The organism is Streptomyces sp. NBC_01635 (assembly GCF_045209715.1).
In the GTDB taxonomy this organism is placed as follows: Bacteria; Actinomycetota; Actinomycetes; order Streptomycetales; family Streptomycetaceae; genus Streptomyces; species Streptomyces hirsutus.
Window position 1 is genome coordinate 8,847,863 of record NZ_CP109277.1, and the last position, 57,671, is coordinate 8,905,533.

Sequence of the window (57,671 nt, forward strand, 5' to 3'; positions counted from 1 at the left end):
CTCACCCGGCCGCTGAGGCGCCCGGAACGCGGGGAGGGAACACGGGGAGGGAAGGGGGGGGGAGGGCCGGCGCCCAGGGTGCGGCGTCCGGCCGGACGCGGGGGCGTGGGCGCCGGCTCCGTGGTGGCCGGGACGGCGACGGAAAGGCGCTCTGCGGCGAGCCGGGCGCGTGGTGCCGGGGGCGGGCTGCCTTTTGCGTGAGGCGGCTCGGCAAGGACAAGTCCGGTGCCCAGCGGGCGGCGGTGGGCCATCGCCCGATCGGACGCCTCCGCGGTGGTGGCCAGCGAGGGCAGGCCAGCGGTACTCGGGTGTCGGCCCTACGGTGGTGGCATGGCAGTGATCAACGGTTGGCGGCGGGGGGTGGGCGCCCGGGCCGGCATGCTGGACGTGCTGGGGCCGGTTGTGCTGTTCGTGCTGTCGGTCGTGGCCGCCTCCGTCATCCCGCACGAGCACCGGATCTGGGTCCGCCCGCCTGTCGTGATGCTGGCGGGGGTCTGCTGTTTCGCGTTGCTGTGGCGTCATCGCCACCCGTTCGGCGTCCTGGTCACCGCCCTCGCCTGCGGGGTGGTCTTCCAGATGCTCGGGGTTCGGGAGAGTCCGTTGGTGACGAGTCCGGTCATCGTGTCCATCTACACCGTGGCCGTCCGGACCGACCGGCGCACTGCATGGATGGTGGCGTTGGCCTCGGCCGCCCTGCTGGTCGGGGCAACCGTGGTGTTCGGCTCCGGCTCCGGCTCATGGCTCATCCGGGACAACGTGGCGATGCTGGCCTGGACGGCCCTGCCCGCCGCCGTGGGGGACGGGGTGCGCTCACGCCGCGCGTATGTGGCGGCCGTGGAGGAACGGGCGGAGTACGCGGAGCGGACCCGTGAGCAGGAGGCACGGCAGCGGGTGGCGGCCGAGCGGATCCGGATCGCGCGCGAGTTGCACGATGTGGTCGCGCACCACATCGCCTTGATCAACGCGCAGGCCGGTGTCGCTGTTCACCTGGTGGAGCGGCGGCCGGAGCAGTTGGTCACCGCTCTGGAGGGCATCCGGGACACCAGTCGGTCCGCGCTGGAGGAACTCCGGGTGACCGTGGGCCTCCTGCGGCAGTCCGATGATCCAAAAGCGCCGCGGGATCCGATGCCGGGCCTGGCGCAGGTCCCGGAGCTTCTGGTGTCCTTCGAGCGTGTCGGCCTGTCCGTCAGGCACATGCGGCACGGCATGGCCGAGCCGCTGGCGCCGGCGGTGGACCTGGCCGCATACCGCATCGTGCAGGAGGCCCTGACGAATGTACGCAAGCACGCCGGGGCCGATCACGCCCGCCTCTACCTGCACTACCGGCCCCAATGGCTGACGATCACGGTCGAGGACGACGGGCGCGCCCGACCGCACAAGCCCCGCCCCGGGACCGGCCACGGGCTGATCGGGATGCGCGAGCGTGCGGCCAGCGTCGGGGGAAAGCTGGAGGCCGCGGCGCGCCCCGACGGGGGCTTCACCGTGACCGCCGAACTGCCGCTGCGGCCGGGCGCGGCAATCGTGGCACCGATCGGGCGGGACGCCGAGGAGAGATGGGCATGACGATCCGCGTACTGCTCGCCGATGACCAGGCCCTGCTGCGGGGCACCTTCAGGATGCTGTTCGATTCCGCCGACGACATGGAAACCGTGGGCGAGGCGTCCAACGGCCGCGAGGCGGTGGAGCTGGCGAGGACGCAGCAGCCCGATGTGATCCTGATGGACATCCGCATGCCTGAGATGGACGGCCTCGTCGCCACGCGGCTGATCGGCGAGGCCGAGGACCTCTCGGCGGTGAAGGTCCTGATCCTGACCACCTTCGAGAACGACGAGTACGTCGCGGAGGCCCTGCGGGCAGGTGCGAGCGGCTTTCTCGGCAAGGGCGCCCGGCCCGAGGAGCTGCTCGACGCCGTCCGCACGGTCGCCGCAGGAGACGCGCTGCTGTCCCCCTCGGCGACCCGGGGGCTGATCAGGCGCTTCCTGGCGCAGCCAAAACCGTGCACGGCAGCCGTGCACGAGCGGCTGGAATGCCTGACGCGGCGGGAACGCGATGTCCTGGGGCTTGTCGCGCTGGGGCTGTCGAACGACGAGATCGCCGAGCGTCTGTTCGTCAGCCCGCTGACGGCCAAGACCCACGTCAACCGGGCGATGAGCAAGCTGGCCGCCCGCGACCGGGCCCAGCTGGTGGTCATCGCCTACCAGTGCGGCGTGGTCAGCCCGGCGACGCCGGCGACTCGTCCCCCGGGGGCCGGGTGAAGGCCGGCGTGGCCGCGGGGCGCGTCGTGGCCCTGTCGTAGGCCGGCCTGCCGGATACCGCGGCCGTGGTATCCGGGAATTGCTGCGCGGGGACGACGCGCAAGGGGCCGTTCCCGGGCGATGGTGGGGTCAGGAAACGGAGCCGTGTACCGGTGCACCAGCCGTACACCGGCCCCGTCGACGGCGCGATTCTCACCCCGCACGAAGGGACCCGCCATGTTCACTGCCTCCCAGGATTGCCGCACCATCGGCGACCTGCTCGAAGGACACGCCCTCAACGTCCTGGACCCCGGCGAGGCGAGCGCGGTCCGCGCCCACCTGGTGACCTGCCCCGACTGCCGGGACGAGCATCACTGCCTCGCGGTCGTGGCCGCCCACCTGTCCGCTCTGCGCACGGCCCTGGCGCACGACCCCGGCCGGCGGCAGCCGTCCTACCTGCCCGGCTTCGGGTGCCGCCATGGTTCGCGGCACCGGGGCCGTCGGCACGGTGCGGCCCGGGGGGCCCTGGCCGCCTCGCTGACGCTGTCCCAATGGGTGAGCCGGCTTGCCTACGTCAGGTGAGCGAGGTGGCGGCGTGCTGATCCGTCCGGGCGGATCGTGCCGATCGGCCCGGGCGGCACCCGGGAAGTGCGCGCCGAGCGCGCCGGTGATGGGGCTCGGCGCGCACCGCGGCGGACGCCGCCGGCGGCCCCTGGTCGTGCACACGACCAGGAGGAACCGTGCGCGTGCCCGCTGCCGGGCATTTCTCACCGCGCACCGCCGCCCCTCCGGGGCTGCCGCGACGGGCCGCGATCGCCCTGTCCTACGGGTGGCCGAGGATGCGCTGCTGGCGATCGTGGACGAGGCCGTTCCAGCCCAGCCCGTCGCCGACCGCGTGGTGGCCGCACGCGGCCGGCCGGGGCCGGTGTCCGGCGCGGTGACGCAGACCGGCGGGGAACAGATCTCCGTCTACCACAGGCTCAACGCGCGCCTGAGCCGACTGTTCATCGACGACGGCTTCGACGAGCTCGGAAAGCGGGCGTTTTGGCTCCTCTCCTGCCACCAGCGGATCCTGCACCAGGCGGTGAACTTCGCCTGCGCCACCCACCCGGACCCTCGAGCAGAGGCGGCGCTCTCACGTGGTTGAGGGCGTGGGTCCCTGCCGGCGCATCGAGGTGCGGCGGGGCCGGGTTCCGGGCCGGTGCTCAGGCCTCGGCGGGCCGGCCGGCGGCTCCGGTGGCCTGGTCCCAGAGGGCGAAGCGGATGGTCGTCTCGGCGCGGTGGTCGGTAGGTTTTGGAGGCAATTGGTGATCACTCGCCTCGTGAATCTCGACGAAAGGTGACGGCACTTCGCAGGTGGTGTTCGTGGGCCTCGCGCAGCCCTACCGCCTGGTCGTCGCCGGCCGGGGCCGCGTTCGCCGGCGACGTCGCCGCGGTGGTGGTGCCGGCCGGATCGGCGGTCGGGGTCGGCTCCGGCCTGGGCGTGGGTACGGCGGGTCTGGTGCTCCAGGCTTCGGTGAGGAGGTCGGTGGGCGGCTTCTGCGGCCGCTCACCAAGACCTACGACAGCGTGCCGCCTGCAGTCGACGGCGTGGAGGGCGGCATGTCCACGCCGTCCACTCGCCGGCCGGTGCAGAGGCCGGCGAAGGGGGGCGGACGGGTGAGCAGGCAAGCGTGAAGGGGCCCGGCACCGGACACGCCGACCCCGTGTGTCCGCGATTCGCCCGCGGCGACAGGCATCATGTCCTTGGCCTGCTCGCGCGGTGGCGCGTGGGACCTGTTGACCCAGGACTCGAACACGGGATGGATCATGCTGGACAGTCCCGCCTCCACCCCGCGAGGCCGTGCGGAGCACGGCGGGGCGCGCGTTGTGGCCGCAGTCCTTCTCCTGGCCGATGCCGGGATCCACGCCTACGAGGCCATCGACGCGGACGTGCCCTTCCTCATCGGCGGTTTCATCGCCACCGCGGTCGGCACCGCTACGGGCGCCCTTCTTCTTCTGACCCGCGGACCGCGGCTGGGCTGGGTCGTGGGAGGGCTCACCGCGTTGCTGACCACCATCGGCTACATCATCACCCGTGCCACGCCCGTTCCCACCGACGAGGACGACTACGGCAACTGGCTGGAACCCCTGGGCGTCTGCTCGTTGGTCATCCAGGGCATCGTCGTCGTCATGGCCGCCGTGGCGCTGAGCGGGCCCGCCCCGCTACGGCCGGGCCACCTCGTCCAGGAGGCGAAGTCGGTGACACCCGGCCTCCGGCCCGACGACCCGGGTTCCGGTTCGCCCGACGAGCCGCCCCCGTCACCATGAACCACAGCCCGTCGCGGGCGGCGGGCACGCGTCCAGGACGCTCACGTGGACCCGCCGGCCGCAGGTGCACAGTGATGAGGACCTGGGCCAACGTCAGGTCCTCGCCCTCATCGAGACGCTCTGCAGAAACTGCACCCCGCGGACGGCAAGACGCCACGTCACCGGCCCGCCCACGTGCTCGAAGGCCCCACCCGCCGCCCAGCAGCGCAACGGGAATACCGGTTTCACCTGCCGTGTCAACGAACGACACGCTGCGGCCGCGGGTGAACAGGCACCGGCAAAGTCCCCCGGACAGCGTATCGGGGTATCAAGCCCATTACAGGAAAAGCAATCTGATTGTCCATCAGTGCGCCATGAAACAGCATGCAAGTCGCCTCTGTACCCGATTGGGGTCAATCTGCCGACTTCCCTTTATCTCTCGATATGGCAGACATGGGAATCGGTCAGTACGTTCATCACGAGTCGGCTGGCCAGCCGACCTCCCGAGACAGGAGAAGCGCGTGATGAATGCCCGTCCCACCGTCGTTACCGTGGCCGTCGCGGCCGCCGCGGGCCTGGCCGTTGCCGGTATCACCTATGCCTCGGCGTCTGTCTACGGGTCGGCCCAGGCTGCCCCCGCAGTCCAGCAGGCGGCCGCCCCGGCAGTCCAGCAGGCGGCTGCCCCCGCATTCCAGCAGGCGGCCGCCCCCGCCTCGGCCCTCATGGGCGGCGACTCCGGCAAGGGCAACGAAGGCAGGGGCAACGAAGGCAGGGGCAACGAAGGCAGGGACCACGAAGACCGAGGCTTCGAAGGCCGGATCCACATCAACGAGCGTTCCTACTCGGACGACCCGGGCGGCTGCATCACCATCGTGAGCGGCCTGGGCTCCCGAAGCCTCAACATCCGCAACGACAGCCGCAGGAGCGTCGAGGTCTTCCGCGGAGCCACCTGCGACAACGGCGCCCCCATCGCCACCGTCGGACCGCACAGCTCCAGCACCGGCGTGCACCCCGGCCACGTCCAGGGCGGCGTCTTCGTCAAGAACGGAGTGGTAGGCAGCTTCCGGGTCATCGACCACTACTTCGGCGGACACGGCGGAAACAACGGACACGGCGGAAACAACGGACACGGCGGAAACAACGGACGCTGACCAAGCCGCCACCCCAGCACAACATGAAGACCCCGGCCCGCTGGAATCGGGCCGGGGTCCCCCGTAACATCCCACCCCGGACACCCCGCTTTCACGCACCCGCCCGGGCACCTCATCACAAATCCGGACAACGAAGCCCTGCCGGCCCAGCCCCACCACGCCGGCGCACTCAGGGCGATTTCAAAGCCGGAGCGATCATGTAGGTGTGCAGGTCATGGCGGTGTGACGATGCCGGGTGGGTGCGCAACCGTACGCAATGAAGCTCCGTTGCGGAGGTGACCTTCCCGAGTCCCCTTCGCTCAAAGGAGCTTCGATGTGCCGTCAGTCTTCCACCATCTGCCTGGTCAAGTCGCCCACTCATCGGCACCGCGCGACCGGTCCGCTGGCCGAGCGGCCGCTGACACGGCCGATCTGCGGCGCCGACGCGGGAAGCGTCACCCGTTCGTGGCAGTACTGCTGATCGCGTTCTCCGCTGTCGTCACCGGAGCGAAGACGTTCACGGCGATCGGTCATGTGCTCTCCGCCGCGATGGGCGAGATCACCCGCGAGCTTGCCCCCGGCTGTGATGTGGCTGTTGCACTTGCGTATTGATCTTGGTTGTGACCTGCTGTTACTCAGCTGTACTGGGCGGTATTTCTGTTCCCCGGGGGAGGGTCACGCGGCGCGGAGGCGTGGGCGAGCGGTGCCATGTGGGCTGAGCTGGCCGTTCGTGCTGCGCAATGAGCTGAGCGAGGCGGCGGCTTTTGCACAGTGTGGGTGATGCGCGTGTAGGCACGCGGAGGTTGTCGGCCGGTGTGCTGGGGCCGCGAACGGCGGCGGTGTGTGTCAGCGGGTGGTCAAGCGTTGCCAGAACAGGTCGTGGTCGACGGTGCTGCTGCTCCCGGTGGGCGTCCCCGTGCTCTCGTGTCCCGGCGTAACTCGGTGGCCCGGACAGACGGTTTGTCCGTCGCCTTGTGTCCTTTTGCCTGGCGCGTCGTGGCCACGGGGTTCTCGCCGCCGCACTCATCGACGGCACCGCCCTCACCCTCACGGTGACTCGCAGCGACGAGCAGCTGGCCCGGACTCCGCCGCCCCTCCAGGGCCCGGCAAGGGACCGGTCCGCCTGGGTCGACCGCAGACGTCTAGGACCTGTCTTCTTGAGTGAAGATACTGGCTGTCTGTCAGTCGAACATGCCCGCGTAGGGGTCCGGTTCGCCAGTCATCGGATCCAGGCCCGCGTGGAACCGGCGTTCCTGCTCCTCGTGATGGACGAAGGCGCCCACTCGTCCCCACAGCGAGAGGTCGCTCAGGGGGCACGCGTCGAATTCAGCAGTCACGAGGCGCCGCAGGAACTCGGCCCTACCACAGTTGAACAGGGCCCAGCGGGGATTGCCGTGCCCTCTCCAGACGATCACAGGCCATTGGTCGGGGTTCGGTCCGGTCATCAGCCAACCGGGTTCGTTTGCGTTACATCCGCTGCCCCAGGGCAGCACTCGGTCAGCACCCAGTTCAACTCCGGGTACTCCGCCCTCCGTGGTCCACGGTTCGCGGAACCCGGCTGTGTGCTGACTCTCACCTCCCTGCCATAGGCGATCATCATTCCGATGTCATATGAGATGGCTCCATGGCCCGCTAGATGCAGGAGAGACACGGGATTGCTTCAGACATGAAATGAGAACTGTTGATGCAGGCATCTGAGAATTGCCTGTTCATTCCACTGAGAATCACAATACGAAGATGGCTGTGACCTGCTGTTTCACCCTGAAGGTGTTCAGTGAGGTGACCTCCACACGGCTCCATGCTGACCGCGTGTACCGCCCGAACTCGCAGGCCTATCAACAGGCTGTCCGATGGCCGATGCGTATAGCACTGGCGACCGTCGCTCGCGTGTGCTGCACCCTAAACCGATCGACGACGAGTCACTCCCGCTCGCGCGGGCTCTTACGACAGCGAGGCCGGTGAGGTCATCCTGAAGACCGAGTCACTCCCGCTCGCGCGGGCTCTACGTGCACCGCTGGTGCGCGCAACTGGAGGAGGCCGAGTCACTCCCGCTCGCGCGGGCTCTACGACAGGATCAAGGCACGCCGGATGTACGAGAACGAGTCACTCCCGCTCGCGCGGGCTCTACCCTCTCTGACCTGGTCATTCTGATTGGCTTTGCCTGTCATTTGCTCGCGACCGGCTAGGGAAATGATGTCACATCAGCGGTTGAGTCTGTAGGGGATCGATGTACAGAGCGTGGATTTTAGTGCGTGCAAGGCTGGTTGCGCTGCCTTCTGGGCAATCAAGCTCTCGCAAGTTTCGCGGGTGGCAGTGTGGGGGGGATGGGAGCTGTTGAGGATGCCCGGAACGGCGGTGTTGACCTTCGTCCGTACGGGAAGTTCGATCGTACGCCGCTGAGGGTGTATTCGCTGCTGTTCCACTTGATCGACGTGGGTGCGGTGGCCGGGGTGCTGTGGGACCGGTTCCTGACCCCGAGTCAACGCAAGGTCATTAGCGCCGGGCTCGACGTCTCGCAGGAGCAGGCGCGTTCGCTGGTGTGTTTCCTGGCTGCCATGCATGACATCGGGAAGCTGATCCCGTACTGGCAGTCCTTTGAGCCCTCAGCGTACATACGGCTGGGGGAGGACCTGCTGGCGGATGCGGGCCCGGTGGTGCACGTGCCGCACGCGCGTGCGTCGATGCATGCGGGGCTGCATCTGTTGGGCGAGCTGGGATTCGCCGTCGGCGGGAACGACAGCCCCGCCGTACGCGCCGCTCAGTCTCTGGGCGGGCACCATGGCCGGTTCCTGCAACTCGACGTGGACGGGGCGGCATCCGCCCAGCGGGTGCAGGCCACCCTGGGCGGACCCGCGTGGCAGGACCTGCGCCGCCGCTACACCCGGCTGCTGTGGCACCTGTTCGGCGTCGACGAGGCTCCCAAGCGGGTGTCGGCCGAGGCTGCGGTGCTGATCACGGGGCTGACGATGGTCGCCGACCGGGTCGCCAGCCAGCGCCGGTACTGGGTGCCCAACGCGGACACTCCGTCCTTCGGCGCCGCAGAGCACCACAGTCACGCCCGCTGGCAGGCCGAGGAGGAAGTCGAGCGGCTCGGACTGGCCCGCTTCGCACTGAACCAGGTCCCGTTCACCATCGCTCACCCGGGACTTAAGGAACCCAACGCTCTTCAAGCTTCCGTGATGGAGGAGTTGCCGCACCTGGTCGCCGAGCGGGGGAGTGGCATCGCGGTGGTCACGGATGCCATGGGGGCGGGCAAGAGCGTGGCCGCCCTGGAGATGGCGCGGATCTTCAACGAGCACTGCGGTACTCAGGGGGTGATGTGGCTGCTGCCGGCCACGGCCGCCGCCGACCAGGCCTACGAGGTCCTGGACCGGTACGTGCGCGCCCACCAGCCCGAGTACGCCCTCGTGGCGCTGGTGCACCACCACAGCGAACTCAACGAGGCCTACACCGGCCGGCGCCTGTCCCCGGCGGACACGTCCGTCCGGGACGGACCATCCGACGCCCCGTTCACTGACGACCCGTACGACCTCTCGGACGACGAGACGGAGTGCGGCCCGGGCACCGCCGGCCCTGACCGGTGGCTGCACGGAGGGGACAAGGCGCTCCTGGCCCAGTACACCGTCTCCACCACCGATCAGGCGCAGATGGCCGTCCTTCCCGTCCGTAACAGCGCGCAGCGCATGCTGGCCCTGTCGGGCAAGACCGTCGTGGTCGACGAGGCCCACGCACTGGACCCGTTCAGCCAGATCCAGTTGCTGCGCCTGCTGCACTGGCTGGGTGCCCTGAACTGTCCGGTCGTCCTGCTGTCGGCGACGATGCCCGCGTCCACCGCCACCGAGCTGGTGCGGGCCTACCTGTCCGGAGCCGGACGCACCGGTCTCCACGATGCCTCGTTCGCCCCCGGCTACCCGGGGTGGCTGTTCGCGGACGCGGCAACCGCCACCGCCCACCGCATGTCCGAACCGGCCCAGGACCGGCAACGGGCCGCCCAGCGCAGGACCGCTCGCATCCGCATCCGCCCGGTTACCTACCGGCGCCTGGGACAGGCCGGCCGCAGCGTCGAGGCGGGGGAGCGCCTGGCCGTGATCGCCGACACGCTCCAGCCGGTGGCCCGCCACGGCGGATGCGCGGCCGTGGTGTGCGCGACCGTCGCTGAGGCACAGGACACCTACCAGTACCTGCGCCGCACGTGGACCGGCCCACCCCACGACCTGGTCCTCGTCCACGCCCGGGTCCGGGGGCGGCGACGGCAGAACACGCTGGGCGACCTTCGCCACCGGCTGGGGCCCACCGGCCCGCGTCCGGCCCGCCTCGTCTTCGTCACCACCAGCCTCCTCGATACGAGCCTGGACATCGACGTCGACCTGATGGTCAGCGATCTCGCTTCTCTGCCCCGGCTGCTGCAGCGCCTGGGGCGCCTGGGCCGCTTCACCCGCCTGTGGGCCGGGCAGGACCGCCGCCCCGCCTGGTGGGAGCGTGACAATAGCCCGACGCTGACGGTGCTGCACCCGGTCAACTCCCGCGGCGCGACCGCCCTACCGCCCGGGTGGGGGACGGTCGAGCCCGCCGTCACCCTCCACGAAACCGCCCGGCTCCTCCCGGCCCTGGAGGAAGAACCCCTTGTTGTACCCGATGATGTCCAGGCCCTCGTCGAACGGGTCCACGGCGTCACCTCCGGTTTCGCGGCAGAAACGACGCGCCTGCAGCAGATGGCTGCCACCCACCAGGCCCGCACCGGCCGTCAGCAGCAGCTCAGCGCGATCCACCTGATACCCCCGGCGAAACGGGTCTCCTCCCTGGCCGACCTGCACCGCCAGCACCTCACCACCGCCCAGGCGGCCACCCGGCCCGGTGTCCTGCCCCGCCGCCTGCTGCCCTGCTACCGCAGCCCCGACGGCACCCTGACCCTCGACGAAGCCGGCCTTCTCCCGCTCCCGGACCAGGAACACCTCAGCCCGCGCCACCTGCGCAACATCCTGGAACACACGCTGCCCGTCCCGGCCGCCTGGGTCGCCCGCGCTTCCGCCCGGCATCATCCGCCCGCAAGCTGGAAACAGCACCCCCTTCTCGCCGACACCGTGCTGCTGCCCACTGATTCTTCAACACGGAAGAGTGAACAGTGTTTTGGCCATCACTGGCTCCGCATGGACGAAGAACTCGGCCTCCTGCACCGCAAAGACCACTAGCGATCACTGCACGTAAAGCTCAGGGCCGAAAGCATCACGCCACCCTTCGATAGTCAGACTTTCTCACCGGTCGTGAAGCGCCGCGGCGACATGATTCGCTGTGCCCGCACACCACCGAACGCCTGGCCGCACATCGCACACCGCTCCGCCCCACAAGGGCGCGGCGATGTCCCCTGCGCAGCACTGGCCGCACTCTGCCGGCCCCGGCCGCCGCCTTGCCCCACAGCAACAAACCGCCCGAGAACACCGCCCCGGCCACGCCTTGCCCGCACCCCGGGCACCTCCGCACGCCCCTCCCCAGTCCCGAAAGAACCATCCCCTTGCCTTCGTTATCCCCGCCCGCCACGTTCAGCGCAGCCGACAGCCCCTGGATCGACATCCGCACCGGCCCCCACTACGACCACGTGGGCCTGCGAACCCTGTTCCTGGACGCTCACCGCATCGACGACCTCGCCCTGCCCCACCCGCCGGCAGCCTCGGCACTCCTGCGGATCGCGGTCGCCATCACCGCCCGGATCACCGGCCTCGACGACCCCGAGCTCACCGCCTCCCAGTGGAACACCCTGCGCCGCGCCTGCCTCAACCAGGGCCGCTTCGCCCCGGACGCCGTCCACGCCTACTTCGACCAGCACGCATGGGCCGTCTTCGACCCGATCAGACCCTGGCTGCAGGCACCCTCGCTGAGCACCCAGTGCCCCCACAGCACCGGCATCAACGCCTTCGTGACCGGCCGCCCCGCCGGCAACAACCTGGCCTGGTTCAGCCCGCACAGCCACCACACCACCGAACCCGTGCCCACCGCCGAGGCTCTGCAGATCCTGCTCATCCACCACTACTACGGGCGCTCCGGCAGAGGCACCCCCCGCACCATCGACGGCGCCACCAGCATGAAGCAGACCAGCGGGCCCCTGCGCTCCAGCGTCTCCTTCCACCCCCTGGGCCGCACCCTGCACGAAACGCTCCTCACCGGTGTGCCTGCCTTCACCGGCGACGAACAGCCCCCCGGCACCGACGCCTGCCCCTGGGAAGAACCCGCACCACCCGACCCGCAGGCCCCGCCCCGCCCGCTGACCTGGCCCGGCCGACAGCTGACCGGGCTGAGCCGGCACGCGATCCTCCTCGTGCCCGGCCAGGGCGGCGCCACCGTCACCGACGCCTACATCACCTGGGCCGCCCAGCAGCCCAAGCCGCTCACCACCGACCCCTACCTCGCCTACCGCTTCATCCCCGAACGCAAGAACGTCGCTCGGCGCCGCACTACCCACCGTGCCGATGCGTCCCGCGCCTGGTGGCGCGACCTGGAGACGCTGCTCCTGGCCCCGGACGAACACGGCACGCACCGCCGGCCGGCCATCTTCGACACCCTCAACGACCTTCCCGAATCCGTGCGGCGCAGCCTGCGGATCCGCGTTCACGGATTCGACCAGGACGGCAAGGTCATCGACCGGCAGTGGTACACCGCCCTCACCCCGCCGCTGCTGAACTGGACCCAGGAACACGACCCGGTCAAAGCCCAGCGCATCGCCGAGTGCTGCCGCGAGGCCGAAGGGGCCGCGCGCCGGCTGGCGACCGTCGCCAAGGCGGCCTGGAAGGCCGCCACCGGCAGTAGCCCCGCCAAGAGTCAGCGGCCCCCCTGGACCGGCAAGGCCCTGACCCGGTACTGGCCGAAGGCCGAAACGGTGTTCTGGCGGCTCCTGGACGAACCCGACACCGGTGCACCCACCGCGTTCGCGGACGCGGCCGCATCCGCCCTGCGCGAGGTCACCGAAGCCGCCCGGATCCGCCACACCTCCGCAGCCCGCGCCGTCGCCCATGCCGTCAAAGACCTCTACCGCCGGCCCTCAGCACCCCGGAAGGCCGCCTGATGCCCACCGCAGCCGAACACCGCGCCTCCTGCGACGCGTTCGTCGCCCACATCCACCTCCTGTGCGCCGAGCCGGGCGTCCGCGCCCGCCTCAGCCGAGGACGGGGCCGGCCCGTCGAGGAATGCGCCCCCATGGACCGCTACCTGTCCCGGCGCACCGCGCACCGCACCGGGCGCCGCGCCTACTACACCGTCGCGAGCCTCATCGCGGCGGCCGGGCCCCAGGCCCACACCCCGGGCGTGCGCCCCGACCCGAACGACCACACCAGCCTCCTCAGCCTGGAAGACGATCCCGGCCTCCTCCTCGTCGCCCCCGCCGACCCCGCCCCATCACCGCCGGATCCGGCGGCCTGGTTCGCCCGGCCGAACCTCGGCGCCACCCTCGCCACCGCCGTACGCAAAGCCGGCCACGGAGCGGAGCGCACCGAGGACCTCCTGAGCGTCCTGACCCGCCTCAGCGATGACCAGTTGCACCGCCGCCTGCCCGCACCTGTCACACGGCTCCTGAAGGACGGCATCACCCCCGACTGGGGTGTCCTCCTCCACGACCTGGTGCAACGCCCCCACCAGCGTGACCAGGTCGGCTTGCGCTGGCGCGACGCCTTCTACCTCGCCACCCCCGAGCCCCGGCGCCCCTGACACCCCCGCCCCAACCGGCTCCGCCCCTCCCTGCCGGCGCTCCCCACCGGGACACCACCTCGGGGCAGGTCGCCCGGCAGCTCACGTCCCGGAACCGTCCGGCGCACCTGGGCCCCCGCCCGACCGCCCAGACCGGCCGGCGGTACAGACCGATCCCGACCCTTCCCGCAGCCCACGGCACCCCGTACCCCGCGGGCCGTATCACCGGCATGCCCGCCGCCCCAGTGAAAGAAGCACACTCATGCACACCCCGGCACGCTTCCTCGACCTGCACATCCTCCACCCCGTCACTGCCGCGAACCTCAACCGCGACGCGGACAACGACCCCAAGACCATCTCCTTCGGGAACGCGATCCGGGCCCTCGTCTCGCCCCAGGCATGGAAGCGCCCCATCCGCCTCAACGTCGAACAGGACCTGGGCGAGCACGCCGCCCGCACCCGCATGGTGCCGCCCCTCGTCGCCCGGAAACTGCAAGAAGCCCAGTGGCCCGCGGCCCTCGCCGCGTTCGCCTCGGCACAGATCGTCCACTCGGCCAAGAAGGGCGGCCTGCAGCACAACGCCAAGGAGGGCTACCGCACCCAAGCCATGCTCTACCTCCCGACGGACGTCATCGACGACCTCGTCGCCCTGTGCGAAAAGCACCGCACCGAACTCGAAGAAGCACTCGCCGCCCACACCCCCAAGAAGAAGATCGACTCCGTTCTGCCCGCCAAAGACCTCGCCGCGCACCTGACCCGCCGCACCGCGAGCATCAACCTGTTCGGGCGGATGTTCGCCGAACTTCCCGCCGGCCACGTCGAAGCAGCCGTGCAGATGGCCCCCGCCTTCTCCGTACACCAAAGTGATCCGCAGCCCGATTTCTTCACCGCGGTGGAAGACCTGCCCCAGGACGGAGACCCTGGCAGCGCCCATCTCCAGACCGCGTTTCTGACCACCAGCGTCTTCTACCGTTTCGCGACCATCAACATCACCGACCTCCACCACAACCTCGGATCCGGCGCCCCCGCCGGCACGGTCAACGATCTCGTCGAGCTCTTCGTTCGGCACTTCATCCTGAGCATGCCGGGCGGCAAGAAGACGTCCACCGCACCGCACACCGTCCCCGACCTCGTCCACTACGCCGTCCGCGACCGCCGCTCCGTCTCCTACGGCGCCGCCTTCGAACAGCCCGTCAAAGCAGCCCCCCAGGGCGGTTACACCGACCCTGCCCGCCAGGCGCTCACCGACTATGCCGCCACCATCAGCCGCCTGCTCGGTACCCGCCACCTCGTCGCCCACGGACACACCACCACCACCAAGCCCATCAAGGCCCTCGGCACCCACCACACGTCCTTCGACGACCTCGCCGCCGCCTGCGCCACCGCAGCAACCAACGCCCTCACCCCCGCGGGCCGGCCGTGACCGGGCTTGTCCTGCGCCTGGCAGGCCTTCTCCAGTCCTCCGGCGAACGCGGCGTCTTCCACTACCGCGACACGTGCGCCTTCCCCACCCGCTCCTCACTCATCGGCATGTTCGCCGCGGCCCAGGGCCGTCCCCGCGAACACGCCCTCGACCCCTACCCCCACCTGCAGTCACCCGATGACACCACCGCCCCCAGCCACCGCGATCTGACCTTCACCATCCGCATCGACCAGCCCGGCACCCTCTACCGCGACTTCCACACCGTCGGCGGCGGCTACCCCCGCGAACAAGGCCTCCTCACCGGCAAGGGCACCCGACGAGAACGCGCAAAGGCCACGCTCGTCTCCCACCGCGACTACCTGACCGGCGCCGTCTTCACCATCGCCGTCCAAGGCCCCGCCTCCCTCATCAACCACATAGCCGAAACCCTGGAACGCCCCCGCTTCGGACTGTTCCTCGGCCGCCGCGTCTGCCTGCCCGACGAACCCCTCGTCCTCACCGCGGGCAGCCCCGACCCCGTCGACGAACTCCTCACCCGCACCCCCCTCACCCGCAACCGGCCCCCCGCCCCCACCGACACGCACCTGCCCACCACATTCGTCTGGGAACACCCACCCCCCGACACCGACCCCAGCACTCCGCCCGACCGGGAAAGCACCAGCGAACCTGTCAACCTCACCCGTCACGCCCGACGTCACCTGCCACGCCCTCTGTGGATGACCACCGAACACCTGCCCGCCCACCTCCATGCGGGACCCCGACCGATCGACGCCCTCACCGCGTACGTGCACGGAGAACCCGCATGACTAGCCTCACCCGCATCGTTCTCAACCCCCACAACGCAGCGGCCAGAGCCGACCTCGCCGACGTCGACAGTCTCCACAAGACCCTCATGCGCCTGGTCCCCGACCACATCGGCCCCACCCCCCGGGCCACCGCCGGCCTGCTGTTCCGCACCGAACCCGGACCCGACCCCACCCTGCTCGTGCAGACGGCCCCCACGCCCGACCTCACCGCCCTGCCCACCCACTACGGCACAGCCCGGACCCTCGACCTCACCCCCCTGCTCAACTCCCTCACCCCCGGGCGCACCATGCGCTACCGCATCACCGCCGCCCCCACCGTCGCACGCTCCGCAGGCAATCCCACCCGCCACCCCGTCACCGGAAAACGCCGCGGCAAGATCACCCACCTCACCGGCGACGACGCCATCGCCTGGTGGCAACGCCGCGCCGCGGCCGTCGGACTCGAACCCGTCACCGTCTCCGGCCTCCCCCGTCCCTTCCCCCGCACCCGCCTCGCACGCTCGGCCCCCTACTTCACGCTGACCCAGTTCGACGGCCTCGCCCGTATCACCGACACCGGCCTCCTCACCCACGCACTGAAGACCGGCATCGGCAAAGCAAAAACCTACGGAGCCGGCCTTCTCTCACTCGCCCCCGCCTGACCCCAACCAGAAAACACAACCGTGACGACACAAAGCCCTGACCAGAACGCCCTGCGCGCCGCCGCCATCCACCGCCTCTACACCCTCGAACAGTCAGAACGGCTCACCCGCTCCCGGATCATCGGCGTTGCCGACGCCTTCGGCGTCGACCCCCGCACCGTCGACCGCTGGCTCGCCAACGCCCGAGCCAACAACGGCACCTACCAACCCCAGGGCCGCCCCTGCTTCGTCCTCACCCCCCACATGCTCGACGCGGTGGCCCGCTGGCGCGGCAACGCCACCGCCGCGTGGAGGGAACTACGCGCCGAAGGCCACCCCGTCCCGTCCCTCCCCACCTTCCACCGCGCCGCCAACAGAGCCCTCACACCCGGGATACGGGCCGGCCTCCGCGGCGGCGAGAAGGCCCGCCGACGCTTCGACGTGGCCGGTGAACGCGAACGCCACCACCGCAACTACGCCTGGGAAACCGACCACGTCGAAGCCAGCGTCAAAGTCCGCATCGAAGGCCACATCCGCAAACCATGGATCACCTTCTTCATCGACTGCGCCACCTCAGCCATCTGCGGCCTCGCCATCAGCCCGCAACGCCCCAGCCGCGAAGGCGTCCTCGTCGCCATCCGCGACGCCATCCTGATCGACGAACACCACGGACCGTTCGGCGGCATCCCCACGTACGTGCGCGTCGACGGCGGCAGAGAATTCCTGTGCCCCACGGTCAAGGAAGCACTCGGCGCCCTGGGATCCGAAATCATCGAACTGCCCCCCTTCGACCCCGAAGGTAAAGGCAACGTCGAAGCAGTCAACGGAGCCATCAAAAAGACCCTGTTCCCCGGCATGCCCGGCTACACCCACGCCCCCACCCTCCACGGCGGCAAACCCGTCGACCCCGACCAACCACTGCTCCACTTCGAAGCGTTCGTCGACCGGGTCCTCGAATGGGTCCACCACTGGAACCACGAGAACACCCCCAAGAGCCTGAAAGGCCGGACTCCCTGCGAAGCCTGGGACGCCGACCCCGCGCTCATCGACACCGTCACCGCCGAAGACCTCCACACCTACACCCTCGAACGCCACGGAAAGCCCCTGACCATCAACAACGGCGGTGTCCGCTGGCGCAAGCGCAACTACATCGCCGACTGGATGCACGGCCGCGTCGGCGAAAAGGTGAACCTGCGCTACCTCCCGCACCACGATCACCGCGTCGAGCTCTACGACCCGCACACCGGCCGCCACCTCGGCGCCGCAGTCATGGCCCAACAAGCCACCCGGGAACAGGCCCTCAGCCTCAAACGAGCCCGGCGCCGCGAAGCCGACCGCCTGCGCGCCCAGCTGAAGAAGGCCGAGAAAAACCGCAACACCCGCTACGCGGCCGCAACCCGCCCCGCCCCGCCCGAACCCCTGGACGTGATGCCCGAGGAAGAAGCCCTCGAGCACCTGCGCGCCCTCGACGGCTTCGACCCGGCCGCAGAAGCACTGCCCGACCTCATCCAACTGCCCGAACCCGACGCCGAATGGACCCTGCCCCTCAACCCCAACACCGCACCCTCACCCCAGCCTCCGACACACCCCAAGGACCAGCCGTGAGCACCCCCACCCCCTCGCCCCGCCCCAGCCAGCTCCCGCCACCCAGCCAGGACCACTACCTAGGTCTCACCGGAGCCAACGCCATGGCCACCAAAGCCGTAGCCGAAACCGAAGCCCGCATCCTCAAGGCCATCAAACACAACGCCATGGTCTGCATCCACGGCCACGTCGGCCTCGGCAAAACCTTCGCCGTCCACACCGTCCTACGCCGCCGCGCCCCCGAAATCACCGTGCGGCTGCGCTACAACAACGGCGCCAACATGAACGAAATCCGAACTCAGCTCTGGCGCCGCCTCGACCTGCCGGGAGAACCGCCGCAGTCCGTCGGCCCCTGCGACCAGCAAATCCAAGACGCACTCGAAGCAGAGCCACGCGTCCTGCTCGTCGACGAAGTGCAAGGACTCGGGACGAAGGCACTGGAGTACTTCCGCACGCTGTGGGGCGACGACGCCCGCCGAGCGGCCATCATCTTCGTCGGCAGCGGCAACGCCCGGCAGAAGATCCTCAACAACCCGGCCCTGCACTCCAGGATCCTCGACTGGTACCAGTTCAGCCCTCTCACACCGACCGAAGTCCAGGCCATCATCCCCGCCTACCAGCGGACCTGGGCCGGGGCGCAGCCCGAACTGATCCTCTACACCGACGACATGGCCGGCCACGGATCGTTCCGGAACTGGGCAAGGATCACCCTCCTCCTCCACGACGCACTCGAGGAGAACCCCGACCTCACCCTCAGCAAGGACCTCATCCGCTGGGTACTCAGCCGCATCGACCCCACCACCCGCCACACCCCACAACGCAGCTGACCCCACCAGCCCTCGGCCGGAGCGGACCCCGTCTGCGGGAGTGCCCGCGGTAGCGCTCGCCCGCCCGGCCCGTCTCCCGGACACGGTGCATGGGCGTGAGGCGATCATCGTGCTCGCTGCGATCTCGCCGGTGGACCCACTCCTCTCGTGCACCGACCCGGCCGCCGCGCACCGTTCCAGCCCTGGCTGGGCACCAAAGCTGTTCGCTGCGGCCAAGGCCGGAAGCAGCCCAGGCTTCTGCGTCGGGCTGTGCTGAAGCAGGGGCGGTCGGAGGCTCAACCCCTCCCCGGAGCTCCCACCGTCGCGACTGAGCTGGACCTGACCACGTATGCGTACCAGTGCGAACAGCGACTGCACCTGCGGCTACGCAGGCTCTTTGATACATCGACACCAGCCGGTCCCCATGAGGTACCGACTCATTGATCTTGATCGCGGCCTGCCGTTGCTCCGCTGCACTGGGCGGCGCGTTCGGCCCGTGGCGGGGGAGGGCTTGCTCGGCGCTGAGTGGGATGGCGCGAGCGATGCACGGGCTGAACTCGCCGCTTGTGCTGCGCAGGCCAGGCGGTCCAGTTGGCAGTGCAGCGCGCAAGATGAATTCGGAACTCGGGTGGCGGCAGGTGGTCCGTGACGGCGCTTAGGTCGCCGAGCTCGACGTCGACAGCGACTGCCTGACCGGCCGGTCGAAGGGGATACGGCTGATCGTCCGCAAGGAATGCCCGCACCTCGGCGCCCAACTGTGCTTCACCGACGCCGACGGAATGCGCTCGACCTGCTTCGCCACGAACAGCAAGAACACCCCGATCGCCGAGCTGGAACTGCGACACCGCCAGCGGGCCCGCGCCGAGGACGCATCCGTGCCGCCCGCGCCACCGGACTGCGCAACCTCCCCCTGCACGACACCGCGCAGAACCAGGTCTGGCTGGAGATCGTCCAGATCGGCATGGACCTGCTGGCCTGGATGCCGATGCTCGCTCTCACCGGCGGCTCCCGGCTGTGGGAGCCCCGCCGTCTGCGGCTGTTCTCCGCCGCCGCCCAGATCGTGATCACCGGACGGTGCCGCATCCTCCGCCTCGCGGCCCAATGGCCTTGGACCGGCATCATCACAGACGCCCTCGACCGGCTCGACACTCTCCCGAGCCCCGGCTGGCCGGCAGCATGTGGTCCCTACGAGCAGCACCACCAGAACCCGAGCCGTGGAACCTGGCGCCCACCCGACGCGACAGCCGGACCATCACCCTGCCCACACGCAGAAATCTCCGCCCTGAGCGAGCAGAAGGGGTCCGTCAGCAAGCTGCCGGACCCTCATGCGAGATCGAGACCCTCATGCGAGATCGAGACCCTCATGCAAGATCGAGGTCAAAAACCAAGATCAGCCGTTAAGTCGGCACACCCTGTGTCGCTCGAAAATGCGATTCGGTGCTGTGAGCTGCGGAGAGGCCGTTCGGTCAGGCGGTTCTCCGGTACTGGTTGATCAGGCCGCCGAGGAGGGGGTGTCGCCGGATTCGCTGGGCCTGGAGGTCGGTGACGGTGGCTGGAGCGGGCGGTTTGGTGCTGTCCGGGGGCAGTTGCCGTCGGGACTGGTGGGGGCGGTGCTGGTTGTAGTGCCGGATGTACTCGGCCAGGACCGCTTGAGCGTGGGCCTCGTTGTAGATCAGGATCCGGTCGAGGAGTTCGCGCCGGAGGGTGCCCACGGCTCTCTCGCCGATCGCGTTCGCTCTCGGTGCCTGCGGCGGGCCGAGCAGGATCTGTACGTCGTCGGCCTGGAAGACGGCGTCGAAGGCGTCGGTGTACTTCGCATCCCGGTCCCGCAGCAGAAAGCGCAGCAAGTCCATCCGGCACCCCAACGTCATGGCGAGATTCCTCGCCTGCTGGATGGTCCACTGCGCGGTGGGGTGGACGGTGACGCCGGCGAGGTGTAATCGGCGAGTGCCGTGCTTGATGAAGATCAGGGCGTACAGGCGCCCCAGCGCCACGGTGTCGAGGTGCAGGAAGTCGGCGGCGATGATGCCGTGGGCCTGGGTGGTGAGGAACTGGCGCCAGGTAGGGCCGGAGCGATGCGGGGCGGGGTCAACTCCCGAGGACTGCAGGACCTCCCATACGGTGGACGGGGCGATGGAGTAGCCGAGGCGGGCGAGCTCGCCCTGTATGCGGCGGTGGCCCCAGGTGCTGTTCTCGCGCGCCAGACGCAGGATGAGCTGCTTGACGGTGGGCGCAGTCGGGGGCCGTCCCGGGTGGCGGCGCTCGGTGAATGTTCACTTCCGGGAGACCAGGCGTCGGTGACAGGCCAGCAGCGTGGTCGGCGTGACTGCGAAGACCTGACGCCAGCGTTCCCGCGGGACCAGCCGGGGAAGGACGGCCAGCCAGATCCGGTCGGCGGACTCATAGCAGACCCGGGCGATCTGGCGGCGCAGCACCGCGTTCTCGTGTCGCAGCGCCAGCACCTCCGCATCTTTGGCCACCTGACTGCGCAGCACGGCAGCGGGCACCTTGATCAGATTCCGGACCAGCGCGGTGACGATCGACGGTGGCATCGAAGGATCATCCCAGGCGCCGCGGAGGCCCTTGCCCCACACGGAGAAGCTGCAGGCCAAACCCGAATCGTATTTCCGAGCGGGACACGCCTTGGCTGACCGCCCCACCGCCCCACCGCCATGCCGCTTACCGTGCTACCGCCGTCCGTCACTGTGGTCCTCGACCCAGGCGACGACGCGATCCACACCCACCCCGCCCTGGCCGCCCACCATCCGCCGTCCGGCCGGATCACCCTGCGCCCCGGCGCGGGCACCACCAGCGAAACCGGCCTCGCCCACGACCTCCTCGCCGCCCTGGGCAAACCGCCCCTGCTCCCGGGCCGCTTTCCTGCAGGCCGTCAGCCCGCCTGGGAAGCCGCCACCGCATTCATCGTCCACGTCGCCATCGCCGTCGGCGCCGGCAGCCTCCTCGGCCTCCTGCCTGACCTGGCCGTCAAACTCGTCTCGGCCGCCCTGTTCGCCTTCGGCGCCTTCGTTCTCCTGCGCAGCGGAAGCGACGACGAGGACGACGAAGCCGGCACCAAGACCGTCACCGGCTTCTGGCCCGTCTACACCACCGCCTTCATGGCCGTCTTCATCAGCGAATGGGGCGACCTCACCCAGATCACCACCGCCAACCTCGCCGCCACCAACGGCTGGCTCCCCACCGCCATCGGCCCCGCCGCCCTGATGTCCGTTTCTGCCCTCGTCCTCCTCGTCGGCAAGTTCATCGCCAAACGCGTACCCCTGAAGACCGTGCAGCGCATCGGCGGCGCCTGCATGGCCGCACTGGCCATCTGGACCCTCATCGAAGCCTTCACCGGCTGCCCCGACCAACCGGTGACCAACCAGGGCACGCGGTGCGGCCCCGACGGCGGACAACGGACAGAGCCAAATCCTGCCCATCACTTCGGCTCGCCAGCTCACCCCATCGGCAAGTCGGGACTGCCGAACCCTGCGGACGACACCACGTCACGTCACAGGCCCGCCCGCGCGCCCCACCCACCGCCCGGCAGCACAACGGGAATACAGGTTTCACCTGATGTGTCAACGAACGGCACGCCGCGACTGCGGGTGAGCAGGCGCCAAAAAAGTCCCCCGGACAGCGTATCGGGAAATAAAGGCCACTACAGGAAAAATCATCTGGTTACCCGTCAGCGCGCCGTGACACGGCACATAGGTGCCCCCCTATAACTCGATTGGAGTCAATTTGCAGACTTTCCCTTATGTCCCGAGATGGCGGATATAGGAATCTGTCAGTACGTTCATCACGAGTCGGCTGGCCGGCCGATTTCCCGAGACAGGAGAAGCGCGTGATGAAGACCCGTCCCAACGTCGTTACCGCGGCCGTCGCGGCCGTCGCGGCCCTGGCCGCCACCGGTATCACCTACGCCTCGGCGTCCGCCTACGAGCCGGCCCAGGCCGCTCCCGCGGTCCAGCAGGCAGCCGCCCCCGTCTCGGCCCCCACAGGCGGCGATTCCGGCAAGGACAGCGAAGGCAAGGACAACGAGGGCGGCGATTCCGGCAAGGACAGCGAAGGCAAGGACAACGAGGGCGGCGATTCCGGCAAGGACAGCGAAGGCAAGGACAACGAGGGCGGCGATTCCGGCAAGGACAGCGAAGGCAAGGACAACGAGGGCGGCGATTCCGGCAAGGACAGCGAAGGCAAGGACAACGAGGGCGGCGACTTCGGCAAGGACAGCGAAGGCAAGGACCACGAAGGCCGGATCCACATCAACGAGCGTTCCTACTCGGACGACCCGGGCGGCTGCGTCACCGTCGTGAGCGGCCTGGGCTCCCGAAGTCTCAACATCCGCAACGACAGCCGCAGGAGCGTCGAGGTCTTCCGCGGAGCCACCTGCGACAACGGCGCCCCCATCGCCACCGTCGGACCGCACAGCTCAAGTGACGGCGTGCACCCCCGCCACGTCGAGGGCGGCGTCTTCGTCAAGAACGGAGTGGTCGGCAGCTTCCGAGTCATCCACCACTTCCGCGGACACGGCGGAAACAACGAACACGGCGGACGCTGACCGAACCGCCACCCCGGCACACCATGAAGCCCCCGGCCCGCTGGAATCGGGCCGGGGTCCCCTTGCAGCACCCCACCCCGAACACTGCGGGTGCCGATTATTCATCCATCCTGGTCACGCAGCATGTTGGTACTCGTGAAGGGGTCCGCCGAGTCGATCTCGTCGATGGACTTCCAGGGGGTTGATCTGTCTGGGATCGGCGATCGGTTCGGGGAGTTGGCGGAGCGGAGCCGCTTGCCCCAGGGCTCGGTGCGGGCGGTGCTCGTTGTAGAAGGTTTCGAACTCGCGGAGCGCGTGCAGGAGGTGGCTCTGGTTCCAGATCAACGTGCGGTCGAGGAGCTCGCGCCGGCAGGTCTGTATCCAGCGCTCCATGAGGGAGTTCATCCGGGGTATCCGGATGCCGGTGGTGACGACCTTCAGGCCGGCGTCGGCCAGCAGGGCGTCGAAGGCGGCTGTGAACTTCGCGTCTCGGTCCCGGATCAGGAACCTGGCCCTGCTGCCCGCGTCCTCCAGGTCCATGGCGAGGTTGCGGCCGAGCTGCACGATCCACTCCGCGGTCGGGTGCGCGGTGGCGCCCAGGATCCGGACGCGCCGGCTGGAGTGCTCGATGACGGCGAAGACGTACAGGCGCGCCCCGGTCAAGGTGCGGGTCTCGAAGAGATCGCAGGCGAGCAGTGCGGCCGCCTGGCTGCGCAGGAACTCGGCCCAGATGGTGCTCTGCCGTTCGGGTGAGGGTGGGATGCCGTGCTCGCGGAGGATCTCCCAGACGGTCGAGGCGGCGACCTCGATACCGAGAGCCGCGAGCTCGCCGTGGATCCGGCGATACCCCCACGACGCGTTCTCCCTGGCCAGACGCAGGACCAGGACGCGGATCGAGCGGACGGTGGGCGGGCGCCCACGCCGCTTCGGCGCACAGGTCGCGGCGTGGCGTCGCTTGAGCAGGTTGCGGTGCCACCGCAGGATCGTGTCCGGGCGTACCAGCAGCAGGAGGTGGCGCAGCTTCTCCCTTGGGAGGTGGTGGAGCAGGCCGGCGAGGATGGCGCGATCGGTGTCGGTGAAGGCGGGCTTGCCAACCTGGCGTTGCAGGACCAGCAGTTGGTGTCGGAGCGCAAGGATTTCGATGTCCTTGTCGCGGTCGCTCATCGGCAGCAGGCGCAGGAGTGCCAGGGTGTTGGTCGTGGCGAGGTAGGCCAGGCGCAGCAGCACGACCGGTCATGATGCCGTCTTCCCCTGCCCAGGTGAAGACAGCGGGGCGGCCGACGTCGCATCAGAGAAGGCCGATCAAGGCCGTGGCCTGAGCGGATGATTTATCGGCACCCGCAGTGCCGGTAACCGGCCAGCCACCGCGCATTGGCCACCAGTACCGGATCCGGCGGCCCCGCGAGGCGGTAGTTTCAGTCCACCGCCTCTGATGATCTGTATGTTTTTGTCGGTGGTGGTTTGGCATGGTGATGTCAGTGCGGTTGGTATCGGGTTTCTGCTGTTCGGTGTGCTGTGGTGGGGGTTTCGGGTGGTGACACGGATGCCGATTTAGCGCAGACGTTTTTGGTATCTTGCCTGGTCGGTTTGTTGCCGGTCGGTACAGCATGGAGTGTGTTGTTGCTGGTCAGGGTTGTGGTGGTGGGGCTGGGTGTGGCTCGGTGGGTGCAGCGGGCGGGAATCTCCCTCGGCCTTGGCCATCTGCTGGCCTGTGTCCGGGCGGGCCGGGGGAAGCGGGGCCCGGCCGGGGCGGCCCGTTACGGTTGAACCGTCGGCCTCCCCGCCTCTTCGGGCTCGTGGACGTCGCGCTGAGCCGTTTGCACCGAGGAGACCGACGTTGGACATCAGGGCACCGCAGCCTGCTGAGGGGGACGACGTGTTCTGGCGGGAGCGCCGCACGTGCTTCCTGACCACGCTCAGGCCTGACGGCACGCCGCACCTCACCCCAGTCGGCGTCACGTACGACCCCGAGGCACGGATTGCCCGCGTCATCACCGACGGCGGCAGCAAGAAGGCGCGCAACGTCCGCGCCGCCCTGGCCGTCGGCACCGAGGCACGCGTGTCCGTGGGGCAGGTCGAAGGCCGGCGCTGGTGCACTCTCGAAGGCACAGCCGTGATCAAGGACGATCCCGCCTCCGTCGCCGATGCCGAGCGCCGGTACGCCGAGCGGTACAAGACCCCGCGGGTCAACCCGAACCGGGTCGTCATCGAGATCACCGTCAGCCGCGTCATGGGAACCGTGAAGCCCTCCGGGTGGTGATTCCCAGCCCCGACCCGGGGTGGGCGGCATATAGGCAGGCTTTCCGTGGATGCTCACTCGAACTGAACCAGTGCACGTCAGTCGCTGGTCCGAAGGATGTGTAGCTGCGTAGTTGGCAAAGGTGCAGCAGGCTGGTTGGCAAGCCTTCGTCACCCGCTGTGAGTGGTTTACGCAAGGGCCTACACCGGTCGTCGCACCAGCAGCACGACCATGCTCTACAGATACCCGCCCAGCCAGCGTGGTCCATTCCAATCCGACAGGATGTGCATCTTAGAGGTCGCGCAGATAGGCGGCGTTGAGGGCGTGTACTCCAGCTAGGCTCAGAAGATCACCGGTTACAGACCGCTATGAGGGGGGCCATGGCCGTCACCTACTTGATGCTCGCGCGGCTACCTGAAGGGGGCTTGGGCGCCTTCGACGCTTATGAAGGCGCTGTCCTGCCCCTCCTTGCCGAGTATGGAGGGCGGCTTGAGCGCCGACTGCGCACTCTGGACGATCAGGTCGAGGCCCACCTCATAACCTTTCCCACCAACGAGGATCTCGCTGCCTACCGGGCGGATCCCCGGCGTTCTGCCGCTGCACCACTGCTGGAGTCGTCTGGGGCGGCGGTCGAACTGCTCGCGGTGCGCGACGTTTAGATGTGGCGCGGATGATGGTGCGGTCATGGCCGGCGGTTCGGGCGTTCGTCCCAGCGGTGAGTCGTCCATGCCCGCCGGATCAGGCTGCGCACGGTGATGATCGTGTCGGCGAGGTCGAAGAAGGCGTTGACGACGGTGGCACGCCGCTCGTAGCAGCGGGCGAGCCGGTGGAAGGAGTTCTGCCAGGCGTGGGTGCGCTCCACGTGCCAGCGCTGGCTGGCCTGGATGGGTGCCTTCTCGCCCTTGTGCGCGATGCGGCCGCGCAGACCGCGTTCGTTGAGCAGAGTGCGGTTGGTGTCCGAGTCGTAGCCGGCGTCCAGGTGCACGGTGATGTCGTCGGGCAGCGGGCCCAGGTCATTCAGGCGGTCCAGGGTCGGGGCGAGCAGCGGGGAGTCGTGGCGGTTGGCGCCGGCCAGGACGCGGCCCAGTGGAATGCCGTATCCGTCGGTCATGCCCGAGCGTTTCAGGCCCTGTTTGCCGCGGTCGACCGGGGAGCGACCGGCCACCTCGCCGCCTCCGGGCGCCTTGGTGATGGAGCCGTCGACGGCGATCTGGTCGAGGACGAGGCCGACGATCCGGTCGTAGGACTCCAGCGCGATCTGGTTGAGCCGGGCGAAGACGCCCTGTCGTATCCTGTACCGCTCGGAAAGTCATCGCTGCAGGTGCGTACCCATGTCCTGGAGCGTCGGTAGCAGCTGGGATGCTGTCGTGGTGATCGTCTCGCTGCTGTACAGGGTGACCCGGAAGCTGCTGGCCGTCCCCGGCATACTGCTGCGCCGCGACACCACGAAGGAAGCTGAACTGTTCGTGCTGCGGCACGAGAACACGGTCCTGCGCCGCCAACTCGCAGGACCGGTGCGCTACGAGCCGGCCGACCGGTTCTGGTTTGCTGCCCTGTCCTCGCTGATACCGCGCCGTCGCTGGGCGCAGGTCTTCCAGGTCCAGCCCGGCACCGTACTGGCCTGGCACCGCAGGCTGATCGCGAAGAAGTGGGACTATTCCAAGCGCCGCGGCCGCACCGGCCGACCCCCGACCCCGGCCGCGCTGAAGAAGCTCGTCCTGCGCCTGGCCGAGGAGAATCCGAGGTGGGGCCATCGCCGGATTCAGGGCGAGCTGGCCCGGCTGGGGCACCCGATCTCACCGGCCACCGTCTGGCAGATCCTCAATGCTGCGGGCATCGACCCGGCCCCACGCCGCTCCGGCCCCGGCTGGCGCGCGTTCCTCACTGCCCAGGCCGAGGGGATCATTGCCGCGGACTTCTTCCACCTCGACACCGTCCTGGGCAAGCGCCTGTATGTGCCGGCGTTCCTCGAGCACGGCACCCGGCGCCTGCACCTGACCGGCGTTACCGCCCACCCGACCGGCCAGTGGGCGGTGCAGCAGGCGCGCAACCTCGCCGCTGACTTCGGCACACGGATGGAGTCCCTGCGTTTCATGCTGCGTGACCGCGACACCAAGTACACCGAGGCCTTCGATGCCGTCTTCCAGTCAGAGGACGTGGACGTGCTGCTCAGCGCGCCCCGGGCGCCGCGAATGAACGCCCACTGCGAGCGCGTGATCGGCACGATCCGCCGGGAAGCCCTGGACCGCGTGCTGATCGTGAACGGGGCCCATGCGCGTCGCGTTCTCGGCCGGTACCAAGATCACTACAACGGGTACCGGCCTCACCAGGCCCGGGACCAACTCCCGCCCGACGTGAGCGAGGAACCCGCCGCCGAACGCCAGCACGGCCATCCCGGCAAACTCCTACGCACCCGCATCCTCGGCGGAGCGATCAACGAGTATCGATATGCGGCTTGACCAGCAGCGATGACTTTCCAAGCGGCACACGCCAACCACGGCACCGTCAGCCTCCCAACGCTCTGTCGGCCCGCTTCATCGAATCGTGCGCATCAATGGATGATCGGTGTGCGGTTGAACATCGGCGAGGCACTGAACGTGAAGATGAGTATGGAAGCCCCCCACCGCGCCGAGCCTGCGCTGCGGCAATTACCTTCTGCGCCGACACGACTACCCGCATCCGGGGCGTCGGCCCGTCCATCGCGGCTGGGATGGCTGGACGCGTTGCGTGGCATCGCGGCACTCGTCGTGGTCTTCGACCACTCGTCGTACGCTTTTATGGCGGAGTTCCGGCGGGAGCTGATGCCGGAATTCAACACCAGTCGGTACGGCATCATGGTGTTCTTCCTCGTGAGCGGCTACATCATCCCCGCCTCGCTCGAGCGGCGAGGATGCGTCCGGACCTTCTGGGTCGGGCGTCTCTTCCGCATCTACCCGCTGTGGGGGGCTGTTGTCACCGCGGTCCTTGCGGCCGGCCTGCTGGGATTTGCTGAGATTCGCGACTTCGGTGGACAGAGCGTTGCGACGGTAGCCGTCGCCCACGTCACCTCGCTCCAAGAGCTGCTGGGAACGCCCAATCTCCTTCTTGTCCTGTGGACACTCTCCTATGAGATGGCCTTCTACCTGCTGGTCGTCGCTCTGTTCTCGGTCCGGCTCCATCAGCGGTCAGCGACGGTCGCCATCACCCTGGCAGCGCTCGCCGCTGGGAGCGTAGCGGTAGGGACCGTGCTGCCCGTTTCCGCCCTTTCCGGCGCGATCGGGACCGGCCCGCTGGTAGCCGTCGCCGCGATCACCATGGTGGTCGCCATCTACTGTGCGAGTGCCAGGTCACCTGTGCGCCGCGTGTTCGGGGCGATGCTGGGCGGGGCGCTGGCGCTCGCACTGGTCGCTTTCAACGGCACGGTCCCCATGTGGGAGGGCCTGGTGATCCTTGCCGTGATGTTCCTCGGCACTGCCGTCTACCGGGCCGAAAGCGGTCAGAGCACCTGGCGGTATGCGGCCTGCACTGCCGCCGTCGTGGTGGCCTGCGCTGTGGGGAGTGCGTACCGGTACGGCGACGGGTCCCACTTCACTCGGCGTGGCTGGATCTTGGCATTTCTGCTGGCCGTGCTCACCTTCGGTATCGGACTGGTGTTGCGTCGGCGACGCATTCCGCGGTGGCTGACCGGGCTCGGAACGATCAGCTACTCGGTTTATCTGGTGCATCCGGTGCTGCTGGCGGTGACCGACGGCACCATCGGCCGGTGGCGGCAGGACAACCCCATGCTGGAAGTCGCTTTTTATGCCGTGCTGCTTCCCCTGTGTGTACTGACCTACCGTTACATCGAAGCGCCGGGCCAGGCATGGGGACGGAAGCTGGCACGCCGCGTTCAGCCACCGTGACGAGGACCCATACCGCAGCACACGACGCCCCAGACCGATGAGGCTTAGTACTCCAGCCGGACTTCTGTATTTACCCTGGTCAACGGCCTGGCAGCGGGGAGTGTAGCGGGTGCGCTGTGGTCGTGGGACGGTCTTGCCGGGGCCGTCCCACCAACGTGTGCCCGCGCCGCATGTAATGACAGCGCGACGAGCAGTCCGTTGTCGTGATCCACGACGTACCGACGAACGCCTGGGACCTGGAACTCGAAGAACTCTTCCTGCGGATCGGTGGACGCTTCTCCCGTGTGGAACCACGCCGGCGGATGCGGGACTACGTCCGCGGGCTGCTCGGCCCGGTCGGCCGCAAGAACAGCTGGCAGCTCGCCGAGTACGCCGGCCACGCCACCCCACACGGCCTGCAGCACCTGCTCTCCCACAGCCGGTGGGACGCCGACGGCCTGCGCGACGACCTGCAAACCTACGTCGCCGAACAACTCGGCATGCCAGGCGGTGTGTTGATTGTCGACGACACCGGATTCGTGAAGAAGGGCACCACCTCTGCCGGAGTGCAGCGCCAATATTCCGGCACAGCCGGCCGCACCGAAAACTGCCAGATCGGGGTGTTTGCCGCCTATGCCACCACCCGCGGCCACGCCCTGGTCGACCGCGAGCTCTACCTGCCCAAGTCCTGGACCGGTGACCGCGAGCGCTGCCGAGCGGCCCGCGTCCCCGACGACCGCACCTTCGCCACCAAGGGCGACCTCGCCCGCGACATGATCGAGCGCGCCCTGGCCTCTCCGCTCCCTTTCACCTGGGTCACCGCCGATTCCGCCTACGGCCAGGACTCCCACTTCCGTCGTTTCCTGGAAGACCGCGGCCTCTTCTACGTCGTGGCCGTGCCCAAGTCCCAGCAGGTGAACGGCCCGCGCATCGACCATCTCATCGAGCAGGCCCCGCTCGAGGCGTGGCAGCGTCTGTCGGCGGGGCAGGGAGCCAAGGGCGAGCGCTCCTACGACTGGGCCGCCGCCCGTCTGCCCGCCGTGGCCGAGCCCGACGGCGGCGAGCCGACCCGGCAGCGATGGATGCTGGCCCGCCGCAGCATCAGCAAACCCGACGAGATCGCCTACTACCTCGCCTGCGCCCCGCTCGAGGCCACCGCCGCCGACCTGGTCCGCGTCGCCGGTTGCCGCTGGAAGATAGAGGAGTGTTTCCAGAGCGCGAAGAACGAGTGCGGCCTGGACCAGTACGAGGTCCGCCGCTACGTGGGCTGGTACCGGCACATCACGCTCGCCATGCTCGCCCACGCGTTCCTCGCGGCGATGGCCGCCCAGGAACGCGAAAAAGGGGTGACACGGCCGACACGCCCGACCTCGTGGACCTCACACCGGCTGAAATCCGCCGTCTGCTGGCAACTGAACCCCGCCGCTATCCTGCAGGCCGCGACCACGCGGTGAACTGGTCCCGCTGGAGACGCCGCCACCAAGCACGAGCCCGACGCTGTCATTACATGCGGCGCGGGCACCCGTTGGTGGGACGGCCCCGGCAAGACCGTCCCACGACCACAGCGCACCCGCTACACTCCCCGCTGCCAGGCCGTTGACCAGGGTAAATACAGAAGTCCGGCTGGAGTATTAGAGGTCCTAACACAATGAGGTGGTGTCACCAGCAGGCGACACACTGGGTGAGGTCTTCCGACAGGAAGATCGTGAAACGTCTCTGCGATCCGGTGACTGTCGCCATGTAGACCCGAGCTGTTCCTGCAGCTTGGAGTCCGGCGATGGCTTCGGCAAGTCCGGGCCGAGGTGTCACGCCCGTGTCGAGCATGACTTCGTGCCGCCAGGACCAGATGTCCCAGAGCTGTTGCGCAGAAGCCGTTTGGTTTATGTGGACCTCGAAGTCCGCGCCTGCCTCCAGCTCGGCCAGAGCTGCGCGTGCAGAGACGCAGCCATCCTGGGACAGAGCGGATTGCAGGGCGTCTCGGTTCATGCGATCAGTCTGCCGGGTCGGTCTATAGACGTGGGGTGAGTGCCGGTCAGGTCAAGGACAGCACCTGTCGATGCGTGATCAGGCAGCAAGCGAGACTGAGGAAGGCTTCGTGGATGTCAGCCCGTCGTTCCCAGCGGACGCGGAGGCGTTTGAAGCCGTGGAGCCAAGCGAAGGTGCGCTCGACCACCCACCTGTAGACGCCCAGACCGCTGCCGTGGGGGGTGCCGCGTCGGGCGATGACGGGGAGGATCCGGCGGGCCCGGACCTGGGCGCGGTAGACGTCGTGGTCGTAGCCGCGGTCGGCGAATACCGAATCGGGCTTGCGGCGAGGCCGTCCCGGCCTGCCTCGGACTGGTGGGACGGCGTCGAGCAGGGGCATGAGCTGGGTGACATCGTTGCGGTTGCCGCCGGTGAGAATGACCGCGAGCGGGGTGCCGTGACCGTCGGTGATCAGGTGATGCTTGGAGCCGGCCCGTCCCCGGTCGACCGGCGACGGGCCTGTCTGGAGCCCCCTTTTAGCGCCCTGACGTGGCTGGAGTCGACAACCGCTCTCGACCAGTCGAGGCGGGCAGCGGCGTTCAGCTCGGCCAGCAGCACCTCGTGCAGCTGTTGCCAGACTCCGGCCTCGTTCCAGTCCCGCAGCCGACGCCAGCACGTCATACCGGACCCGAACCCGAGGTTCTGTGGCAGGTGCTCCCACTGGATCCCGGTATGCAGTACGAACAAGATTCCGCACAGCACCTGCCGGTCCGGGACCGGCTTGCGGCCCGGGTACCTGAACCGCCTCTCCCTCTTCGGCAGGAGCGGCTCGATCCGCTCCCACAGGTCATCCGACACGATCCATGGCGAAGCCCCCATGGCACGGACAACGCCTAACCCACCGACCGGACACGACCACCAGGACTGATCCACCTCATTGTGTTAGGCGTTCTTAGACAAGTCCCATCGTTGCAGGTCAGGAGCACTTTCCGCATATTTGATCAAGTATCGGACACCCCACCTCGTGAAAGCGCGAGGCTAGTCGGTGGGTGTATACGAGCGGCCGCTCGTTGTCGGTGTACGAGTAACTGTGGCTCGACACCAGCCAGCTTGTGCCTTCACCCTCAAGGGGTGATCTGGCGGGGACCGCGGCGGCCTTGAGCGCGGTTTCGAGGTCGTCTTGCAGATCGCCCGACACCCGCAACTCCAGCTCCACGCGTCGCAGCTGTTGTCCGGTGTGGGCCGAGGTCGCAGGCGGAAGTTCTTTCGCCTGGAACTGCCTTCAGGAACCCAGGAGATGAAGAGGATGTCTCACGTGGTGAGTTTTGCGAGCTTCTTGTAGCAGGTCAGGGCCGCCGCGAGTCCGAGAAAGGCCAGGAAGTGGCTGCCCTTTCGCTCGTATCGGACGGTCAGGCGGCGGTAGCCGAAGAGCCAGGAGATCGACCGTTCGATCTTCCAGCGGTGCCGGCCGAGACGCTTGCTGGACTCGATGCCGGGCCTGGCGATGCGCGGGACGACGCCCCGCTCGCGCAGCCACTTCAGCCTCTCGGCGGAGTGGTACGCCTTGTCGGCGCGGAGCCTGCCGGGGCGGCGTCTGCGGGGACCGCGCCTCGAGCGGATGGCGGGTATGCCCAGGTGTACCGCTTCGTGTACTTGCTTCCCACCTGGTGCTACTTCCTCTGGAACCTCAAGATCCCAGTCTCCAGGTGTCCACGATCAAGGGGAAGCTTCAACCAGGGGCTTCACCTATCTGTCGGCCCAACCATCCAACTCGACCGGCAGGTTGGAAAACGCTCCGTGACCGCATAGGTTCTGCGGCCCTTTCGCTGGTGACGTCCGGACGGCGGTCGGGTGAGTTACGGCATGGCCAGGGCGATCTGCCGATATCGGGCCAAGTGCTGGAGTACTTGCTGGTGGTCCAGACCGACTTCGTTCGGTATTTACGGCGATCCAGGTACACCTGCGTTCTGACAGCAGACCACCATGGCCCTGTCAAGAACGCTCCTCAGGTCAAAGTGCTTGCATGATCTAGCTGATCCCCCCAGCGACCTGCTTGGGTATTCCCAGCGACACCAACCGCACCAAACGTCACATCAAACGTCAGGAGATACACCATGCGCGCACGCACCAGGAACACCGTCGCGGCAGTTCTGACCGGAGCGCTGATAGCGGTGGCCAGTCCGGCGATCGCTCACGCTCAGTCGCCGAAGAGCGATGACGTGCCCTTGCCGGTGGCGAGCATACTGGCCGTGGGCGACGGCAAGTACGGGGTTCAGAACTACAAGTCCAAGAAGTTCCTGCAGCCCGCAGGTGCCAGCACCGCCAACGGTGCCAAAATTGTCCAGCAGTCCGAATCCCTGTCAGGTAGTGACTATTCAGCCGTCCAGAACTGGAACGCTTTCAATTCGGGCGGCGACCTCACCAGCTTTGAGAACTCTCTCTCACACAAGAATCTCGGTATCGACGGCGCCAGCACCGCCGTCGGCGCAGCAGCCATCCAAGCGAATCCGGCCGGCGACGCCAATCAGGACTGGCAGTTCATTACGAAGTCTTCTTACCCCAGCGGGTGGTATGCGCTGAAGAATAGCAAGAGCAAGCTGTGCCTGGGAATCTCGGGAGCCAGTACCGCGAATGGCGCGCAGGCTGCCCAATTCACTTGCGACGACTCGGACAACCAGCTCTGGAGGATCATCGACAGGTGACCGACGGCCATTGAGGGTTCCGGCCCGCGTCCCCCGCGGGCGCGGTCCGGGCCCTAAAACTGGCTTGCGCGCCTCAGTCAGAACCTGTCGTCACAACGCCCCGGAGCCTTTGCCCGGGGCGTTGTTCTTCTAGCCTCGCGCTTTCATGAAGCGGGCTGTCCGACAGGCGGTCAGGTAAGCAGAAAGTGCCTCTGACCAGCAATGCCGGTGATTTAGGGCATCAGTGCAGGTAGAGCGCGCGATGACGAGTGTTCTGGGTGAGTAGAACCCTGGGATGCACAGGCGGTCCGCCACGGACTGATGATGCGCCAGGTGATCTCGGGACAGGGCAACGGGGCTCCCGGTAGGACAGGAGATCGACCAAGATCCGACTGCCTGCGAGGGAGCCCCGTTGGGCGCTCAGTCTGCCATCGCTGTTGCCCCAGCCGTCACCACGGCAATCCGTCCGGTGCCATCCCGAAGTCCCCGAAGGCGGTCGCAGCCGCAGTTCGGCGACCGGATCCGGCTCGGTGTACTCACCGAGGAGATCACACCCGAAGTAGTCGACGAAGTACTGGAGTTGACCGGAAGGATCGAGCGCCGCCGCAGGCTTCTTCCGGCCCGCGCGGTGGTCTACTTCGTCCTGGCCCTGTGCCTGTTCAGCAGCTCCGACAGCGCCGGGCCGCCGGGATACCGGGCGGTCCTGCGGACCCTGACCGAGAAACTGCGGCACCTGCCGGGCGGGCTCGTGCAGCGCCTGCCCACCAGTTCGGCCCTCACCCGAGCCCGCCAGCGCCTGGGAGACAAGCCGTTGCAGGCCCTCTTCGAACGCCGGTGCGGCGCACAGGCGACACCCACGACCCCGGGAGCATTCGCCTTCGGTTTGCGGCTGGTCGCCTGGGACGGCACCGCGCTGGACGTTCCGGACAGCCCCGAGAACGCCGCCACGTTCGGATTCACCGGCCGCGACGGCACCAACAAGAGCGGAAATCCGCAGGTCAGACTGATGGCTCTGATCGAGTGCGGCACCCACGCCGTCATCGACGCGGCCTTCGACTCGATCGCCAGGTTCAGCGAGCACAAGCTTGCCCGCCGCCTGCTCGCCTCCCTGCGGCCCGGCATACTGCTGCTGGCCGACCGCAACTTCGCCGGCCACGAGCTGTGGGGCCTGGTCGAGGCGACCGGCTGCCACCTCGCCTGGCGGATCAAGAAGAACCTCGTCCTGCCGCCGCTGTGGGTCCTGCCCGACGGCTCGTACGTGTCCGTCATGCCCACCCCCGCCGAGGGCCAGCGCCTGGGCAACGCCCGCTTCCAGGGCCGCACCCCGACAGGGCTGCCCGACGGACACCTCGTGCGCATCATCGACTACACCGTCACGGTCCGGCCCCAGCACGGGCCGGTGCAGGTGGAGAAGTTCCGCCTCGCGACCAGCCTGCTCGACCACCGGCAAGCACCCGCACGGCAGTTGGCCCAGCTCTACCACCAGCGCTGGGAGATCGAGAACGGCTTCGCCGAACTCAAAAACCGCCTGCGCGGCGCCGGCTTCATCCTGCGTTCCAAGACCCCCGAGCTCATCTGCCAGGAAATCTACGCACTGCTCACCGTCTGCCAGGCACTGTGCGCGCTCAAAGTCCACGCAGCCGAACAGGGCAAGATCGATCCTGACCGGATCTCCTTCACCACGACCGTGCGGCTCGCCCGGCTCACCACCGCTGGACAGACCGCAGCGAACCCGCAGGCCCTGCACGCCGTCCGCCTCGAAGTCGTCCAGGAACTCCTCAACGACCGCCTGCCCCCGCGCCGCGACCGCCGCTGCCAGCGACTGAAGAAACCACCGCGGAACACGTTCGAAGCCAAACGCCGGGACGAGCCCCGCCCGCCCAGCCGCGTCAGCTACTCACTCATAGTCACGCGGAACCCGGGATACCTGCCCTCACCTGCGGAAACGCCCTAAATCACCGGCATTGCTCTGACCAGCAAGAATGAGGATTGTCTAGGTCCTTGTTCCCACTGAATCCAGAGGCACTTTCCAGGTGAAGCAGCCTACCGGCTCCTACCCCCATGTCCGCGTCCAGGGGGACGGCCGGGCCGTGGTCTCACAGGCCGGTTCGGTCCTGCTGATCGAGACCGTCCGCAAGACCGGTCTTGACCGGGCCATATCCGCGGCCCTGGCCCCGTGGCGGAAGTCGCGGGCCGTCCACGATCCCGGCAAGATCCTCGTGGACCTCGCACAGGCGGTCGCGCTCGGCGGGGACTGCCTCGCCGACATCGCCCTGCTGCGGTCGGAGCCGGCCGTGTTCGGGCCGGTCGCCTCCGACCCGACGGTCTCCCGCCTGATCGGCACCCTCGCCGCCTCGGACGGGAAGGCGCTGACGGCGATCCGCGCCGCACGTTCCGAAGTCCGCCACTAGGCACTGTTTCTCGGATCTCCTGACCTGAGCGGGGTGTTGGGGGCAGGCTGGCGTCATGGGACGTGGGGATCTGACGAATGCGGAGTGGGATCGGCTGGAGTCGTTCTTACCTCCCGGTGGTGCGCGTGGAGGTCGGTGGAGCGATCACCGTCGGGTGATCAACGGGGTCCTCTACCGGGTGCGGACCGGTGTGCAGTGGCGGGACCTGCCGGAGCGGTTCGGGCCGTGGGAGACGGTCTATAAACGGCATCGTCGCTGGTCAGCAGATGGAACCTGGAAGATGCTGCTGTCTCGCATCCAGGCAGCCGAGGATGCCGCGGGCCGGATCGACTGGGAGGTATCGGTGGACTCGACAGCCGTGCGGGCCCACCAGCACGCCGCCGGCGCGAGGAAGGCGCCCCCGGCCGCCGTTCCTCAAAGGGGGGCCGGGCGGGGGACGAACCAGGTCGATCCGGTACTGCGGAAACTGGTCGTCCGGCTGGAGGAGGTGGTCAGATCGGCGAATGCCTGGGACGGTCCCGCGGCGGCTTCACCACCAAGATCCATCTCGCAGCCGAGGGGCGATGCCGGCCCCTCGCCCTCACCCTGACACCCGGACACTACGGTGACGGGCCCCAGCTCGAGCGGGTGCTGGAGCTGATTTCTGTGCCTCGCACCGGGGTCGGCCGGCCTCGCACGCGGCCCGACCGTGTCCTGGCGGACAAGGCCTACACGTCCCGGACGAACCGCCGCTACCTGCGACGGCGCGGAATCCGGCACACCATCCCCGAACGTCTCGACCAGCAGAGACATCGCAAGAACCGAGGTTCCCGAGGTGGTCGTCCCACCGGCTTCGACAGCGAGCGCTACAAGAAACGCAACACCGTCGAGCGCACCATCAACCGCCTCAAAGGCTTCCGCGCCGTCGCCACCCGCTACGAGAAACGCGCCTACATCTACCTCGGCACCGTCACACTCGCAGCCCTCGCCATCTGGCTCCGCACATGATCCGAGAAACAGTGCCTAGGTCGCCGTCTACCTGGTCTACGCGGGACTGCGCGGGCATGCGGCGGTCGACCGTGAGCTGTACGTCCCGCGCTCCTGGACGTGCGACCCGGACCGCTGCCGGGCCGCGGGCCTGGGCGAGGACACCGCTTTCGCGACCAAGCCGGAGCTGGCCGCCCGCATGATCGGCCGGTACCTGGACGCCGGGCACCGCGTGGGCTGGGTCGCCGGCGACGAGGTCTACGGCGGCAATCCGAAGCTGCGGTCCGCGCTGGAAGAGCGCGGGATCGGCTACGTGCTCGCCATCGCCTGCTCGGCCGAAGTCAGCACCAGTGCCGGGAAGTTCCGCGCGGATATCCTGGCTGCGAAGGTGCCGAAGCGGGCCTGGCAGAAGCTGTCGGCGGGGGCCGGCGCCAGGGGGCATCGCTTCTACGACTGGGCCGTCATTGACCTGGCCGAACCCAGGTCCGGCAGCCACCGGCTGCTGATCCGCCGGAACCGCACCACCGGTGAACTCGCCTACTACCGCTGTTGGTCGCCCGCCTCGGTGCCGCTGGCCACGCTGGTCCGCGTCGCCGGATCGCGGTGGCGGGTGGAGGAGACCTTCCAGTCCGGAAAGGGCCTGGCCGGACTGGACGAGCACCAGGTCCGCCGCTTCACCTCGTGGTCTCGCTGGGTCACCCTGGCCATGCTCGCTCACGCCTTTCTCGCCGTTGTCCGCGCCGACGAACACACTCGCCGGCCCGCCCCGGACAGTCTGATCCCGCTCACCTGCAACGAGATCCAGCGACTGTTCACAGCATTCGTCCGGCCCATGCGCGACGTGGCCCACCGGCTTCGCTGGTCCGACTGGCGGCGCCGCCATCAGGCCCGAGCCCGGGCCGGCCATTACCGCCGACAAGCCGTGAATCAGACATGAAGATCACGATCTACAGCTGGAGTATTAGTACTCCAGCCGGACTTCTGTATTTACCCTGGTCAACGGCCTGGCAGCGGGGAGTGTAGCGGGTGCGCTGTGGTCGTGGGACGGTCTTGCCGGGGCCGTCCCACCAACGTGTGCCCGCGCCGCATGTAATGACAGCGCGACGAGCAGTCCGTTGTCGTGATCCACGACGTACCGACGAACGCCTGGGACCTGGAACTCGAAGAACTCTTCCTGCGGATCGGTGGACGCTTCTCCCGTGTGGAACCACGCCGGCGGATGCGGGACTACGTCCGCGGGCTGCTCGGCCCGGTCGGCCGCAAGAACAGCTGGCAGCTCGCCGAGTACGCCGGCCACGCCACCCCACACGGCCTGCAGCACCTGCTCTCCCACAGCCGGTGGGACGCCGACGGCCTGCGCGACGACCTGCAAACCTACGTCGCCGAACAACTCGGCATGCCAGGCGGTGTGTTGATTGTCGACGACACCGGATTCGTGAAGAAGGGCACCACCTCTGCCGGAGTGCAGCGCCAATATTCCGGCACAGCCGGCCGCACCGAAAACTGCCAGATCGGGGTGTTTGCCGCCTATGCCACCACCCGCGGCCACGCCCTGGTCGACCGCGAGCTCTACCTGCCCAAGTCCTGGACCGGTGACCGCGAGCGCTGCCGAGCGGCCCGCGTCCCCGACGACCGCACCTTCGCCACCAAGGGCGACCTCGCCCGCGACATGATCGAGCGCGCCCTGGCCTCTCCGCTCCCTTTCACCTGGGTCACCGCCGATTCCGCCTACGGCCAGGACTCCCACTTCCGTCGTTTCCTGGAAGACCGCGGCCTCTTCTACGTCGTGGCCGTGCCCAAGTCCCAGCAGGTGAACGGCCCGCGCATCGACCATCTCATCGAGCAGGCCCCGCTCGAGGCGTGGCAGCGTCTGTCGGCGGGGCAGGGAGCCAAGGGCGAGCGCTCCTACGACTGGGCCGCCGCCCGTCTGCCCGCCGTGGCCGAGCCCGACGGCGGCGAGCCGACCCGGCAGCGATGGATGCTGGCCCGCCGCAGCATCAGCAAACCCGACGAGATCGCCTACTACCTCGCCTGCGCCCCGCTCGAGGCCACCGCCGCCGACCTGGTCCGCGTCGCCGGTTGCCGCTGGAAGATAGAGGAGTGTTTCCAGAGCGCGAAGAACGAGTGCGGCCTGGACCAGTACGAGGTCCGCCGCTACGTGGGCTGGTACCGGCACATCACGCTCGCCATGCTCGCCCACGCGTTCCTCGCGGCGATGGCCGCCCAGGAACGCGAAAAGGGTGACACGGCCGACACGCCCGACCTCGTGGACCTCACACCGGCTGAAATCCGCCGTCTGCTGGCAACTGAACCCCGCCGCTATCCTGCAGGCCGCGACCACGCGGTGAACTGGTCCCGCTGGAGACGCCGCCACCAAGCACGAGCCCGACGCTGTCATTACATGCGGCGCGGGCACCCGTTGGTGGGACGGCCCCGGCAAGACCGTCCCACGACCACAGCGCACCCGCTACACTCCCCGCTGCCAGGCCGTTGACCAGGGTAAATACAGAAGTCCGGCTGGAGTACTAATACTCCAGTCAGAATTCGTGTCCTGAGCTGCTGGTTGTCGTTGTCCGGGTATGGACGCGATACCTGAAGTCGATTACTGGAAGGCCGAGTTGGAGTCGGTGTTCGCTCGGGTGGCGGGCCGGTTCGCTCGGGCGGATCTGCGGTGGCGGATGCGTGACTACGTCCGCGGCCTGCTGGCGCCGGTCGGGCGGAAGAACGGCTGGCAGCTGGCCGAATGGGCCGGCCACCGTGACCCGGCGGGCCTGCAGCACCTGCTGAACGGCGCCCGCTGGGACGCCGACGCGGTCCGCGACGACGTGCGGGACTACGCCGCCGAACGGCTCGGCCCGGGCGGTGTGCTGATCATCGACGACACCGGGTTCGTCAAGAAAGGCACCGCCTCGGCCGGGGTGGGCCGGCAGTACACCGGCACCTCGGGGAAGATCGACAATTGTCAGATCGGTGTGTTCGCCGCCTACGCCACCAGTTCGGGCCGGGCCCTGGTCGACCGGGAGCTCTACCTGCCGAAAGCCTGGACGTCCGACCGCGAGCGGTGCCGGACGGCGAAAATCCCTGACGAACGCGGCTTTGCGACCAAGGGCGAGCCGGCCCGGGAGATCGTGCGCCGCTGCCTGGCCGCCGGCCTGCCGGCCGCCTGGGTCACCGCGGACGAGGCCTACGGGCAGGACTGGAACTTCCGCCGCCTGCTCGAGCAACTCGGCCTCGGTTACGTGGTGGCGGTGCCCAAGTCCCAGCAGATCAAGTCCCTGGCCGGCGCCTGGCGCATCGACCAGCTCATCGACGAAGCCCCCGCCGACGCCTGGCAGCGACTGTCCTGCGGCGACGGCGCCAAGGGACCGCGCGTCTACGACTGGGCCGCGGCCAAACTGCCCGCCAACCTCGTCTTCGACCCGGATCCGCCGACCCATCACCGCTGGGTGATGGCCCGCCGCAGCCTGTCCGACCCTTCCGAGATCGCCTACTACCTCGCCCACGCACCCGTCGGCGTCGAGATCGACGAACTGGCCCGGATCGCGGGCAGCCGGTGGGCGATCGAGGAATGCTTCCAGGCCGCGAAGAACGAATGCGGCCTGGACGAGTACGAGGTCCGCCGCTACATCGGCTGGTACCGGCACATCACCCTGGCCATGCTCGCCCATGCCTTCCTCACCGTTCTGGCCGTCCAAGCCTCCCACCGGGAAACCGCAGAAACGAACCGACCAGCATCGTTCCTCTCACCGTGGCGGAGATCCGGCGACTGTTGGACACTCTCCTGCCCCACCCCCGCCCCGAACTCGACCGTCACCGGCATGCCCTGACCTGGTCCCGCTGGCGACGACGCCACCAAGCCACCGCCCGACGATGTCACTATCGAAGAAGAACCAGCTCAGGACACGAATTCTGACTGGAGTATTAGTACTCCAGCCGGACTTCTGTATTTACCCTGGTCAACGGCCTGGCAGCGGGGAGTGTAGCGGGTGCGCTGTGGTCGTGGGACGGTCTTGCCGGGGCCGTCCCACCAACGGGTGCCCGCGCCGCATGTAATGACAGCGTCGGGCTCGTGCTTGGTGGCGGCGTCTCCAGCGGGACCAGTTCACCGCGTGGTCGCGGCCTGCAGGATAGCGGCGGGGTTCAGTTGCCAGCAGACGGCGGATTTCAGCCGGTGTGAGGTCCACGAGGTCGGGCGTGTCGGCCGTGTCACCCTTTTCGCGTTCCTGGGCGGCCATCGCCGCGAGGAACGCGTGGGCGAGCATGGCGAGCGTGATGTGCCGGTACCAGCCCACGTAGCGGCGGACCTCGTACTGGTCCAGGCCGCACTCGTTCTTCGCGCTCTGGAAACACTCCTCTATCTTCCAGCGGCAACCGGCGACGCGGACCAGGTCGGCGGCGGTGGCCTCGAGCGGGGCGCAGGCGAGGTAGTAGGCGATCTCGTCGGGTTTGCTGATGCTGCGGCGGGCCAGCATCCATCGCTGCCGGGTCGGCTCGCCGCCGTCGGGCTCGGCCACGGCGGGCAGACGGGCGGCGGCCCAGTCGTAGGAGCGCTCGCCCTTGGCTCCCTGCCCCGCCGACAGACGCTGCCACGCCTCGAGCGGGGCCTGCTCGATGAGATGGTCGATGCGCGGGCCGTTCACCTGCTGGGACTTGGGCACGGCCACGACGTAGAAGAGGCCGCGGTCTTCCAGGAAACGACGGAAGTGGGAGTCCTGGCCGTAGGCGGAATCGGCGGTGACCCAGGTGAAAGGGAGCGGAGAGGCCAGGGCGCGCTCGATCATGTCGCGGGCGAGGTCGCCCTTGGTGGCGAAGGTGCGGTCGTCGGGGACGCGGGCCGCTCGGCAGCGCTCGCGGTCACCGGTCCAGGACTTGGGCAGGTAGAGCTCGCGGTCGACCAGGGCGTGGCCGCGGGTGGTGGCATAGGCGGCAAACACCCCGATCTGGCAGTTTTCGGTGCGGCCGGCTGTGCCGGAATATTGGCGCTGCACTCCGGCAGAGGTGGTGCCCTTCTTCACGAATCCGGTGTCGTCGACAATCAACACACCGCCTGGCATGCCGAGTTGTTCGGCGACGTAGGTTTGCAGGTCGTCGCGCAGGCCGTCGGCGTCCCACCGGCTGTGGGAGAGCAGGTGCTGCAGGCCGTGTGGGGTGGCGTGGCCGGCGTACTCGGCGAGCTGCCAGCTGTTCTTGCGGCCGACCGGGCCGAGCAGCCCGCGGACGTAGTCCCGCATCCGCCGGCGTGGTTCCACACGGGAGAAGCGTCCACCGATCCGCAGGAAGAGTTCTTCGAGTTCCAGGTCCCAGGCGTTCGTCGGTACGTCGTGGATCACGACAACGGACTGCTCGTCGCGCTGTCATTACATGCGGCGCGGGCACACGTTGGTGGGACGGCCCCGGCAAGACCGTCCCACGACCACAGCGCACCCGCTACACTCCCCGCTGCCAGGCCGTTGACCAGGGTAAATACAGAAGTCCGGCTGGAGTATTAGGGCGTGTTGCGAAAGTCGATCTTGATCGTGAATGATCACCTGCCGTGGGGCGTGGTGATCTGACAAACGACCAGTGGGCCCGGCTTGAACCGTTGCTGCCACTGGGCAAAAAGCCGGGCCGTCCGCCGGTGTGGACCCGGCGGCAGTTGATAGACGGCATACGGTGGCGGACCAGGACCGGTGCCCCGTGGCGCGACGTGCCGGAGCGGTACGGACCGTGGGACCGGGCCTACGACCTGTTCCGGCGCTGGCAGCGCGACGGCACCTGGAAGCGGATCTTCGAGCAGCTGCAGGCCGAGGCCGACGCGAAGGGCCTGATCACGTGGGACGTCAGCGTGGACTCCACAACCGCCCGGGCCCACCAGCATGCCGCCGGGGCGCGTAAAAAGGGGCACTGCAGAAGGAGCCTCCCGGCGGCGTCGACACCGAACCCGACGACCATGGCCTCGGACGCTCGCGCGGCGGGTTGACCACCAAACTGCACCTGGCGGTCGAGCAGGGGCAAAAGCCGCTGTCGCTGCTTGTCACCGCCGGCCAGCGACACGACAGTCCGCAGTTCCAGCCGGTCCTGGAGGGCATCCGGGTGCCCCGCATCGGTCGGGGCCGGCCGCGAACCCGGCCGGACAAGGTCCGCGCCGACAAGGCGTACGGCTCCCGCGGGAACCGCGCCTATCTGCGCAGACGTGGCATCGGCTGCACCATCCCGGAGAAGGCTGACCAGGTCCGCAACCGCAAGAAGCTCGGCTCTCGCGGCGGCCGTCCGCCGAAGTTCGACAAGGCCGATTACAAGGAGCGCCACGCGGTGGAGTGCGGGATCAATCGCCTCAAGCGCCACCGAGCCGTGGCCACCCGGTACGAGAAACTCGCCGTCCGCTACGAAGCGACCGTGCTGGTCGCAGCCATCAATGAGTGGCTGTGACCAGCACTTTCGCAACACGCCCTAGTTCATCTCGGCGGCGAAAAACTTCGTCGCCTTGCGCAGGATGTCCCGCTCGACCGCGAGCTTCTGGTTCTCCTTGCGCACCGCCTTCAGCTCCGCGCGCAGAGCCGCGATCTCGCCCTCCAGCTCCTGCTTGGTGGCCTCGCTCACCGGGATGTCCTTCGTGTTGCCGTTCGTCGTGCCGCTTTCACCGCGGCGGGCCCGCTCGGCCCGCACCCAGTTGCGCAGCGTCTCCCGGCTGATCCCCAGATCCTTGCCGATGCCCTCGAGGGTGTGGCTCGGGTCCGACAGGTACAGCGCGACCGCGTCCGCCTTGAACTCGGGCGAGTAGACCTTCATCACCATAAAAGATACCTCCTGCCCGGCCCCTGCCGGGGCCGGTATCAGAGGTGTCCACCACTCGGGGACAGGTCCCTCGGTCCCGGATCAGGAACCTGGCCCTGCTGCCCGCGTCCTCCAGGTCCATGGCGAGGTTGCGGCCGAGCTGCACGATCCACTCCGCGGTCGGGTGCGCGGTGGCGCCCAGGATCCGGACGCGCCGGCTGGAGTGCTCGATGACGGCGAAGACGTACAGGCGCGCCCCGGTCAGGGTGCGGGTCTCGAAGAGGTCGCAGGCGAGCAGTGCGGCCGCCTGGCTGCGCAGGAACTCGGCCCAGATGGTGCTCTGCCGTTCGGGTGAGGGTGGGATGCCGTGCTCGCGGAGGATCTCCCAGACGGTCGAGGCGGCGACCTCGATACCGAGAGCCGCGAGCTCGCCGTGGATCCGGCGATACCCCCACGACGCGTTCTCCCTGGCCAGACGCAGGACCAGGACGCGGATCGAGCGGACGGTGGGCGGGCGCCCACGCCGCTTCGGCGCACAGGTCGCGGCGTGGCGTCGCTTGAGCAGGTTGCGGTGCCACCGCAGGATCGTGTCCGGGCGTACCAGCAGCAGGAGGTGGCGCAGCTTCTCCCTTGGGAGGTGGTGGAGCAGGCCGGCGAGGATGGCGCGATCGGTGTCGGTGAAGGCGGGCTTGCCAACCTGGCGTTGCAGGACCAGCAGTTGGTGTCGGAGCGCAAGGATTTCGATGTCCTTGTCGCGGTCGCTCATCGGCAGCAGGCGCAGGAGTGCCAGGGTGTTGGTCGTGGCGAGGTAGGCCAGGCGCAGCAGCACGACCGGTCATGATGCCGTCTTCCCCTGCCCAGGTGAAGACAGCGGGGCGGCCGACGTCGCATCAGAGAAGGCCGATCAAGGCCGTGGCCTGAGCGGATGATTTATCGGCACCCGCAGTGCCCGCCGTCGGGTCACAGCATCGGTTGGACGGACTGCTACGACGGCGCGAACATCCTGCCGCTCACCCTCAAAGCCGATCTGCTGCTGAAGCCGAATGGCGAACCGAAGCCCGTCCCGGACCACCTGATGGGCAAGGCTCGGGAACGGGCGGAGCGCGCCGGCCAGCATGCGGCGTGGATCCGCCGGGAAGCGCACCGCTAAGGGCTCCGCTGAGGTTGTAGGTCAGGCACCCTGCCTGCGGGGTGCCTGACCGCGGCGAGCGCCCGGCCGAGTTCCTGTCGGCCGGACGCTCGCGTGTCCAAGGCAGCGGCGGTGGGCTTCTATCCCCAGTCGCAGCCGGTGCCGTCGTTGTCGCGGTCGAGGTGGCTGCCGTAACCGGGTTCGCCGCGGTGGACGGGCGCGGCTCCTGCGGCTCGGGCGGCGGCACAGTTCTGGTAGTAGACGCTGCCCCCACCGCCGCCGCTACCGCCAGCGGGCTGCGCGGTGACGGTCTTCGTCACCTCCACCTCGACTTCCTTGGTCTTGGTTACCTCGACTTCGACTTCCTTGGTCTTGGTGACGGTGGGCGCCGGCTCGGGGGTGGCGGTCACGGTTTCGGTGACCGTGGCGGACGGCAGCGCGCTGGCAGCGGCGGGCTTGGCGTCGTCCTTCGGGGGCTGACTGTCGCCGGATCCGGACCCGAGGCCGATGATGAACGCCAGGCCGATCGCTGGCAGGACGAACCTCTTGCGCGCCCACTTCGGCGCGGGGTTGGCTGCGGGCGGGATGTACGGGTTGGTCATGGTGCCCCCCTGTGGATGATCGCGGAAGCGCCGACCATAGCCGCATGTAAAGGAAATGTGAAACCGTGACGGAACGTCTGATCGCGGCCCCGGTGTGAGGATTCCGGCAGCCGAGTGACCCACCCGCAGTTCGAGCCCGCAGACATGCCGGGCTCCGGTATCACCAGGGCGTGATCAAACCAACTCTGCGCGGTCTACTCGCCGCTGCCCTCTTCGCCCTGCCCCTCACTACGCCGGCCGCCGCCGCCCCCGCAGAGGTGCTGCCGCTCGCCGACGCGGTCGCTGCCCTGCCGGCCGGAGTGGAGTCCCGCGACGGCTACACCCGCGTCGCGTTCCGGCACTGGGTGGACGCCGACCGCGACTCCTGCAACACCCGCATGGAGGTACTGATCGCCGAGTCCCTGGTCGAGCCGACCGTCGAAGCTGGATGTCGGGTGACGGCGGGGGAGTGGTGGTCGTACTACGACGAGGTGACCGTTATCGAGCCGGGCGGCTTGGACATCGACCACATGGTCCCGCTCGCTGAATCGTGGGACTCCGGCGCCTCCGCCTGGACGCCCGAGCGCAGGGAGGCTTATGCCAACGACCTCACCGCCGAGCGCAGCCTGGTCGCGGTCACCGCCCGCACCAACCGGTCCAAGTCAGACCAGGACCCGGCCGAGTGGTTGCCGCCGGCTGCCGGAGCCCACTGCACTTACGCCGTCGACTGGGTCGCGACGAAGCTTCGCTGGCAGCTCACCGTCGACGACACGGAACGGATCGCCCTCGAGGAGTTGGCCGCCGACTGCGACGGGCAGACCGTCGAATATGAACCCGCACCGTAGGTCTGGTCTGGCATCCTGGGGGTGCGGGGCTGTTCGCTGCTCTGTCGCAGCGACTGGCGGGCGTCCAGTAGGCAGACCATCGCGAGGCGGTAAGACTCCGGACGGCCCCACCTGACGCGCCTCCGGGTGCCCAGTGGCGATGGTCTGACGCGATCGCCGAACCCCGAGCGCCCGGCCGGCTGGCCGTATGAACCCCGACCGCTACCACCTCACCCTCACTACGGCTGGCCGTGCGGCGATGCACGGATGGTGGGCGTCGGAGGCGACGGCGCGCGACAAGCTCACGGAGTGGGTGGGGGAGTGGGGCGGCGTTGTCAAGTTGTCTGAGGATGGCTGGCTGAGCGGGTGGCGGGGTGTGGTGGGGGCGGTTGCCGGCCCCGGGTCAGGCCGTGGTGGGCATGGCGGTCGTGCCGGTGGTCTCGTTCCAGGTGGCGAAGCGGTGGTGCATTTCCGTGCGGTACTCGGGGGCGGTCATCAGGTGCCGACGGGCCGGAAGTGCGGTGAGATGCCGCTGAACGCGGCCAGGAACCGCTGGGCTGCCCGAGGCGACCGGAAGCCCTTCCTGGCGCGTTCGCGCTGTCGTGTGGGCCGGTGGGAGTTCTCCGCCCGGTTGTTGAGGCCCTTGGGGGAGCGGTGCTCGACCGAGGGCATCAGTGTGCGATGGGCGGTGCCGTAGCTCTTCAGCTTGTCGGTGACCATCACTCGCGGGACCCGGCGCTGTTTCTTCATCAGCCTGGCCAGGAACCGCTTCGCGACCCTGGCATCGCGCCGGGACTGGACGAGGATGTCCAGGACGTTGCCGTCCTGGTCGACGGCCCGCCACAGGTACTTCAGCCCACTGTTGATCTTGATGAAGACTTCGTCCAGGTGCCATTTGTCGCCGGTCCGGGGCCGGTGACGACGTAGTCCGTTCGCGTAGGCTTGGCCGAACTTGGCGCACCAGCGACGGATGGTCTCGCAGGAGACGATGACGCCGCGCTGGAGCATGAGCTCCTCGACCTCACGGAAGCTGAGCGGGATCGGTGGTACAGCCACACGCAGTGGGAGATCACCTCGACCGGGTACCGGTGCCCCCTGTACGACGGCGACGTGCCCTCCACGGACGACCCCTCCCAGCATGATCAACCCGAAGAGCATCCCACCCGGTCAACCAACGTGACAGCGCCGGTCAAGACGCTGCGCGTCGCCACGCTCGACCAGCGCCACTTCACTGTGGTGCGTACTCGGCGCGGGGAGGCGTTCATGCTCTACCCGGCGTGACTGTTACCCCCTGGCCTGACCTGCGGTGGCTTGCGTGAAAGTCCCAACTCTGTTGCCACGTCACGGGCTTGGAGGCGCAGGATGGTCAGTGGCGAGGTTACCTTCGTGGATACGCGCGCCCCCGGCCGGTGGCGCGTCCGGTTCGCTGACCGGAATTTCTCTCTTCCAGAGGGGTATGCGAGGTGCCCCTCATCCCCGACAAGGAGGCGAAGGGCACATGGTGGATTCATTGCTGGCGGGCAAGAGCGCGCTCATCACCGGTGCGGCGCAGGGCATCGGCGCCGCGATCGCACAGTTGTTCGCCGCGCAGGGCGCCAAGGTCGTGATCGCCGACATCAACGAGGACGGCGGGAAGGAAACGGCCGCCACGATCACCAAGGACAGCGGGGAAGCGCAGTTCGTTCGGGCCGACGTCACCTCGGCGGCCGACCTCGAGGCGGCGGTCCGGGCCACCGTTGCCGCCTACGGCAGGCTGGACATCGCGATCAACAACGCGGGCATCGAGGAACAGGGCGGCGCGCCGCTGCACGAGCTCACCGAAGAGGCGTGGGACAAGTCGGTTTCGGTGAACCTCAAGGGCGTCTGGCTGTCCATGAAGGCCGAGATCACCCAGATGCTGGCCCAGGGCGGGGGCACGATCGTAAACATGGCTTCCATCGCCGGGATGGTCGGCCTGCCGCTGGGCATCGCTGACTACTCGGCGGCCAAGGGTGGCGTGGTCGCGCTGACGCGCACGGCGGCCATCGAGTACGTCAAGCAGGGCATCCGCATCAACGCCGTGTGCCCGGGTGTCGTCCGCACCGCGCTGCTCGACCAGGCAATCAACGCCGGCATGTTCACCGAACCGGAGGCGGCCGCGCTGCACCCGACCGGTGTGCTGATCAATCCCGAGGACGTCGCCCAGACGTTCCTGTACCTGGCCTCCGACGTGTCGAAGCACGTCACCGGGCACGCCCTGCCGGTCGACGCGGGCATGACGGCTGGCTGACGCCTGACCCGGCGCTAGGGTCCGTCTTCAAAGATCAGCAGGTGGTGGATCATGGCAGGGTGGTACGTCGTCATGAACTCACCGATCAGGAGTGGGAATTGCTCGCTCCGCTGATACCGAGAGCCGCCACGGGCCGGCCACGCGTGGACGACCGGCAGGTCGTCAACAGCATGGTCTACAAGATCCGGACCGGGATCTCGTGGCGCGACCTGCCGGAACGCTACGGGCCGTGGCAGACGGTCTACACCCGTTTCCGCCGCTACGCCCTGGACGGCGTGTTCACCCGGGCCCTGCAGCAGATTCAGGCTCGGGCGGACGCGGCCGGGGACATCGACTGGCTGGTGCAGATCGACTCCACCGTCGTCCGCGCCCACCAGCACGCCGCCGCGACCGGGCGAAAAGGGGGCGGCACCGGTCGGACGAACCGGACGATCACGCCCTCGGCCGATCCCGAGGCGGACTGACCACCAAGATCCACCTCGCCTGCGACGGCCGCGGCCGCCCCCTCGCGATCCTGCTGACCCCAGGCCAACGCCATGACAGCATCTGCGCACAGACCCTGCTCGAACGTATCCGCGTCCCCCGCGCCGGCCTCGGCCGGCCGCGCTGCAGACCCGACCAGGTCATCGCCGACAAGGCCTACAGATCCCGCGGCCTCCGCGCCTACCTGCGCAAACGCGGCATCGCACACACCATCCCGGAGAAGGTCGACTAGCAGCGCCACCGGCTGAACCGCGGCCGCCGGGGCGGCAGGCCACCCGGGTTCGACCGGCAGACCTACCGTCGGCGCAACACCGTCGAACGCTGCTTCAACCAGCTCAAGGGCTTCCGCGGCATCGCCACGAGATACGAGAAGACCGCCACCTCCTACGAAGCGGCGGTCACACTCGCATCGTTCCTGCTCTGGGCAAGATCCGTTTGAAGACGGACCCTAGTCTTCTGAGTCAGGAATTCCGTTCAGATGTGTAGGGTTGCCTGGTGGCACGTACTGGGCGGCCGAAGGCCGAGTTGATCCTGTCGGACGAGGAACGGGCTGCGCTGGAGGGATGGGTGCGACGCCGTTCCACGCCGCAGGCCTGGGCGCTGCGCTGCCGGATCATCCTGGCCTGCGCCACCGGCGCGTCGAACAAGGACGTGGCGGCGCAGTTGGGCTCCACACCGCATGCGGTGGGCCGGTGGCGGAAGCGGCTCGTCGAGCACCGGATCGCCGGGCTGGGCGACATGCCGCGCCCGGGTGGCCCCCGGACGGTCACCGACGAGCAGGTGGCCGCGGTGGTCACCAAGACGCTGGAGTCGACGCCGAAGAACGCCACGCACTGGTCGACGCGGGCGATGGCCCAGGAGATGGGCCTGTCGCAGTCGACCGTGTCGCGGATCTGGCGGGCGTTCGGCCTGCAACCGCACCGCACCGAGACGTTCAAGCTGTCGACGGACCTGTACTTCGTCGACAAGGTCCACGACGTGGTCGGCCTCTACCTGGACCCGCCCGAGCGGGCCCTGGTGTTCTGCATGGACGAGAAGAGCCAGATCCAGGCCCTGGACCGCTCCCAGCCGGTGCTGCCGATGATGCCCGGCGTCCCGCAGCGGATCACCCACGACTACGTGCGGGCGGGCACCACCACCTTGTTCGCCGCCCTGGAGGTGGCCACCGGCAAGGTGATCGGCTCGCTGCACCGCCGGCACCGGGCCGAGGAGTTCAAGAAGTTCCTGATCAAACTCGACCGGGAGGTGCCGGCGGGCCTGGACGTGCATCTGGTGCTGGACAACTACGCCACCCACAAGACGCCGGCCATCAAGACCTGGCTGGTCGCCCATCCCCGCTTCCACCTGCACTTCACCCCCACCGGCTCGTCCTGGCTGAACCTGGTCGAGCGGTGGTTCGCCGAGCTGACCAACAAGCAGATACGGCGAGGCCTCCACAAGAGCGTCCAGGCGCTGGAGAAGGACATCCGTACCTGGATCGCCGCCTGGAACACCGATCCCAAGCCCTACGTGTGGACCAAGACCGCGGACGAGATCCTCGAACGCCTCGCCGGCTATCTGAACAGAATTCCTGACTCAGAAGACTAGCAGTTCTGAGGATACTCCCAGGTCAGCGGGTGCGCGGCAGCTTCGCCCAATTCCTCAACTCCCGTACAGTAAGCGTCAGTTGGCGCCGTCGGCAACGAACGACCCGATGCCGTTCTCAATGCGGATCAGTCCGCGCTCACGTAGATCAGCTAGCGCCTTTCGCGCGGTCACCTGGGCTACGCCGAACTCAGCGCACAACGCCAGGATGCCGGGCAGCTTCGACCCCGTCGGGTACACGCCAGCGTCAATGCGCCGCTCAATCTCAGCGCTGATCTGTACCCACTTCGCGCGGGTCGGGTCTAGCTCCACAAGATCAATGCTCCGCGCTGCGGCAAAGTACTGCTAGGGATAGCGAGCTATAGCAAGGTCGCGTAACCTGGGTGGCCCGGCAATCCTGCCGGGACGAAAGCGCCCCAGGGCGACCGGGCAAGGGTCGACACCTGGGGCTGAGCCGACTGACTAGGAGTCGACCTAATGCGGAACCTTATCGCTGCGCTCATTGCGTGGTTCCTGCCCGCCCGTGGAAAGCGCCGCGCTACGCCGACCCCTGTCGTCCGCCGTGTTCCCCGCCCACTGCCGACGCCCAGGGCGCCCCGACCGGCCGACGTGATCGACGCTGACCGGCTTCCCCTCGTACGCCCCTTCGTCATCGCGCACGAACGGCAGCGGGAACGGGAACGGCAGCGGGAACGGCGCACAGCGGCAGCACTCGCAACGTTCGGCATTGACTACCCGTACGGTCCCCAGGGGCGTGCGGCATGAACGCTGGATTTCGCCGACTGGGGTACGACGCTGCAACCGGCAAGACGGCATACGCGCGCACGGAGCCAGGCGGCTTCCTCGACGCCATGGCCGACGTCGCAGCGCTGGAGACTGCCACCGTGTGGCACACGCTTGCCGGAGCCATGACCGACGGTCCCCAACTCAGCGCAGACGAAGCCAACTTCGTGTTGGCGCGCGTGGTGGAAGCGCTGGGCGAAGTGCTGCCCATTGCCATGCGAGCCGTGAACGCTGACGGCACGGTTGCCCGGTACGCCGAAGCCGGGCGGGATATCGGCACGGCCGTGCGCGACATGAAGCCGTAGGCGCGGCTCCGCCAAACGCCAGGAAGCCCCCTACGACCGCCCAGGAATCCCAGGTGACCGTAGGGGGCTTCGTCGTGCTCTCAGAGGACGTTCGGATTGAAGAAGTGGTAGTTCATGGTTTGTGCCAGGTTATGACTGTTTCTCCGGTGGCTCGTTTCGCGAGGTTGGAGATCATCGCGAGGCGGATCATGCTTTCGGAGTGGGCGGGTTTGGTCTCGTAGTCGCGAGCAAGGCGACGGTGCATCATGATCCAGCCGAAGCTACGCTCGACCACCCAGCGGCGCGGGATCACCGAGAAGCCCTTGACCTGCGAATTCCGAGGGACAACGTCAACGTCTATGCCCAGGACGGCACCGTGCTCGATCGCCTGTTTCTTGTAGCCGGTGTCGACCCAGGCCTTGCTGATCGTGGGGTGGTCGGCGGCGATGCGGGTGAGGAGCTGCTTGCCGGCGTCGTTGTCGGAGAGACATTGTCACGTTGGCTGACTAGCCTGGGATGATCTTGGAGTTGGTCGTGCCGGGGAGGGGGTCGCTCGTGTCGTCCGCGTTGCCGTCGTACAAGGGGCACCGGTACCCGGTCGAGGTGATCTCCCACTGCGTGTGGCTGTACTTCCGCTTCCCGTTGTCGTTCCGTGAGGTGGAGGAGCTGATGCTGCAGCGCGGCGTCATCGTCTCCCACGAGACGGTCCGCCGCTGGTGTATGAAGTTCGGCCAGGCCTATGCGAACGGACGGCGTTGTCACGTTGTTGAGGGTGTGAGTGCCTGACGGTGTGTCGGGTGTGGTGGGGCCAGCTTCCGCTCCGTGCTCAGGCCGCGGCAGACAGGCCGGCGACGCCGGTGATCTGCTCCCAGATCGCGAAGCGGATGGTCATCTCGGCGCGGTGGTCGGAGGCGGTCATCTGGTGGCGGTGAGGCCGGAAGTGGGGCGAGATGCCGCTGAACGCGGACAGGAACCGCTGGGCTCCGCCGACGGAACGGAAGCCTTTCATGGCGCGTTCGCGTTGCCGGGTGGGCTGGTGGCTGTTCTCGGCCCGGTTGTTCAGGCCCTTGTGGGAGCGGTGCTCGACCGAGGGCATGACCTCGCGGTGGGCCGCGCCGTAGGAGCGCAGTTTGTCGGTGACCACCGCCCTCGGCACCGAGCAGGTCTTCTTGAGCAGTGTGCGGAAGAACCGCCGGGCCGCAGTGGTGTCCCGCCGGTTCTGCACGAGGATGTCCAGCACGGTGCCGTCGGCGTCCACGGCCCGCCACAGATACTTCAGCTCGCCGTTGATCTTGATGAAGACCTCGTCCAGGTACCACTTATCACCGGGCCGGGGCCGACGGCGACGCAGCGCGTTGGCGTAGACCTGCCCGAACTTCGCGCACCAGCGGCGGATCGTCTCGTAGGACACGATGACGCCGCGCTCGAGCATCAGCTCCTCGACCTCACGGAATGACAACGGGAAGTGGAAGTACCGCCACACGCAGTGGGAGATCACCTCGGCCGGGTACCGGTGCCCCTGGTACGACGGCGTACTGCTCACGGACAACCCCCTACACCGTGATCAACCCGAAGACCATCCCACCCGATCAGCCAACGTGACAGTGCCGCCTGGTGGCGTAGGAGGTTTCGCCCTCCCGGGTGGGGCCGAAGACCGCTCAGATCACGGCCCGGGTTCCGGTCTCGACCAGTGTCATCAGCTCGACCTGGGGATAGCCGCTGTGCGGGCACCGCCCCAGCCGGCCCCGGTTGCGCTCGCTGTCGGGCACCTTGATCGAGCTGCAGCCGTCGAACGACACCGTCCGATACGGGCCGAAGCGCACCCCCGGCGTGGTCGGTTGGGCCAACGGCCCGGCCAGCACCTCGAACAACGCCCGCACCGGCGCGCTGCCGATTCTGCGGCGCAGATCACGGAGCGCTTTCGTGCTCGGGCAGACGATCGGCATCCCCGACAGGCCGGCGGTCAGCTTGTCCCAGACCAGTCGGTAGCCGATCTCGGGAAACAGGCACATCGCCACCAGGAAGTAGACGCCGACCCGCGAGGGCAGATCACGCAACCGTCGCTGCACGGTCCTGGTCTCGGACAAGACCGCGTCGACCAGCTCGAACGGCGTCAGTTCTCCCAGATGTCCGGGAGCAAACCGGCCCGCGGCCACAGTCACCGTACGGGTGATGGCCGTCAGCGCCGACGGCGAGACACAATGAACGGGCAACGGAGCTTCTTGCGGGACAAACTGTCTTGGACGACTGCCTGTACCAACGAGCTCCGTTGCTCCACGTCAAGAACCCCTCAACGCCCCTTGCGTGACCTGCAGAAACGCTAACTACCCGGCCTTGAGGGAAGGCCCCTCCAGCCAGTACACCGAAGCCGTCCCGACCCGGCCCCGGTCGGCCGCTGAGTTCGAAGAACCGGCACCCGGCTGTCCGCCACGACGGGGGACGTGCCCTCGCACAGGCCCTTAGGGCTCCCGAACGGTCGGGGTGGATAGCACCATGGCCGAAGCGAAGGCCGACTGTCAGCGGCATGTTAGATTTCCCCGCTCGTGGCCACTTCCGCTCCCCACTGTGGCCACCTCGATTCCCCGCTGGCGGCCACTTCGTGTACGCAGCGTGAGATCATCCTCGGCGGTGCTCGCCCCACCACGGCAGGAGCGGAGGCAGGTCGCTGAGCCCGCGCGCCGGCCGCTTGGGCATCGACGACTCCCCGTCGTCCCCGTCCCAGCGGCGTGCGTACTGGTCCGGGAGGCTGCCCCAGCCCCAGTAGGGAACCGGGCGGCCGGGTGCCTCGCCGAGTTCGTCGAGGGGGTCGATGCGCTTGTCCGCCACCGTGCACAGGTGGGCCCAGTCGTCGCCCATGTCGAAGACATAGGCGAACTGCTCGCCGGCCTGCAGCCTGCTCAGCTTGGTGGCATGGCCGTCCACGGTGCCGTCCGGGGCCTCGTCGTCCCACCAGTCCAGGGGGCTGACCCGGGTGCCGTCGGACAACGTGAACAGGTGCAGGTGGGCCAGGTCCCAACGGCCGAAGGCGAGATCGATGGCCGTGGCGAACTGGGCGAAGGAGTGCGATCGCGCGGCGGCGAAGATCCGGCCGGGGCGCGGCCACAGGTCCGCACCGTGCCCGGAGACCAACTCCACCCGGATGGACAGCCAGGTACGTGCCACGATCACAACCCCTTCATACGCCAGGTCCGCGAGCCGGCACCGAGGCTACTGAGTGTGACTGCCAGAGGGGGAATCGAGCCGGCCGTGCGTGGGGATTTTCTACCAGCCGCCGACAGCGCCGCTCTGCGTCGGCGCCTGACAGCCCTGCCCTTCGGCTTTGTCATCATGGCACTCGTCATCTCGTCATCATCCGGTCGGCGTTGGTGTCGGGTCTCTCGCTGTTCGCTCAGAAAAGCGCCAGGCCCTCACCGCTGGTGTCCGCGATGACTGGCCGGGACCGGGCTGGGAGGCCGTCCAGGCGGTCGGGTCCGGCCGCGGCGGCCACGGCGGGGGCGGTCTCGGCCAGCCAGGTACGGAACCGCTCGGCGGCTTCGCGGTAGGGGACTTGCGCCAGGACACGGTGCTCGCCGGAGGGGCACAGGTCGACGGCGACAGTGAGCAGGCAGGAACCGGGCGCATGGTGGCTGCCGGTCCAGGACACGCGCAGCGCACCGCAGGGTGTGCGCCCGCGGGAGCCGCTGGGGTCGCGGTGGGTCGGGCGCAGTGATCGGCAGGCTATGTGGGCGGTCCATGCGGCGAGGTGGGGTAGTGGCAGGGTGGTGCGGGTGCGGCAGCCGGGGCAGCGGTGCCAGTGGCGGAGCCAGTCGGCGGTGTGGGTGTGGAAGAGACGTGTGTAGTGGTTGGCCACGCGGATGTCGTTGCTGTAGAGGTGGTCGGGTCGTTCTTGTGTGTTGCAGGAGTGGCAGACGGGGGCGCGGACGTAGCCATGTTCGTGGCAATGGTCGAGTACGGCGGCGGGTGCGGTGCGGCAGATGGCGCACGTCCACCCGGCCACCTTGCGGGAGGTGCCGGGTTTCCTGCTGAGTACCGAGTACAAGTGGCCTTTCAGTTCCTCGTTGTACGGGCGCAGTGGGGCGGTTGGGCAGTCGGGGCTCGTCGTCTGCGGGCCGTCGGCGGCTCGGGCCTGCCGGTGGTGGGAGGGCGGCTCGGTGACGGTTGCGCTTGCCTGGCAGGTCCGCGCGGCTTTCAGCCACCGCGTTTCGGTGTGCTCGGCCACATCCAGCAGCCTGACCACGGCGCGCGGCAGCCACCAGGTCCGCGCCGTCCGGTCGCGGGTGTTCTCCACGAGGATCCGCCGCCAGTCGATCCCCGCCAGATGGTACGGCCGGCCGCCATCACATCGTGCTGCCCGCTCGGGCTCGTCCAGTTCCTGCAGTTCCCGGGCGATGCGCTGGCGCCATCGCAGCGGCGTGTTCTCGTTGTGCTCCTGCTTCGACCCGTCACGGAACGGACCGATGCGGACCAGGTCCTGGCGGTCCATCTCAACCGCGTTCAGTTCCGCTGCCGCCTGGCGCACCCCAGTCTCCGGAACACTCCACTGGCCGCCGCCTACCTTCACCGTCGCCACCACATAGCCGCCGAGCAGGACGTAGCCCGCCTGGGCATTGGCAAGAGAGCAGGTGAACGCCGCAGAAGCCGTCGGCACAGCGCTGCTGGCCGTCAAGCCGGCCCACAAAGCGTCCGCGGCGCCCAGAGTGATCAGGCCGCCCGTGCGGCCCGGGATGACACGCTCTGACATACCGACAGGCTAACGGCCGGTCTCCGCAGCGCCGCCCGCATCGCCTCGGCATTTGTGGCTTCGACGACTGCGCGCGCCCACAGACCCACTCCGGCTTCGGTGGCCGGGACCAGGTTCGAGGCCACCGCCCACCGCCAGGCCGCAACCGGCGCCTTCAGCCGACCCGCTGCTTGGTACCCGTCGTACGCCTCACGCATCACGACCACTCCGATCTCAAGCTCTTTCCCACCTCAGCCTGTGCGTCGCGGCGGCACGAAACGGCGCGTACCGGCGGTCACGGCAGTGTCGCCTGCGTGGGCAGGGCGTCTGTGCGGGCCGGATCCGGGCGGACCGTGGGGCGGGAGCCGGTGAGGTGGTTTCGCGTCCGGTGTCCCTTCCTGCGGACCGGTGCCGGGAGGTGCGGCAGGCCATGGGCGGCTGTCCGCAAGGGTGATGTTTGCCCGGGACAGCGGCGACGGTCCCGTTTGGGTGAGTAGCATCCGGCAGCAACAACCCCCGTATGAAGGAGCGTGCCGCGTGGCCGCCGAGCCGGAAGAGCCCACCACCCAGAGCCTGCAGAGCCAGTACGCGGCCCAGTTCGCCGACCACCTCGCGGACAATCGGGAGGAACAGGCCCGTCTGCGCAAGCGTCTTGAGCAGCTCGAGGCGGACGAAGCCTGGCTGATCAAGGCGCTGGAGACGGTGTCCGCCCCGGCCGAGGCCGGTGCCGGCGCCCAGGCGCCCGAGGGCGAGCCGGCACCGCCGCAGGACAACACGTCCGGGCCCACCGAGCCGGCGGAAGCGGCCGAGTTGGCCGAGCCGTCCGAAGCGACCGATGTTGAGGCTTCCGCGGCTGTGCCGAAGCAGCGGCAGGACAAGCCGGCCGAGGCACCCGCGAAGAAGACCACGGCCAAGAAGACGGCCGCGAAGAAGACGACGGCCAAGAAGGCCACGGCGAAAAAGCCGGGGGCGAAGAAGACAGCAGCGAAGCAGGCGCCTGCGGCGAAGAAGACGACGGCGTCCAAGGCCGGTGAAC

Annotated in this window: 43 protein-coding genes and 16 pseudogenes (2 of these 59 running past the window's edge); 41 read left to right on the forward strand and 18 right to left on the reverse strand. The window is 68.4% G+C overall.

Going from position 1 to position 57,671, the window contains the following annotated elements; genetic code table 11:
- From OHB56_RS40305 to OHB56_RS40345, 9 genes are all read left to right on the forward strand, one after another.
- Positions 1-16 carry the end of a hypothetical protein gene (locus OHB56_RS40305; RefSeq protein WP_326750666.1) on the forward strand. 428 nt of this gene lie to the left of the window's left edge, so the window shows 16 of its 444 coding nt (coding positions 429-444); its start codon lies off the left edge, out of view; it ends in the stop codon at positions 14-16.
- Between the two features lie 314 nt (positions 17-330).
- A complete protein-coding gene (locus OHB56_RS40310) occupies positions 331-1,563 on the forward strand; it encodes a sensor histidine kinase (protein WP_326750665.1) in 1,233 nt (410 codons plus the stop codon).
- On the forward strand, positions 1,560-2,255 hold the full coding sequence (locus OHB56_RS40315) for a response regulator (RefSeq protein WP_406351022.1): 696 nt from the start codon (positions 1,560-1,562) through the stop codon (positions 2,253-2,255). The genes OHB56_RS40310 and OHB56_RS40315 overlap by 4 nt, the downstream gene beginning before the upstream one ends.
- A 216-nt stretch (positions 2,256-2,471) precedes the next feature.
- Positions 2,472-2,816 carry a zf-HC2 domain-containing protein gene (locus tag OHB56_RS40320; RefSeq protein ID WP_406351021.1) on the forward strand — a complete coding sequence of 115 codons (345 nt, stop codon included), beginning with the start codon at positions 2,472-2,474 and terminating at the stop codon, positions 2,814-2,816.
- A 247-nt stretch (positions 2,817-3,063) separates the two neighbouring features.
- Entirely contained in the window at positions 3,064-3,381 is a 318-nt protein-coding gene (locus OHB56_RS40325; RefSeq protein WP_406358845.1) for a hypothetical protein, read from the forward strand.
- Between the two features lie 662 nt (positions 3,382-4,043).
- Positions 4,044-4,544: a hypothetical protein gene (locus tag OHB56_RS40330; protein WP_406351020.1), complete on the forward strand. Its 501-nt coding sequence runs from the start codon at positions 4,044-4,046 to the stop codon at positions 4,542-4,544.
- 503 nt (positions 4,545-5,047) lie between these two features.
- Positions 5,048-5,674, forward strand: coding sequence for a hypothetical protein (locus OHB56_RS40335; protein ID WP_406351018.1), 627 nt, complete (start codon positions 5,048-5,050; stop codon positions 5,672-5,674).
- A 313-nt stretch (positions 5,675-5,987) separates the two neighbouring features.
- Positions 5,988-6,134 (forward strand): hypothetical protein, encoded by a 147-nt coding sequence (locus tag OHB56_RS40340; RefSeq protein ID WP_406351016.1) that lies wholly within the window; start codon positions 5,988-5,990, stop codon positions 6,132-6,134.
- Positions 6,119-6,265: a hypothetical protein gene (locus tag OHB56_RS40345; protein ID WP_326750659.1), complete on the forward strand. Its 147-nt coding sequence runs from the start codon at positions 6,119-6,121 to the stop codon at positions 6,263-6,265. Before OHB56_RS40340 ends, OHB56_RS40345 begins: the two co-directional genes overlap by 16 nt.
- 569 nt (positions 6,266-6,834) lie before the next feature.
- On the opposite strand, the gene OHB56_RS40350 is transcribed toward OHB56_RS40345, so the two are convergent.
- Positions 6,835-7,068: a hypothetical protein gene (locus tag OHB56_RS40350; protein WP_406351014.1), complete on the reverse strand. Its 234-nt coding sequence runs from the start codon at positions 7,066-7,068 to the stop codon at positions 6,835-6,837.
- 909 nt (positions 7,069-7,977) lie between these two features.
- Between OHB56_RS40350 and OHB56_RS40355 the strand changes: the two genes are divergently transcribed.
- The 9 genes and pseudogenes from OHB56_RS40355 to OHB56_RS40395 all read left to right on the forward strand — a co-directional run.
- Positions 7,978-10,842 (forward strand): CRISPR-associated endonuclease Cas3'', encoded by a 2,865-nt coding sequence (locus OHB56_RS40355; RefSeq protein ID WP_406351012.1) that lies wholly within the window; start codon positions 7,978-7,980, stop codon positions 10,840-10,842.
- Between the two features lie 320 nt (positions 10,843-11,162).
- Entirely contained in the window at positions 11,163-12,707 is a 1,545-nt protein-coding gene (gene casA, locus OHB56_RS40360; protein WP_406351010.1) for a type I-E CRISPR-associated protein Cse1/CasA, read from the forward strand.
- The gene (gene casB, locus OHB56_RS40365; protein ID WP_406351008.1) at positions 12,707-13,345 is read left to right on the forward strand and encodes a type I-E CRISPR-associated protein Cse2/CasB; all 639 of its coding nucleotides are present in this window, start codon (positions 12,707-12,709) and stop codon (positions 13,343-13,345) included. Before casA ends, casB begins: the two co-directional genes overlap by 1 nt.
- A 241-nt stretch (positions 13,346-13,586) precedes the next feature.
- Positions 13,587-14,747, forward strand: a complete 1,161-nt coding sequence (cas7e, locus tag OHB56_RS40370; RefSeq protein WP_406351006.1) for a type I-E CRISPR-associated protein Cas7/Cse4/CasC — start codon at positions 13,587-13,589, stop codon at positions 14,745-14,747.
- Complete coding sequence (gene cas5e, locus OHB56_RS40375) at positions 14,744-15,553, forward strand: type I-E CRISPR-associated protein Cas5/CasD (protein ID WP_406351004.1); 810 nt, start codon at positions 14,744-14,746, stop codon at positions 15,551-15,553. The genes cas7e and cas5e overlap by 4 nt, the downstream gene beginning before the upstream one ends.
- Positions 15,550-16,194 carry a type I-E CRISPR-associated protein Cas6/Cse3/CasE gene (cas6e, locus tag OHB56_RS40380; RefSeq protein ID WP_406351002.1) on the forward strand — a complete coding sequence of 215 codons (645 nt, stop codon included), beginning with the start codon at positions 15,550-15,552 and terminating at the stop codon, positions 16,192-16,194. Before cas5e ends, cas6e begins: the two co-directional genes overlap by 4 nt.
- 21 nt (positions 16,195-16,215) lie before the next feature.
- Positions 16,216-17,778, forward strand: coding sequence for a Mu transposase C-terminal domain-containing protein (locus tag OHB56_RS40385; RefSeq protein WP_406351000.1), 1,563 nt, complete (start codon positions 16,216-16,218; stop codon positions 17,776-17,778).
- Positions 17,775-18,584 (forward strand): AAA family ATPase, encoded by an 810-nt coding sequence (locus OHB56_RS40390; protein ID WP_406350998.1) that lies wholly within the window; start codon positions 17,775-17,777, stop codon positions 18,582-18,584. The genes OHB56_RS40385 and OHB56_RS40390 overlap by 4 nt, the downstream gene beginning before the upstream one ends.
- A 479-nt stretch (positions 18,585-19,063) precedes the next feature.
- Positions 19,064-19,728 (forward strand): annotated as a pseudogene (locus OHB56_RS40395) (transposase); the annotation flags it as partial.
- A 301-nt stretch (positions 19,729-20,029) separates the two neighbouring features.
- On the opposite strand, the pseudogene OHB56_RS40400 reads toward OHB56_RS40395, so the two are convergent.
- Positions 20,030-21,115: pseudogene (locus OHB56_RS40400) on the reverse strand (integrase core domain-containing protein).
- Positions 21,116-21,472: 357 nt separating this feature from the next.
- On the opposite strand from OHB56_RS40400, the pseudogene OHB56_RS40405 reads away from it, so the two are divergent.
- Both OHB56_RS40405 and OHB56_RS40410 read left to right on the forward strand, forming a co-directional pair.
- Positions 21,473-21,919 (forward strand): annotated as a pseudogene (locus tag OHB56_RS40405) (TMEM165/GDT1 family protein); the annotation flags it as partial.
- A gap of 491 nt (positions 21,920-22,410) precedes the next feature.
- The gene (locus OHB56_RS40410) at positions 22,411-23,124 is read left to right on the forward strand and encodes a hypothetical protein (protein ID WP_406350996.1); all 714 of its coding nucleotides are present in this window, start codon (positions 22,411-22,413) and stop codon (positions 23,122-23,124) included.
- A gap of 114 nt (positions 23,125-23,238) precedes the next feature.
- Here OHB56_RS40410 and OHB56_RS40415 read toward each other — a convergent pair whose 3' ends face one another.
- Positions 23,239-24,330, reverse strand: coding sequence for an integrase core domain-containing protein (locus OHB56_RS40415; protein WP_406358847.1), 1,092 nt, complete (start codon positions 24,328-24,330; stop codon positions 23,239-23,241).
- Between the two features lie 610 nt (positions 24,331-24,940).
- Between OHB56_RS40415 and OHB56_RS40420 the strand changes: the two genes are divergently transcribed.
- Together OHB56_RS40420 and OHB56_RS40425 are read left to right on the forward strand one after the other, a co-directional pair.
- Positions 24,941-25,363: a PPOX class F420-dependent oxidoreductase gene (locus tag OHB56_RS40420; RefSeq protein WP_406350995.1), complete on the forward strand. Its 423-nt coding sequence runs from the start codon at positions 24,941-24,943 to the stop codon at positions 25,361-25,363.
- A 359-nt stretch (positions 25,364-25,722) separates the two neighbouring features.
- The gene (locus OHB56_RS40425) at positions 25,723-26,001 is read left to right on the forward strand and encodes a hypothetical protein (RefSeq protein WP_406350993.1); all 279 of its coding nucleotides are present in this window, start codon (positions 25,723-25,725) and stop codon (positions 25,999-26,001) included.
- Between the two features lie 23 nt (positions 26,002-26,024).
- Here the strand turns inward: OHB56_RS40425 and OHB56_RS40430 are convergent.
- Positions 26,025-26,633, reverse strand: a pseudogene (locus OHB56_RS40430) (IS5 family transposase); the annotation flags it as partial.
- Positions 26,634-26,673: 40 nt separating this feature from the next.
- Between OHB56_RS40430 and OHB56_RS40435 the strand changes: the two are divergent.
- The 3 genes from OHB56_RS40435 (at position 26,674) to OHB56_RS40445 (ending at position 30,656) form a co-directional block, all read left to right on the forward strand.
- Positions 26,674-27,801: an integrase core domain-containing protein gene (locus OHB56_RS40435; protein WP_406350991.1), complete on the forward strand. Its 1,128-nt coding sequence runs from the start codon at positions 26,674-26,676 to the stop codon at positions 27,799-27,801.
- Positions 27,802-27,909: 108 nt separating this feature from the next.
- On the forward strand, positions 27,910-29,223 hold the full coding sequence (locus tag OHB56_RS40440; RefSeq protein ID WP_406350990.1) for an acyltransferase family protein: 1,314 nt from the start codon (positions 27,910-27,912) through the stop codon (positions 29,221-29,223).
- 206 nt (positions 29,224-29,429) lie between these two features.
- Entirely contained in the window at positions 29,430-30,656 is a 1,227-nt protein-coding gene (locus OHB56_RS40445) for an IS701 family transposase (RefSeq protein ID WP_406359313.1), read from the forward strand.
- 205 nt (positions 30,657-30,861) lie between these two features.
- Here OHB56_RS40445 and OHB56_RS40450 read toward each other — a convergent pair whose 3' ends face one another.
- The 3 genes and pseudogenes from OHB56_RS40450 to OHB56_RS40460 all read right to left on the reverse strand — a co-directional run bounded on the left by OHB56_RS40450 (position 30,862) and on the right by OHB56_RS40460 (position 32,802).
- The gene (locus tag OHB56_RS40450; RefSeq protein WP_406350988.1) at positions 30,862-31,188 is read right to left on the reverse strand and encodes a hypothetical protein; all 327 of its coding nucleotides are present in this window, start codon (positions 31,186-31,188) and stop codon (positions 30,862-30,864) included.
- Between the two features lie 46 nt (positions 31,189-31,234).
- Positions 31,235-32,046 (reverse strand): annotated as a pseudogene (locus OHB56_RS40455) (IS5 family transposase).
- A 432-nt stretch (positions 32,047-32,478) separates the two neighbouring features.
- Positions 32,479-32,802 (reverse strand): transposase, encoded by a 324-nt coding sequence (locus OHB56_RS40460; RefSeq protein ID WP_406359314.1) that lies wholly within the window; start codon positions 32,800-32,802, stop codon positions 32,479-32,481.
- Between the two features lie 479 nt (positions 32,803-33,281).
- Between OHB56_RS40460 and OHB56_RS40465 the strand changes: the two genes are divergently transcribed.
- From OHB56_RS40465 to OHB56_RS40495, 7 genes and pseudogenes are all read left to right on the forward strand, one after another.
- On the forward strand, positions 33,282-33,869 hold the full coding sequence (locus OHB56_RS40465) for an RICIN domain-containing protein (protein WP_406350986.1): 588 nt from the start codon (positions 33,282-33,284) through the stop codon (positions 33,867-33,869).
- Positions 33,870-34,317: 448 nt separating this feature from the next.
- The gene (locus OHB56_RS40470) at positions 34,318-35,802 is read left to right on the forward strand and encodes an IS4 family transposase (RefSeq protein WP_406350984.1); all 1,485 of its coding nucleotides are present in this window, start codon (positions 34,318-34,320) and stop codon (positions 35,800-35,802) included.
- 79 nt (positions 35,803-35,881) lie between these two features.
- Positions 35,882-36,253, forward strand: a pseudogene (locus tag OHB56_RS40475) (transposase); the annotation flags it as partial.
- Between the two features lie 61 nt (positions 36,254-36,314).
- A pseudogene (locus OHB56_RS40480) lies at positions 36,315-37,246 on the forward strand (IS5 family transposase).
- 19 nt (positions 37,247-37,265) lie between these two features.
- A pseudogene (locus tag OHB56_RS40485) lies at positions 37,266-38,162 on the forward strand (IS701 family transposase); the annotation flags it as partial.
- Between the two features lie 282 nt (positions 38,163-38,444).
- Positions 38,445-39,473 (forward strand): annotated as a pseudogene (locus tag OHB56_RS40490) (IS701 family transposase); the annotation flags it as partial.
- A 331-nt stretch (positions 39,474-39,804) separates the two neighbouring features.
- Positions 39,805-41,052: an IS701 family transposase gene (locus tag OHB56_RS40495; RefSeq protein ID WP_406350982.1), complete on the forward strand. Its 1,248-nt coding sequence runs from the start codon at positions 39,805-39,807 to the stop codon at positions 41,050-41,052.
- 375 nt (positions 41,053-41,427) lie between these two features.
- Here the strand turns inward: OHB56_RS40495 and OHB56_RS40500 are convergent.
- Positions 41,428-42,456, reverse strand: a pseudogene (locus OHB56_RS40500) (IS701 family transposase); the annotation flags it as partial.
- 302 nt (positions 42,457-42,758) lie between these two features.
- Between OHB56_RS40500 and OHB56_RS40505 the strand changes: the two are divergent.
- Positions 42,759-43,633, forward strand: a protein-coding gene (locus OHB56_RS40505; RefSeq protein WP_406350980.1) for an IS5 family transposase whose coding sequence is annotated in 2 segments (ribosomal slippage) — positions 42,759-43,103 and positions 43,106-43,633 — 873 coding nt in all. Because the reading frame shifts where the segments join, the coding sequence is not laid out codon by codon here.
- Positions 43,634-43,654: 21 nt separating this feature from the next.
- Here OHB56_RS40505 and OHB56_RS40510 read toward each other — a convergent pair.
- Positions 43,655-43,999: a transposase gene (locus OHB56_RS40510; RefSeq protein ID WP_406350978.1), complete on the reverse strand. Its 345-nt coding sequence runs from the start codon at positions 43,997-43,999 to the stop codon at positions 43,655-43,657.
- Positions 44,000-44,069: 70 nt separating this feature from the next.
- Positions 44,070-44,807, reverse strand: a pseudogene (locus OHB56_RS40515) (integrase); the annotation flags it as partial.
- 96 nt (positions 44,808-44,903) lie between these two features.
- On the opposite strand from OHB56_RS40515, the gene OHB56_RS40520 reads away from it, so the two are divergent.
- Complete coding sequence (locus OHB56_RS40520; protein WP_406350976.1) at positions 44,904-45,128, forward strand: hypothetical protein; 225 nt, start codon at positions 44,904-44,906, stop codon at positions 45,126-45,128.
- Positions 45,129-45,247: 119 nt separating this feature from the next.
- Here the strand turns inward: OHB56_RS40520 and OHB56_RS40525 are convergent, their stop codons facing one another.
- A complete protein-coding gene (locus OHB56_RS40525) occupies positions 45,248-45,709 on the reverse strand; it encodes an excalibur calcium-binding domain-containing protein (RefSeq protein WP_406350974.1) in 462 nt (153 codons plus the stop codon).
- Positions 45,710-45,879: 170 nt separating this feature from the next.
- Here OHB56_RS40525 and OHB56_RS40530 point away from each other — a divergent pair, with 170 nt between their 5' ends.
- Positions 45,880-46,533 (forward strand): HNH endonuclease family protein, encoded by a 654-nt coding sequence (locus tag OHB56_RS40530; RefSeq protein WP_406350973.1) that lies wholly within the window; start codon positions 45,880-45,882, stop codon positions 46,531-46,533.
- Positions 46,534-46,915: 382 nt separating this feature from the next.
- Here OHB56_RS40530 and OHB56_RS40535 read toward each other — a convergent pair.
- A pseudogene (locus OHB56_RS40535) lies at positions 46,916-47,633 on the reverse strand (IS6 family transposase).
- A 377-nt stretch (positions 47,634-48,010) separates the two neighbouring features.
- Between OHB56_RS40535 and OHB56_RS40540 the strand changes: the two are divergent.
- The 3 genes and pseudogenes from OHB56_RS40540 to OHB56_RS40550 all read left to right on the forward strand — a co-directional run bounded on the left by OHB56_RS40540 (position 48,011) and on the right by OHB56_RS40550 (position 50,851).
- Positions 48,011-48,781 (forward strand): glucose 1-dehydrogenase, encoded by a 771-nt coding sequence (locus OHB56_RS40540; RefSeq protein ID WP_351129555.1) that lies wholly within the window; start codon positions 48,011-48,013, stop codon positions 48,779-48,781.
- Between the two features lie 59 nt (positions 48,782-48,840).
- A pseudogene (locus OHB56_RS40545) lies at positions 48,841-49,703 on the forward strand (IS5 family transposase).
- Between the two features lie 56 nt (positions 49,704-49,759).
- Positions 49,760-50,851, forward strand: a complete 1,092-nt coding sequence (locus OHB56_RS40550) for an IS630 family transposase (protein WP_406350971.1) — start codon at positions 49,760-49,762, stop codon at positions 50,849-50,851.
- A gap of 75 nt (positions 50,852-50,926) precedes the next feature.
- Here the strand turns inward: OHB56_RS40550 and OHB56_RS40555 are convergent, their stop codons facing one another.
- Positions 50,927-51,160: a GntR family transcriptional regulator gene (locus OHB56_RS40555; RefSeq protein WP_406350969.1), complete on the reverse strand. Its 234-nt coding sequence runs from the start codon at positions 51,158-51,160 to the stop codon at positions 50,927-50,929.
- Between the two features lie 449 nt (positions 51,161-51,609).
- On the opposite strand from OHB56_RS40555, the gene OHB56_RS40560 reads away from it, so the two are divergent.
- Positions 51,610-51,936, forward strand: coding sequence for a hypothetical protein (locus OHB56_RS40560; RefSeq protein WP_406350967.1), 327 nt, complete (start codon positions 51,610-51,612; stop codon positions 51,934-51,936).
- Between the two features lie 112 nt (positions 51,937-52,048).
- On the opposite strand, the pseudogene OHB56_RS40565 reads toward OHB56_RS40560, so the two are convergent.
- Positions 52,049-52,402: pseudogene (locus tag OHB56_RS40565) on the reverse strand (transposase); the annotation flags it as partial.
- Between the two features lie 29 nt (positions 52,403-52,431).
- Here OHB56_RS40565 and OHB56_RS40570 point away from each other — a divergent pair.
- Positions 52,432-52,647, forward strand: a pseudogene (locus tag OHB56_RS40570) (IS6 family transposase); the annotation flags it as partial.
- 94 nt (positions 52,648-52,741) lie between these two features.
- On the opposite strand, the gene OHB56_RS40575 reads toward OHB56_RS40570, so the two are convergent.
- The 4 genes and pseudogenes from OHB56_RS40575 to OHB56_RS40590 all read right to left on the reverse strand — a co-directional run bounded on the left by OHB56_RS40575 (position 52,742) and on the right by OHB56_RS40590 (position 56,656).
- Positions 52,742-53,464, reverse strand: coding sequence for an IS6 family transposase (locus tag OHB56_RS40575; protein ID WP_406350966.1), 723 nt, complete (start codon positions 53,462-53,464; stop codon positions 52,742-52,744).
- A gap of 112 nt (positions 53,465-53,576) precedes the next feature.
- A pseudogene (locus OHB56_RS40580) lies at positions 53,577-54,128 on the reverse strand (transposase domain-containing protein); the annotation flags it as partial.
- Between the two features lie 403 nt (positions 54,129-54,531).
- A complete protein-coding gene (locus OHB56_RS40585) occupies positions 54,532-55,077 on the reverse strand; it encodes an IS1096 element passenger TnpR family protein (protein ID WP_055593228.1) in 546 nt (181 codons plus the stop codon).
- Between the two features lie 226 nt (positions 55,078-55,303).
- A complete protein-coding gene (locus tag OHB56_RS40590; RefSeq protein ID WP_406350964.1) occupies positions 55,304-56,656 on the reverse strand; it encodes an endonuclease domain-containing protein in 1,353 nt (450 codons plus the stop codon).
- Positions 56,657-57,172: 516 nt separating this feature from the next.
- Here OHB56_RS40590 and OHB56_RS40595 point away from each other — a divergent pair.
- Positions 57,173-57,671: the 5' portion of a BlaI/MecI/CopY family transcriptional regulator gene (locus OHB56_RS40595; protein ID WP_406350962.1), read on the forward strand. Its footprint extends 311 nt past the window's final position; only the first 499 of its 810 coding nucleotides appear in the window; it begins with the start codon at positions 57,173-57,175; the stop codon falls past the right edge of the window.

Excerpts from the sequence above, each read along its gene's own strand:
- OHB56_RS40540 (WP_351129555.1), top strand. The coding sequence starts at position 48,011 with ATGGTGGATTCATTGCTGGCGGGCAAGAGCGCGCTCATCACCGGTGCG.
- OHB56_RS40590 (WP_406350964.1), bottom strand. The coding sequence starts at position 56,656 with ATGTCAGAGCGTGTCATCCCGGGCCGCACGGGCGGCCTGATCACTCTG.
- OHB56_RS40495 (WP_406350982.1), top strand. The coding sequence starts at position 39,805 with ATGGACGCGATACCTGAAGTCGATTACTGGAAGGCCGAGTTGGAGTCG.
- OHB56_RS40525 (WP_406350974.1), bottom strand. The coding sequence starts at position 45,709 with ATGACCAACCCGTACATCCCGCCCGCAGCCAACCCCGCGCCGAAGTGG.
- cas6e (WP_406351002.1), top strand. The coding sequence starts at position 15,550 with ATGACTAGCCTCACCCGCATCGTTCTCAACCCCCACAACGCAGCGGCC.
- OHB56_RS40355 (WP_406351012.1), top strand. The coding sequence starts at position 7,978 with ATGGGAGCTGTTGAGGATGCCCGGAACGGCGGTGTTGACCTTCGTCCG.
- OHB56_RS40450 (WP_406350988.1), bottom strand. The coding sequence starts at position 31,188 with ATGAACCGAGACGCCCTGCAATCCGCTCTGTCCCAGGATGGCTGCGTC.
- OHB56_RS40560 (WP_406350967.1), top strand. The coding sequence starts at position 51,610 with ATGAACGCTGGATTTCGCCGACTGGGGTACGACGCTGCAACCGGCAAG.
- OHB56_RS40330 (WP_406351020.1), top strand. The coding sequence starts at position 4,044 with ATGCTGGACAGTCCCGCCTCCACCCCGCGAGGCCGTGCGGAGCACGGC.
- OHB56_RS40465 (WP_406350986.1), top strand. The coding sequence starts at position 33,282 with ATGCGCGCACGCACCAGGAACACCGTCGCGGCAGTTCTGACCGGAGCG.
- OHB56_RS40510 (WP_406350978.1), bottom strand. The coding sequence starts at position 43,999 with ATGGTGATGAAGGTCTACTCGCCCGAGTTCAAGGCGGACGCGGTCGCG.
- OHB56_RS40310 (WP_326750665.1), top strand. The coding sequence starts at position 331 with ATGGCAGTGATCAACGGTTGGCGGCGGGGGGTGGGCGCCCGGGCCGGC.
- OHB56_RS40520 (WP_406350976.1), top strand. The coding sequence starts at position 44,904 with ATGATTTATCGGCACCCGCAGTGCCCGCCGTCGGGTCACAGCATCGGT.
- OHB56_RS40320 (WP_406351021.1), top strand. The coding sequence starts at position 2,472 with ATGTTCACTGCCTCCCAGGATTGCCGCACCATCGGCGACCTGCTCGAA.
- OHB56_RS40335 (WP_406351018.1), top strand. The coding sequence starts at position 5,048 with ATGAATGCCCGTCCCACCGTCGTTACCGTGGCCGTCGCGGCCGCCGCG.
- OHB56_RS40435 (WP_406350991.1), top strand. The coding sequence starts at position 26,674 with ATGTCCTGGAGCGTCGGTAGCAGCTGGGATGCTGTCGTGGTGATCGTC.
- OHB56_RS40315 (WP_406351022.1), top strand. The coding sequence starts at position 1,560 with ATGACGATCCGCGTACTGCTCGCCGATGACCAGGCCCTGCTGCGGGGC.
- casB (WP_406351008.1), top strand. The coding sequence starts at position 12,707 with ATGCCCACCGCAGCCGAACACCGCGCCTCCTGCGACGCGTTCGTCGCC.
- OHB56_RS40425 (WP_406350993.1), top strand. The coding sequence starts at position 25,723 with ATGGCCGTCACCTACTTGATGCTCGCGCGGCTACCTGAAGGGGGCTTG.
- cas7e (WP_406351006.1), top strand. The coding sequence starts at position 13,587 with ATGCACACCCCGGCACGCTTCCTCGACCTGCACATCCTCCACCCCGTC.
- OHB56_RS40340 (WP_406351016.1), top strand. The coding sequence starts at position 5,988 with ATGTGCCGTCAGTCTTCCACCATCTGCCTGGTCAAGTCGCCCACTCAT.
- OHB56_RS40410 (WP_406350996.1), top strand. The coding sequence starts at position 22,411 with ATGAAGACCCGTCCCAACGTCGTTACCGCGGCCGTCGCGGCCGTCGCG.